Annotated in this window: 55 protein-coding genes (1 of these 55 running past the window's edge); 38 read left to right on the top strand and 17 right to left on the bottom strand. The window is 70.1% G+C overall.

Features of this window, described 5'->3' with window-relative positions; genetic code table 11:
- The 4 genes in view from ABZ260_RS03240 to ABZ260_RS03225 are tightly spaced (at most 9 nt apart) and all read right to left on the bottom strand, a layout consistent with a single transcriptional unit that may run on beyond the window.
- A protein-coding gene (locus tag ABZ260_RS03240) for an ABC transporter ATP-binding protein (protein WP_355612307.1) crosses the window boundary here: on the bottom strand, positions 1-706 show its 5' portion. 77 nt of this gene lie to the left of the window's left edge; 706 of the gene's 783 nt are visible here — the first part of the coding sequence; it begins with the start codon at positions 704-706; its stop codon lies off the left edge, out of view.
- 9 nt (positions 707-715) lie between these two features.
- A complete protein-coding gene (locus tag ABZ260_RS03235) occupies positions 716-1507 on the bottom strand; it encodes an ABC transporter permease (protein WP_355563538.1) in 792 nt (263 codons plus the stop codon).
- Entirely contained in the window at positions 1507-2295 is a 789-nt protein-coding gene (locus ABZ260_RS03230; RefSeq protein WP_350923985.1) for an ABC transporter permease, read from the bottom strand. The genes ABZ260_RS03235 and ABZ260_RS03230 overlap by 1 nt, the downstream gene beginning before the upstream one ends.
- Entirely contained in the window at positions 2292-3278 is a 987-nt protein-coding gene (locus tag ABZ260_RS03225) for an ABC transporter substrate-binding protein (protein WP_355612304.1), read from the bottom strand. Before ABZ260_RS03225 ends, ABZ260_RS03230 begins: the two co-directional genes overlap by 4 nt.
- A 677-nt stretch (positions 3279-3955) precedes the next feature.
- Between ABZ260_RS03225 and ABZ260_RS03220 the strand changes: the two genes are divergently transcribed.
- The 17 genes from ABZ260_RS03220 (at position 3956) to dprA (ending at position 19897) form a co-directional block, all read left to right on the top strand.
- Complete coding sequence (locus tag ABZ260_RS03220; RefSeq protein ID WP_355612301.1) at positions 3956-6958, top strand: nitrate- and nitrite sensing domain-containing protein; 3003 nt, start codon at positions 3956-3958, stop codon at positions 6956-6958.
- A 43-nt stretch (positions 6959-7001) separates the two neighbouring features.
- On the top strand, positions 7002-7415 hold the full coding sequence (locus ABZ260_RS03215) for a roadblock/LC7 domain-containing protein (protein WP_326646986.1): 414 nt from the start codon (positions 7002-7004) through the stop codon (positions 7413-7415).
- Between the two features lie 84 nt (positions 7416-7499).
- The gene (locus ABZ260_RS03210) at positions 7500-7898 is read left to right on the top strand and encodes a DUF742 domain-containing protein (RefSeq protein ID WP_355612319.1); all 399 of its coding nucleotides are present in this window, start codon (positions 7500-7502) and stop codon (positions 7896-7898) included.
- Positions 7879-8472, top strand: coding sequence for an ATP/GTP-binding protein (locus tag ABZ260_RS03205; RefSeq protein WP_350923991.1), 594 nt, complete (start codon positions 7879-7881; stop codon positions 8470-8472). Before ABZ260_RS03210 ends, ABZ260_RS03205 begins: the two co-directional genes overlap by 20 nt.
- An 85-nt stretch (positions 8473-8557) precedes the next feature.
- The gene (gene ffh / locus ABZ260_RS03200) at positions 8558-10117 is read left to right on the top strand and encodes a signal recognition particle protein (protein ID WP_355612298.1); all 1560 of its coding nucleotides are present in this window, start codon (positions 8558-8560) and stop codon (positions 10115-10117) included.
- 832 nt (positions 10118-10949) lie between these two features.
- A complete protein-coding gene (rpsP, locus tag ABZ260_RS03195) occupies positions 10950-11417 on the top strand; it encodes a 30S ribosomal protein S16 (protein WP_355612295.1) in 468 nt (155 codons plus the stop codon).
- Between the two features lies 1 nt (position 11418).
- Positions 11419-11661, top strand: coding sequence for an RNA-binding protein (locus tag ABZ260_RS03190; protein ID WP_030906210.1), 243 nt, complete (start codon positions 11419-11421; stop codon positions 11659-11661).
- Between the two features lie 93 nt (positions 11662-11754).
- Complete coding sequence (rimM, locus tag ABZ260_RS03185) at positions 11755-12270, top strand: ribosome maturation factor RimM (RefSeq protein WP_355612292.1); 516 nt, start codon at positions 11755-11757, stop codon at positions 12268-12270.
- Between the two features lies 1 nt (position 12271).
- The gene (trmD, locus tag ABZ260_RS03180; RefSeq protein WP_355612289.1) at positions 12272-13063 is read left to right on the top strand and encodes a tRNA (guanosine(37)-N1)-methyltransferase TrmD; all 792 of its coding nucleotides are present in this window, start codon (positions 12272-12274) and stop codon (positions 13061-13063) included.
- 227 nt (positions 13064-13290) lie between these two features.
- Positions 13291-13644, top strand: coding sequence for a 50S ribosomal protein L19 (rplS, locus tag ABZ260_RS03175; protein ID WP_355612286.1), 354 nt, complete (start codon positions 13291-13293; stop codon positions 13642-13644).
- 155 nt (positions 13645-13799) lie between these two features.
- On the top strand, positions 13800-14666 hold the full coding sequence (gene lepB, locus ABZ260_RS03170) for a signal peptidase I (protein WP_355612283.1): 867 nt from the start codon (positions 13800-13802) through the stop codon (positions 14664-14666).
- Positions 14667-14675: 9 nt separating this feature from the next.
- Entirely contained in the window at positions 14676-15269 is a 594-nt protein-coding gene (gene lepB / locus ABZ260_RS03165; RefSeq protein ID WP_355612280.1) for a signal peptidase I, read from the top strand.
- Positions 15270-15333: 64 nt separating this feature from the next.
- Positions 15334-16062: a ribonuclease HII gene (locus tag ABZ260_RS03160; protein WP_355563563.1), complete on the top strand. Its 729-nt coding sequence runs from the start codon at positions 15334-15336 to the stop codon at positions 16060-16062.
- Complete coding sequence (locus tag ABZ260_RS03155; protein WP_030511723.1) at positions 16059-16382, top strand: DUF2469 domain-containing protein; 324 nt, start codon at positions 16059-16061, stop codon at positions 16380-16382. Before ABZ260_RS03160 ends, ABZ260_RS03155 begins: the two co-directional genes overlap by 4 nt.
- A gap of 166 nt (positions 16383-16548) precedes the next feature.
- Positions 16549-16902 (top strand): YraN family protein, encoded by a 354-nt coding sequence (locus ABZ260_RS03150; protein ID WP_350924013.1) that lies wholly within the window; start codon positions 16549-16551, stop codon positions 16900-16902.
- 62 nt (positions 16903-16964) lie between these two features.
- Positions 16965-18572, top strand: coding sequence for a YifB family Mg chelatase-like AAA ATPase (locus ABZ260_RS03145; RefSeq protein WP_355612277.1), 1608 nt, complete (start codon positions 16965-16967; stop codon positions 18570-18572).
- Positions 18569-19897, top strand: coding sequence for a DNA-processing protein DprA (gene dprA / locus ABZ260_RS03140; RefSeq protein ID WP_355612274.1), 1329 nt, complete (start codon positions 18569-18571; stop codon positions 19895-19897). Before ABZ260_RS03145 ends, dprA begins: the two co-directional genes overlap by 4 nt.
- A gap of 92 nt (positions 19898-19989) precedes the next feature.
- Here dprA and ABZ260_RS03135 read toward each other — a convergent pair whose 3' ends face one another.
- Entirely contained in the window at positions 19990-20622 is a 633-nt protein-coding gene (locus ABZ260_RS03135; protein WP_355612271.1) for a M23 family metallopeptidase, read from the bottom strand.
- Between the two features lie 86 nt (positions 20623-20708).
- On the opposite strand from ABZ260_RS03135, the gene ABZ260_RS03130 reads away from it, so the two are divergent.
- On the top strand, positions 20709-22061 hold the full coding sequence (locus ABZ260_RS03130; protein ID WP_355612268.1) for a CoA transferase: 1353 nt from the start codon (positions 20709-20711) through the stop codon (positions 22059-22061).
- A 23-nt stretch (positions 22062-22084) separates the two neighbouring features.
- Here the strand turns inward: ABZ260_RS03130 and ABZ260_RS03125 are convergent, their stop codons facing one another.
- Positions 22085-23332 carry an MFS transporter gene (locus ABZ260_RS03125; RefSeq protein WP_355612265.1) on the bottom strand — a complete coding sequence of 416 codons (1248 nt, stop codon included), beginning with the start codon at positions 23330-23332 and terminating at the stop codon, positions 22085-22087.
- Between the two features lie 103 nt (positions 23333-23435).
- Between ABZ260_RS03125 and ABZ260_RS03120 the strand changes: the two genes are divergently transcribed.
- The 6 genes from ABZ260_RS03120 (at position 23436) to ABZ260_RS03095 (ending at position 28701) form a co-directional block, all read left to right on the top strand.
- Positions 23436-24044, top strand: coding sequence for a helix-turn-helix domain-containing protein (locus tag ABZ260_RS03120; protein WP_355612262.1), 609 nt, complete (start codon positions 23436-23438; stop codon positions 24042-24044).
- A gap of 228 nt (positions 24045-24272) precedes the next feature.
- The gene (rpsB, locus tag ABZ260_RS03115; protein ID WP_355612259.1) at positions 24273-25208 is read left to right on the top strand and encodes a 30S ribosomal protein S2; all 936 of its coding nucleotides are present in this window, start codon (positions 24273-24275) and stop codon (positions 25206-25208) included.
- Positions 25209-25316: 108 nt separating this feature from the next.
- Entirely contained in the window at positions 25317-26150 is an 834-nt protein-coding gene (tsf, locus tag ABZ260_RS03110; RefSeq protein WP_355612256.1) for a translation elongation factor Ts, read from the top strand.
- Between the two features lie 122 nt (positions 26151-26272).
- Complete coding sequence (pyrH, locus tag ABZ260_RS03105) at positions 26273-26968, top strand: UMP kinase (protein WP_350924039.1); 696 nt, start codon at positions 26273-26275, stop codon at positions 26966-26968.
- Positions 26969-27244: 276 nt separating this feature from the next.
- Positions 27245-27802, top strand: a complete 558-nt coding sequence (gene frr / locus ABZ260_RS03100) for a ribosome recycling factor (RefSeq protein ID WP_343971771.1) — start codon at positions 27245-27247, stop codon at positions 27800-27802.
- Between the two features lie 74 nt (positions 27803-27876).
- On the top strand, positions 27877-28701 hold the full coding sequence (locus tag ABZ260_RS03095; RefSeq protein WP_355612253.1) for a phosphatidate cytidylyltransferase: 825 nt from the start codon (positions 27877-27879) through the stop codon (positions 28699-28701).
- Between the two features lie 6 nt (positions 28702-28707).
- Here the strand turns inward: ABZ260_RS03095 and ABZ260_RS03090 are convergent, their stop codons facing one another.
- Positions 28708-29790: a suppressor of fused domain protein gene (locus ABZ260_RS03090; protein ID WP_355612250.1), complete on the bottom strand. Its 1083-nt coding sequence runs from the start codon at positions 29788-29790 to the stop codon at positions 28708-28710.
- Between the two features lie 72 nt (positions 29791-29862).
- Between ABZ260_RS03090 and rlmN the strand changes: the two genes are divergently transcribed.
- Both rlmN and ABZ260_RS03080 read left to right on the top strand, forming a co-directional pair.
- Positions 29863-30987 carry a 23S rRNA (adenine(2503)-C(2))-methyltransferase RlmN gene (gene rlmN / locus ABZ260_RS03085; RefSeq protein ID WP_355612247.1) on the top strand — a complete coding sequence of 375 codons (1125 nt, stop codon included), beginning with the start codon at positions 29863-29865 and terminating at the stop codon, positions 30985-30987.
- Between the two features lie 427 nt (positions 30988-31414).
- Positions 31415-32614, top strand: a complete 1200-nt coding sequence (locus ABZ260_RS03080) for an ATP-binding protein (protein ID WP_355612244.1) — start codon at positions 31415-31417, stop codon at positions 32612-32614.
- A gap of 10 nt (positions 32615-32624) precedes the next feature.
- Here the strand turns inward: ABZ260_RS03080 and ABZ260_RS03075 are convergent, their stop codons facing one another.
- A complete protein-coding gene (locus ABZ260_RS03075) occupies positions 32625-33296 on the bottom strand; it encodes a hypothetical protein (protein WP_355612241.1) in 672 nt (223 codons plus the stop codon).
- Positions 33293-34069, bottom strand: coding sequence for an ATP-binding cassette domain-containing protein (locus tag ABZ260_RS03070; protein ID WP_355612238.1), 777 nt, complete (start codon positions 34067-34069; stop codon positions 33293-33295). The genes ABZ260_RS03075 and ABZ260_RS03070 overlap by 4 nt, the downstream gene beginning before the upstream one ends.
- 221 nt (positions 34070-34290) lie before the next feature.
- Here ABZ260_RS03070 and ABZ260_RS03065 point away from each other — a divergent pair, with 221 nt between their 5' ends.
- A complete protein-coding gene (locus ABZ260_RS03065) occupies positions 34291-35043 on the top strand; it encodes a DivIVA domain-containing protein (protein ID WP_355612235.1) in 753 nt (250 codons plus the stop codon).
- Positions 35044-35047: 4 nt separating this feature from the next.
- Here the strand turns inward: ABZ260_RS03065 and ABZ260_RS03060 are convergent, their stop codons facing one another.
- Complete coding sequence (locus tag ABZ260_RS03060; RefSeq protein ID WP_355612232.1) at positions 35048-35542, bottom strand: Lrp/AsnC family transcriptional regulator; 495 nt, start codon at positions 35540-35542, stop codon at positions 35048-35050.
- Positions 35543-35735: 193 nt separating this feature from the next.
- On the opposite strand from ABZ260_RS03060, the gene ABZ260_RS03055 reads away from it, so the two are divergent.
- The 8 genes from ABZ260_RS03055 to ABZ260_RS03020 all read left to right on the top strand — a co-directional run bounded on the left by ABZ260_RS03055 (position 35736) and on the right by ABZ260_RS03020 (position 44990).
- A complete protein-coding gene (locus ABZ260_RS03055; protein ID WP_355612229.1) occupies positions 35736-37193 on the top strand; it encodes a gamma-aminobutyraldehyde dehydrogenase in 1458 nt (485 codons plus the stop codon).
- A gap of 25 nt (positions 37194-37218) precedes the next feature.
- Positions 37219-38364: an ABC transporter ATP-binding protein gene (locus ABZ260_RS03050; RefSeq protein WP_355612226.1), complete on the top strand. Its 1146-nt coding sequence runs from the start codon at positions 37219-37221 to the stop codon at positions 38362-38364.
- Positions 38365-38371: 7 nt separating this feature from the next.
- Positions 38372-39613, top strand: coding sequence for a spermidine/putrescine ABC transporter substrate-binding protein (locus ABZ260_RS03045; protein WP_355612222.1), 1242 nt, complete (start codon positions 38372-38374; stop codon positions 39611-39613).
- A gap of 42 nt (positions 39614-39655) precedes the next feature.
- Entirely contained in the window at positions 39656-40507 is an 852-nt protein-coding gene (locus ABZ260_RS03040; protein ID WP_355553519.1) for an ABC transporter permease, read from the top strand.
- Positions 40508-40616: 109 nt separating this feature from the next.
- On the top strand, positions 40617-41402 hold the full coding sequence (locus ABZ260_RS03035) for an ABC transporter permease (protein ID WP_355612316.1): 786 nt from the start codon (positions 40617-40619) through the stop codon (positions 41400-41402).
- A 200-nt stretch (positions 41403-41602) separates the two neighbouring features.
- Complete coding sequence (locus ABZ260_RS03030) at positions 41603-42997, top strand: FAD-dependent oxidoreductase (RefSeq protein ID WP_355612313.1); 1395 nt, start codon at positions 41603-41605, stop codon at positions 42995-42997.
- Between the two features lie 68 nt (positions 42998-43065).
- Complete coding sequence (locus tag ABZ260_RS03025; RefSeq protein ID WP_355612219.1) at positions 43066-43953, top strand: alpha/beta hydrolase; 888 nt, start codon at positions 43066-43068, stop codon at positions 43951-43953.
- 5 nt (positions 43954-43958) lie between these two features.
- Complete coding sequence (locus tag ABZ260_RS03020) at positions 43959-44990, top strand: BadF/BadG/BcrA/BcrD ATPase family protein (RefSeq protein WP_355612216.1); 1032 nt, start codon at positions 43959-43961, stop codon at positions 44988-44990.
- A 117-nt stretch (positions 44991-45107) separates the two neighbouring features.
- Here the strand turns inward: ABZ260_RS03020 and ABZ260_RS03015 are convergent, their stop codons facing one another.
- The 3 genes from ABZ260_RS03015 to ABZ260_RS03005 form a co-directional block, all read right to left on the bottom strand.
- A complete protein-coding gene (locus ABZ260_RS03015) occupies positions 45108-47036 on the bottom strand; it encodes a propionyl-CoA synthetase (protein ID WP_355612213.1) in 1929 nt (642 codons plus the stop codon).
- A 103-nt stretch (positions 47037-47139) separates the two neighbouring features.
- Positions 47140-47895, bottom strand: a complete 756-nt coding sequence (locus ABZ260_RS03010; RefSeq protein ID WP_355612210.1) for an SDR family NAD(P)-dependent oxidoreductase — start codon at positions 47893-47895, stop codon at positions 47140-47142.
- Positions 47895-49076 carry an acyl-CoA dehydrogenase family protein gene (locus tag ABZ260_RS03005; protein WP_355612207.1) on the bottom strand — a complete coding sequence of 394 codons (1182 nt, stop codon included), beginning with the start codon at positions 49074-49076 and terminating at the stop codon, positions 47895-47897. Before ABZ260_RS03005 ends, ABZ260_RS03010 begins: the two co-directional genes overlap by 1 nt.
- Positions 49077-49160: 84 nt before the next feature.
- Here ABZ260_RS03005 and ABZ260_RS03000 point away from each other — a divergent pair, with 84 nt between their 5' ends.
- Together ABZ260_RS03000 and ABZ260_RS02995 are read left to right on the top strand one after the other, a co-directional pair.
- On the top strand, positions 49161-50507 hold the full coding sequence (locus ABZ260_RS03000) for an enoyl-CoA hydratase-related protein (protein ID WP_355612204.1): 1347 nt from the start codon (positions 49161-49163) through the stop codon (positions 50505-50507).
- A 32-nt stretch (positions 50508-50539) separates the two neighbouring features.
- Positions 50540-51652 (top strand): CaiB/BaiF CoA-transferase family protein, encoded by a 1113-nt coding sequence (locus tag ABZ260_RS02995; protein ID WP_355612201.1) that lies wholly within the window; start codon positions 50540-50542, stop codon positions 51650-51652.
- 159 nt (positions 51653-51811) lie between these two features.
- Here ABZ260_RS02995 and ABZ260_RS02990 read toward each other — a convergent pair whose 3' ends face one another.
- From ABZ260_RS02990 to ABZ260_RS02975, 4 genes are all read right to left on the bottom strand, one after another.
- On the bottom strand, positions 51812-52795 hold the full coding sequence (locus tag ABZ260_RS02990) for a nitronate monooxygenase (RefSeq protein ID WP_355612198.1): 984 nt from the start codon (positions 52793-52795) through the stop codon (positions 51812-51814).
- Between the two features lie 67 nt (positions 52796-52862).
- Positions 52863-53684, bottom strand: coding sequence for an SDR family oxidoreductase (locus ABZ260_RS02985; RefSeq protein WP_355612196.1), 822 nt, complete (start codon positions 53682-53684; stop codon positions 52863-52865).
- Positions 53684-55306, bottom strand: coding sequence for an AMP-binding protein (locus ABZ260_RS02980; protein ID WP_355612192.1), 1623 nt, complete (start codon positions 55304-55306; stop codon positions 53684-53686). The genes ABZ260_RS02985 and ABZ260_RS02980 overlap by 1 nt, the downstream gene beginning before the upstream one ends.
- Positions 55303-56112 (bottom strand): enoyl-CoA hydratase/isomerase family protein, encoded by an 810-nt coding sequence (locus ABZ260_RS02975; protein ID WP_355612189.1) that lies wholly within the window; start codon positions 56110-56112, stop codon positions 55303-55305. The genes ABZ260_RS02980 and ABZ260_RS02975 overlap by 4 nt, the downstream gene beginning before the upstream one ends.
- A gap of 115 nt (positions 56113-56227) precedes the next feature.
- On the opposite strand from ABZ260_RS02975, the gene ABZ260_RS02970 reads away from it, so the two are divergent.
- Positions 56228-57106: a branched-chain amino acid ABC transporter permease gene (locus ABZ260_RS02970; protein WP_355612186.1), complete on the top strand. Its 879-nt coding sequence runs from the start codon at positions 56228-56230 to the stop codon at positions 57104-57106.
- Positions 57107-57245: the final 139 nt, after the last annotated feature.

The raw sequence follows: 57245 nt of genomic DNA, 5'->3' as shown, positions 1-57245 counted from the left end.
GGTGCTCGCGGGTGGTGATCTGGTCGCGCGGTCCCGGCAGGTCCACGCGCAGGTCACCGACGATCCCGGCAGGGGCCTTGGACAGGACCACGACGCGGTCACCGACGTAGACGCTCTCGTCGATGTCGTGGGTGATCAGCACGATGGTCATGTTGTGCAGGTTGCGGACCCGCAGGGTCAGGTCTTCCAGGTCCTCGCGGGTCTGGGCGTCCACGGAGCCGAAGGGCTCGTCCATCAGCAACAGGGCCGGGCGGTAGGCCAGGGCGCGGGCGATGGACACCCTCTGCTGCATGCCCCCGGAAAGTTGCCACGGGTACTTGGCCGCGGCGCTGTCCAGGCCGACCTCCTCCAGCGCCTCCATCGCCGCCTGCCCGCGCTGCCGTTTGTCCATTCCCCTGCGGCGCAGCGGGAGCGAGACGTTCTCGACCACCGACATCCAGGGGAACAGGGAGCGGCTGTAGTCCTGGAAGACCACGGCCAGGTTGTCGGGGGTCTGCTCGACCTGGGCGCCGTTGAGCGTGACCTGGCCGCCACTGGGCCGGAGCAGCCCCGCGATGGAGCGCAGCAGGGTGGACTTGCCGCATCCGGAGGGGCCGACGATGCACACCAGCTCACCCTGGGCGACCTTCAGGTCGATGCCACCCAGCGCGTTGTGGGCGGTCGGTCCGCTGCCGTAGGTGTGGGACAGATTCGTGATCTCAAGCACAGCAGGTCCTCAGGTCGTCTGCTTGGCGGAGCGGTGCCAGGACAGGACACGTCGCTCGGCCGCCAGGAACGCCGAGTTGAACACGTATCCCAGGACGCCGAGCACCACGATGGTTCCCCACACGCTGGAGAAGTCGTATGACCTCTGGGCGTCCAGAAGCTGGAAGCCGATCCCGTCGGTGCTGCCGACCAGCTCGGAGAGCACCATGAGGATCAGCGCCAGTGACAGGCTGACCCGGAGTCCGGCGAAGATCTTCGGCATGGCCGAGGGCAGGATGATCCGGAACAGCCGCTCACCGCCCGACAGCCCGAAGACCCTGGCGGTGTCCAGATGCTGGCGGTCGACCTGCCGTGCCCCCTCGGAGGCGTTGATCAGGACCGGCCAGACGATGCCGAACGCGATGAAGCTGATCTGCATCCGGGGGCCGATGGAGAACAACGCCATGAAGAACGCCAGCAGCATGGGCGGCGGGATGGCGCGGGCGAACTGGACCAGGGGGTCGATGAAGCGGAAGAGCAGCGGGGAGCGGCCCAGGGCGACTCCGAGGACGATCCCGACGACCCCGGCCAGCACCCACCCGGCCAGCAGCCGGCCGATGCTCGCGGGGATGTTCGTCAGCGCCGCCTCGGTCAACCAGAGCCGCTCCGCGGGGCCGGTCAGCCACATCGTGTACATGCTGGTCGCGATCTGCGACGGCGGCGGGAAGCTCAGCATCTCGATGCCGCGGGTGAGCAGCTCCCACAGCAGCAGCACGACGGGCACCGGCCACAGCCGGACCACGCCGCGCAGCAGGCCGTTCATCAGACCACCTCCGTACGGGCGGTGTGCCAGCGGAAGATCCGCCGTTCCGCGAGCACGAACAGGCTGTTGGTGACCACGCCGATGATCCCGGCCCAGATGGCGGCGGCGATGATGTACTCCACCGCGTCCGCGCTGCCGCCGCTCTCCAGGACGTAACTGCCGATGCCCTGGGCGCCGCCGCCGAGCAGTTCCGCGCTGATCGCCACGATGAGCGCGATCGCCGACGCCAGCCGGACACCGGTGGCGATGAAGGGCGCCGTGCTCGGCAGGGAGACGCGCCACAGCACGGCCGACTTCCCGAACCCGAAGCTGCGGAGGGTCTCCTTGGCGAGCGGGTCGACGTCCTTGAGGCCGTACATCGTGTTGATCAGGACGGGCCAGGTCGCCGCGTAGACGATCAGGGTGACCTTCATGTCGAACCTGTCGGAGAACACGGCGAGCGCCAGCGGGATCAGCGCGATCGACGGGATCGGGCGCAGGAACTCAAGGATCGGCCGGAGCGCGCTCTCCACCCGGGGCAGGCTGCCGAGCAGGAACCCGGCGGGCACGGCGAGCGCGACGGTGAACAGCAGTCCAAGAGCCCAGGCCCCGAGGGTCGAGGTGACGTCGGAGAGGAACTCTCCGTCGGTCACCAGCGTGGCTGCTCGACCGAGCACCGTGGAGGCCAGCGGAAACACGAGCGGGTCGATCAGCCCGGTCCGGCCCGCGACCTCCATGACGCAGAACAGCCCCGCGACGCCGAGGGCGCCGCAGAGCAGTCTGTTGTCGAGCGGGTTGCGCCGTGTCACCCGAGGTTGCCGGGAAGGATGGTCTTGGCCTGGATCGGGCTCTTCAGGTAGCCCTGCTCGACCATCAGGTCGGCGACGCGCTGCAGGCGGGTCTCGTCAAGGCTGGTGGGGAAGGAGCCGAGGGTGATGACGGCGGCGGTCGCGGCGTCGATCTTGGTGTAGGTCGGCAGGATCTGCTCGACGGCCTTGCGGTCGGTGGCGGAGATCTGCTGGGCCTTGGCGATCGCCCGCTGGAAGGCGGCGACGGTGTTGGGGTTATCGGTGGCGAAGTTCTCCATGACGACCACGCCGGCGATGGGGAAGTCCGCCGTGGAGTCGACCATCGTGTCGGCGAGCTTCTGGGCGCCGAGGTTCTTCTGCACCGCGGTCAGGGCCGGCTCCGTCATCCAGGCCGCGTCGACGGTCTTGCTGGCCAGCTGGGCGCCCATCTCGGGGAAGGGGAACTCCAGGAACTGCACGTCGTTCTCGGTGAGGCCGTGCGTCTTGAGCACCGTGGTCACCGCCAGGGTGCCGATGTTCTTGAGGCTGTTGACCGCGATCTTCTTGCCCTTGAGGTCGGCGGGCGTCTTGATCGACGAGTCCTTGGGCACCATGATGTTGAACGAGTTCGGAGCGGCCTGGTAGAGGTCCGAGATGATCTTCATCTTGTTGCCGGCCGCGACGGCGAGGAAGGCCGAGACGTAGTTCGTCTGGGTGGCGTCCAGGGATCCGCCGACGAGGGCCTGCTGGGCCTGGGCTCCGCCGACCACCGGCTCGATGTCGACGGTGAGACCCTGCTCCTTGAAGAAGCCCCGATCTTTGGCGATGTAGAGCGCGGCCGAGTCGGGGATCGGCAGTGCGCCGATCTTGATCTGGGTCTTCTCCAGGCCACCCGCGTTCGCGGCGGTGGTGTCAGTGGACTTGTCGGAACCTCCGCAGGCGCTCAGCACCAGGGCGGCTGCGACTCCTGCGATGACGGCCCGGCTCGCAAGTGTGAACCTCATGGGTCTCCTTAGCTGCATTAGCTGCATTTGACCGCCCCTGCCGGAACTCGCGGTAACTCATCGGGCGACATGGAGGGGGTCCCGGGAGGCATGTTGGTCAAGGGGGGGTTTGCCGACCGCGGATCAGAGTAGCGGAGTAGATCAGTCAAATTACAAATATCACCCCTTTCGCCCCTATCGCCCCGAAGCTACAAAGCAGGCATACGCCACCCAGTTACCACATCCGTAACAATCAACAGATAGGTCCGCATAGCGGGCATAAGCAAAGATGTCAATAAATCTGTTTCGCAACTTTGTGGAAGTTTGTGGTTACAGGGCGGAGAGTCATCGCCCGGTTACGGGTGCGGTGTGCCCGTTCGGTGGGAAATGCGAGTTATGTGCTGTTGGCCGAACTCATCCGGCTGTGCTCCAATAACCCCTACCCCATGGATGCGTCGGCGTCACTAGCACATCATTGCGTGACGCGATCCCCTCCAAGCAGACGATCCGAGGAGAGGCAGCGGAGGCCAGTGAGGACAGCGTCAATCCCCAGCGAACGCGAATCCGGGCTGGCACCTGCCCTGGGATTCGACAATCAGGGGGGGCAGCCGCAGAGCGGCCCGGGTCAGGGCTCAGACGGCTCCGGCTCCGAGAGGTCTGCGAGGAACGGCGGCAAGCTCGCGCTCAAGAACTGGCGGGTGAGGTCGCGACTGATCGCGCTCATCGTCATCCCCACGGCCGCCGCGATCGTGCTGGGCGGCCTGCGGGTCACCACCTCGATCAGCAGCGCCGCCGAGTACGAGCGCGTGCGTACCACCGCCGAACTCACCGCGGGCCTGAGCAACCTGGCCGACGAGCTGCAGCTTGAGCGGGACCTGTCGGCCCGGTACGTGGCACAGGGGCGTCTGAGCACCGGCAAGTCGAATCTGCGCAAGCAGTACGAGAGCGTCGACGGCGTCGCCCGCGAGGTGCGCGCCCGCATCGACGGCGTCATCAGTGACAGCGGCATCGTTGAGGCGTTCAGCACCCGGAGCAGGGACGAGCTCACGCAGATCCGCGCCCGCATCGACGAGCTCAAGAGCCTGCGTGACGCGGCGACGGCCACCCAGATGCCGGCCCAGCCCATGGTCGCCGCGTACTCCCGTACCATCGCGGACCTGCTCGCTCTGCACGACGAGATCATTCAGGGCGTCGCGGACCAGGAGATCACCGCCGGCGCGGCCGCGTTCGCCGCGCTGGCCAGGGCCAAGGAACAGGCGTCCAGGGAGCGGGTGAACCTCGCCATCGCCCTCGCCGTCAGGGGGTTCAGCGCCGAAGGCCTCAACGCCATGCTGGCCGCCCGGGCGCAGTTCGACAGCGAGCTCGCGACCTTCCGCTCCGAGGCCTCGGTCGCCCAGCGCCAGCTCTACGACGACACGGTCAGCAGCCAGAAGAAGGACCGCGCGGCGGCACTGCGCGCCCGCGCCATCGTGCTGGCCCTCAACGGTCAGCCGCTGAGGAACGTCGACGTCTCCAGGACCGGACTCGGTGACCAGACGACGTGGTTCGACGCCTCCAGCGACATCGTCGAGCGCATGCGCACCGTGGAGGAGCAGGTCGCCGACACCCTCATCACGCAGAGCCGGGTCCTGCAGGAGTCGGAGCAGCGCGGAGCGCTGATCGCCGCCGGGCTGAGCGTGCTGCTGCTCATCCTCGTCCTGATCATCACCGCGGTCATGGCGCGGTCGCTGGTCAGGCCGCTGCGCAGGCTCCGTACCGAGGCGCTGTCCATCGCCGGCCAGCGTCTCCCCGAGACCGTCCAGAGCATGCGCGAGAGCGGCGAGGTCTCGACCACCGACATCACCCCGATCGGTGTCGCCTCCGACGACGAGATCGGTGAGGTGGCCAGGGCCTTCGACGAGGTCCACCGCGAGGCCGTGCGGCTGGCGGGCCAGGAGGCCACGCTGCGGAGCAACGTCAACTCGATGTTCGTCAACCTCTCCCGGCGCAGCCAGACCCTGGTGGAGCGCCAGCTCTCCCTCATCGAGAACCTGGAGCAGGGCGAGCAGGACGAGGGCCGGCTCGGCAGCCTCTTCCGCCTCGACCACCTCGCCACCCGCATGCGCCGCAACTCGGAGAACCTCCTGGTCCTCGCCGGTCAGGAGCCCGCCCGCCGGTGGAGCCAGCCGGTCCCGCTCATCGACGTGGTCCGCGCCTCGCTGTCGGAGGTCGAGAACTACGAGCGGGTCGACCTGCAGCTGTCCGCGGGCGTGGCCGTGGCCGGAACCTCCGTCAACGACGTCGTCCACCTGATCGCGGAGCTCGTGGAGAACGCGATCTCCTTCTCCCCCCGGGAGACCAAGGTCATCGTCTCCAGCAACCGCATCGACGGCGGTGGCGTGATGGTCTCGGTGACCGACATCGGCATCGGTATGACCGCCGAGGAGCTCGCCCAGGCCAACTGGCGACTGGCCAACCCGCCGGTGGTGGACGTCTCGGTCTCCCGCCGGATGGGCCTGTTCGTGGTCGGCCGCCTTGCCCTGCGGCACGGCGTCCGAGTCCAGCTCAGGCAGCAGGACAGCGGCGGCCTGACCGCCATGGTCCTGCTCCCGGAGAACCTGCTCGCCGTCACCGCCCGCCCGGGAGGCGCGCCCGGTGCCATGTCGCAGGGCGGAGACTGGGCCGGATCCACGGCCTCCATGGACCGCCCGCCCGTGCTGGCCAGCCCCGCGGCTCCCCAGATGCCGTCCTTCGCCTCGTTCGAGGCCGCCCACCAGAACTCGTTCGCCTCCTTCGACCTGGGGCAGCAGTTCAACTCCTTCGAGGCCTCGCAGCCTCCCTTCGGAGGCGGCCAGTTCGGGCAGGCACCCGTCGACACCCCGTGGCCGGGACAGCTTCCGCCGCCCGGCGCCACCCCCGGCTGGCCGGACGCCTCCCAGCCCGACCCCACCGCGTGGCATCAGGGCCAGGGCAGCCCGTCCAGAGGCGACACCGGAATGTGGTCCGGGGGACCGAGCGCGCCCGCGCGCGGTGACGCCCCCGTCTGGCCCGGCGGGCAGAGCAGGGACGGCGGCTCCGACGTCTGGTCGAGCTCCTCGTTCCGCGGCGGCGACTCCGGAGGCTGGCCGTCCACCGGCAACTCCGGTCCGTTCGGGCGGCGCCCGTTCGACGCGGCGGACAACACCGGCCCGCTGCCGGTGATCCCCGACTCCTCGCCCATGGAAGAGGCGAAGGAGGAGTTCCTGCCGATCTTCGCGGCCGTCGAGTCCGACTGGTTCAGGAAGATCGATCCGGTCCAGGCCGCCGAGGAACGGGTCGAGGAGGTCGAACCGGCCCGGCCGGCCCAGGCCGTTCAGGAGACCGTCCAGCTCTCACAGCAGGCCGCCCCCACGCAGGGGACCGGCTGGTCGTCACCCGCCGACGTGGGCTGGCAGGCGGCCAAGGCCGCCAGCGAGCCCTCACTCGGCGGGATCACCGGTTCCGGGCTGCCCAAGCGGGTGCCCAAGGCGAACCTGGTGCCCGGCACGGCCGCGCCCGACCTGAGCGCGGCTCCCCAAACTCCCGCACTCCGGCCGACAGTCTCCCCGGAGGCGGTGCGCAACAGGCTGGCCAGCTTCCAGCAGGGCGTACGACAGGGCCGCGCGGCCGCCAGGGGCGCCGCGGACGGACGGCCGTATCCCGACTTCGGCCGGGACGTTGAAGGAAACAAGGAGGACCGGTGAGCGAGCTCATCATGGTCGCCAAGGAGGATGACACGTGCGCGAAATGAGCCAGGCCGCCCGGGGGGTCAATTGGCTGATCACTGACTTTGTGAACAACGTCCCAGGCGTGGCGCACACAGTCGTCGTGTCGGCGGACGGTCTGCCGTTGGCGTATTCCGACGGATTTCCCAGGGACAGGGCGGACCAGCTGGCCGCGGTCGCGGCCGGCCTGATCAGCCTGACCCAGGGCGCCTCACGGGTTTTCGAAGGCGGTGCGGTCACCCAGACCGTGGTGGAGATGCAACGAGGGCTGCTCCTCATCATGTCCATCAGTGACGGTTCCTGTCTGGCGGTGCTGGCCGCCGCCGACTGTGACATGGGACTGGTGGCCTACCAGATGACGATGCTCGTCGAGCGGGCAGGCCAGGTGCTGACCCCGGCCGTTCGCGCGGAACTGCAGTCTTCCCACTCACGGTGACGGCGATGACGCTAGGAGGCTGTCGTGGCAGGCCGCGGCTGGACCGGTGAGGGAAACCCGCACAGCGGGTTTCCCTACCATTCGATGGACGACCCCCACCGGCAACAGGGGGGTCCCTCGCATCTCATGCAGCCGGCGCCGTCGGAGCAGAGCTCCCTCGTCCGTCCGTATGCCGTGACCGGGGGGCGCACCGCCCCCCGGACCCAACTCGCCCTGGAGGCCCTGGTCTCCTCGGCGACCTCCATACATCACGATTTATCCACCCGCACCCCGGAGTATCAGGCGATCAGTGCCCTGTGCCGGCAAGTGCGTTCGGTCGCTGAGATCTCCGCGATGCTCCGCATCCCGCTCGGCGTGACCCGGATCCTGGTCGCCGACATGGCCGCCGAGGGTCTGATCCAGCTGCATCAGCCTCAGCTGGACGCGGGCAAGCCGGATCTCAACCTGCTGGAAAGGGTGCTCAGTGGACTTCGCAGGCTCTAGCCGCGGCGGCGGCCTGACATCGACGAAAATCGTCGTCGCCGGGGGATTCGGTGTCGGTAAGACCACGTTCGTGGGGGCGGTGTCGGAAATCCTGCCGCTGACCACGGAGGCGGTGATGACCGACGCCAGCGCCGGGATCGACGATCTCGGCCTCACTCCGAACAAGACCACCACCACGGTCGCGATGGACTTCGGCCGCGTCTCGCTGGACCGCGACCTGATCCTTTACCTGTTCGGCACGCCCGGCCAGCACCGGTTCTGGTTCATGTGGGACGACCTGGTCCGCGGCGCGATCGGCGCGATCGTGCTCGTCGACACCCGGCGGCTGGCCGACAGCTTCCCGGCGATCGACTACTTCGAGGAGGCCAAGCTCCCCTTCGTCGTCGCGGTCAACGGGTGGGACGGCACCTACCTGCACGGTGAGGAGGAGGTACGCGAGGCGCTGACGCTGGCGCCGCACATCCCCATCTCCAGGACCGACGCCCGCTCGCGCGACGCGGTGAAGGCCACGCTCATCACGCTTGTGGAGCACGCGCTCACCGTGCGGATGGCCGTTCCCGGCTGGGGCCGCTGACCGCGGGAGGGCGTCAGTCGCACCTCCCAGCGGATAGGCTGGGAGGTCGAGTCGCAGACCTGTAGCGCAGAGGCTGGCCAATCACGTGTTCGAGACGCTTTCCGACCGGCTGACATCGGTCTTCTCCTCCCTTCGATCCAAGGGTCGGCTCTCCGAGGCCGACATCGACGCGACCTGCCGCGAGATCCGCATCGCGCTCCTCGAGGCCGATGTCGCGCTGCCCGTGGTCAAGGCGTTCGTCGCCCAGGTCAAGGAGCGCGCCCGCGGCGCCGAGGTCTCCCAGGCGCTGAACCCGGCGCAGCAGGTCGTCAAGATCGTTAATGACGAGCTCATCGAGATCCTCGGCGGCGAGACCCGGCGGCTCCGCTATGCCAAGAACCCGCCGACCGTCGTCATGCTCGCGGGCCTGCAGGGCGCGGGCAAGACGACCCTGGCCGGCAAGCTCGCCCGCTGGCTGCGTGAGCAGAACCACACGCCGCTGCTGGTCGCCGCCGACCTCCAGCGGCCCAACGCGGTACAGCAGCTCTCGGTCGTGGCCGAGCGCGCGGGCGTCGCGGTCTACGCGCCCGAGCCGGGAAACGGCGTCGGCGACCCGGTCGCGGTGGCCCGCCAGTCGATCGACCACGCCAAGCGGCAGCAGCACGACATCGTCATCATCGACACCGCGGGCCGCCTGGGCATCGACCAGGAGCTGATGAAGCAGGCGGCGGACATCCGCGACGCGGTCTCGCCCGACGAGGTGCTGTTCGTCGTCGACGCGATGATCGGCCAGGACGCCGTCAGCACGGCCCAGGCGTTCATGGAGGGCGTCGGTTTCGACGGCGTCGTGCTGACCAAGCTCGACGGCGACGCCCGCGGTGGCGCCGCACTGTCGGTCCGCCACATCACCGGCAGGCCGATCATGTTCGCGTCCACCGGTGAGAAGCTCGAGGACTTCGACGCCTTCCACCCGGACCGGATGGCCTCCCGCATCCTCGACATGGGTGACATCCTCACCCTGATCGAGCAGGCCCAGAAGACCTTCGACGAGGCCGAGGCCGCCAAGATGGCGAGCAAGCTCACCTCGGGCGAGGGCTTCACCCTGGAGGACTTCCTCGAGCAGATGATGATGGTCCAGAAGATGGGCCCCATCAAGAACCTGCTCGGCATGATGCCCGGCATGGGGCAGATGCGTGATCAGCTCAACCAGGTGGACGACCGCGACCTCGACCGCATCGCCGCCATCATCCGCTCCATGACCCCCGCCGAGCGTCACAATCCGAAGATGATCGACGGTTCACGCCGTGCCCGTATCGCGAGGGGCTCCGGTGTGACGGTGACCGAGGTGAGCGGCCTGGTCACCCGCTTCTTCGACGCCCAGAAGATGATGAAGCGGATGGCCGGCGGCATGGGCATCCCCGGCATGCCCGGCGGTCGCAAGGGGGCCAAGGCCGCGCAGAAGAAGGCGGCCAAGGGACGCAGGGTCAGCGGCGACCCGCGCAAGGCGGCGCTCGGCAAGGCCGCCCCCGACAAGTCCGGCGAGCCCGCGGCCCCGACGGGGAACGGACTCCTCGGCAAGCTCGGTTCCCGGCAGCAGCTGCCTCCTGGCCTGGAGCTGCCGCCGGGCTTCGACCCCTCGAAGTTCAAGCTCCCCGGTCAGAAATGAGCGACGGCCCCTTCCACGCGCGTGCCAGATGGATCTGGGTGATCATCGTCGCGGGGTTCATCCTGGTGGCCGTGCTCGAACTGCTCGGGGTACGTCCGAAGTAGCGCTCCCACCACGGCATCCCGGCCGGCGGATCGTACGGCGGATCGTACGGCGGGTACACAGACCGCACGGGTGCTCCCGGGGGTGCGGGAATCTCCGGCGGCTGGGCGGCTCCCGGCAGGATCGGCGCCTCGGGCAGGACGGGGGCTCCGAGCCGCGAGGCGGTCCCCGGCGGTTCGAGGGTCTCCGGCGGGGCGGGTGCTCCCGGCCGCGCCGGAGCCCCGGGCAGGAGCGGGGTCTGAGGAGGCACGGACGTTCCTCGTGGGACGTGAGACGGCCAGGGGGCCCAGGGGACCCAGGGGATACTGTCGTGGCCGGTTCCCGGGGTTACGGCAGGGGACGGGGCGGACGCCGGAGGCGCGTCGGCCTGACCGGCAGGGGTCGCCCTGATGGTCAGCACCGCTCCCAGCACGGTGATGGATCCGGTCGCGGTCAGCAGCAGAGATCTGAGGGTGGTTGCCACGGCGGCCATTTAGCGCAGCAGGCCGGACCCGCCGGGGGCCCGGACACACGTGGATTACCGAGATTTGCCCTCCGGCCGCCGCGGGGGATGGCCGTGGATTGGCCGGGCACCCCCGCGCGTCTGGCACAATGACATGTTGGAACATCGTGACACGTGGTTGCCCTCTCACTCCCGCGTGCCATGCCTGTCCCTCGATCGGTCCTCTCCTCGTGCCCCACTCGATGAGACACCGTTCACCCACGCTCTAATGCAGGAGAGACCACACCAGTGGCAGTCAAGATCAAGCTCAAGCGGCTCGGCATGATCCGCAACCCGCAGTACCGCATCGTCATCGCCGACAGCCGCACCAAGCGTGACGGCCGGGCGATCGAGGAGATCGGCCTCTACCACCCGAAGGAGAACCCCTCGCGCATCGAGGTCAACTCCGAGCGGGCGGCCTACTGGCTGGGTGTCGGCGCGCAGCCGACCGAGCCCGTCCTCAAGCTCCTCAAGCTCACCGGCGACTGGCAGAAGTTCAAGGGCGAGTCGGCTCCGGCTCCGCTCCTGGTCGCCGAGCCCAAGGCCGACCGCCACGCCGTCTACGAGGCCGCGGCCAAGGAGGCGCTGTCTCTGGAAGCCGCCACCACGCCGAAGAAGTCGACCCGCAAGGCGGCTCCCAAGGCTGAAGAGGCCCCCGCCGAGGCCCCGGCTGAGCCCACCGCGGCCGCCGAGGAGAAGCCGGAAGGCGAGGCCTGAGGTGCTTGAGGAGGCCCTCGAGCACCTGGTGAAGGGCATCGTCGAATATCCCGACGACGTCCAGGTTCACGCTCGCCGCATCCGCAGCGGGCGTGTGCTTGAGGTCCGGGTGCATCCCGAGGACCTCGGTAAGGTTATCGGCCGCGGTGGCCGTACGGCCAAGGCGCTTCGCACGGTCGTGAACGCCCTCGGCGACGGCAAGTACGTCCGGGTCGATCTGCTCGACCTGAACGAGGCCCGCTAGCCGCCGGACGCGTCCAATCGAGCGAACGGGCCACCCGCCCAGCGCGGGTGGCCCGTCTGCTTTCCACCGGCACCACTATGTGAGGAGGCGGGCGTGCAGCTCGTCGTAGGGCGGATCGGTCGCCCGCACGGACTCCGCGGAGACGTGTCCGTGGAGGTGCGCACCGACGAGCCTGACAGGCGCTTCGCCCCGGGCACCGCCCTGGCCACCGACCCCGCCTCGGCCGGCCCACTGGTCGTCGAGTCCCGCCGCTGGCATTCGGGCATCCTGCTGGTCAGGTTCGAGGGTGTGAGCGACCGCGACCACGCCGAGGAGCTCCGCGGCACCATGCTCGTCATCGACTCGGCGGACATCCCGCCGTCCGACGATCCCGACGAGTTCTACGATCACCAGCTCATCGGCCTCGCCGTGGTCAAGCCCGACGGCGAGCGGGTGGGCGAGGTGTCCGACGTGCTCCACCACGGCCAGGACCTGCTCGTCGTACGGCGTGGGAAGGCGGAGGTCTACGTGCCGTTCGTCAAGGCACTGGTCCCGGTGATCGACCTTGAGAAGGGCATCCTCGTCGTGGACGCCCCGGTGGGACTGCTCGATCCGGACGAGATCGTCTGACATGCGCGTCGACGTCATCTCGATCTTCCCCGAGTACTTCGCCCCCCTCGACGTCTCCCTCATCGGCAAGGCCCGCGAGCGCGGCATCCTCGACGTCCGTCTCCACCAGCTCCGCGACCACGCCCACGACGTGCACCGCACGGTGGACGACACACCCTACGGGGGCGGCCCCGGCATGGTCATGAAGCCCGAGCCCTGGGGAGAGGCCCTCGACGAGGTCCTCGCCGCGGACCCCGTGGCCCTGCCGCGGATGATCGTGCCGACTCCCAGCGGTGTGCCCTTCACCCAGAAGCTGGCGATGGAGTACGCCGCCGAGCCCTGGCTGCTGTTCACCCCTGCCCGCTACGAGGGCATCGACTCCAGGGTGATGGCCGAGTACGGCGCGCGCATGCGCGTGGACGAGGTCAGCATCGGGGACTACGTGCTCGCCGGAGGCGAGGTGGCCGTGCTGGTGATGATCGAGGCCATCGGGCGGCTGTTGCCGGGCGTGCTCGGCAACGTCCACTCGGCCGTGGACGACTCCTTCGCGCCCGGCGCGATGGAGAACCTTCTCGAAGGTCCCGTCTACACCAAGCCGCCCGAGTGGCGGGGGCACGAGGTGCCGGAGATCCTGCTCTCCGGGCATCACGGAAAGATCGCCCGGTGGCGGCGGGACCAGGCACTGCGCCGTACCGCGAGGAACCGGCCCGAACTGCTGGCGGAGCTCGCCCCGCAGAGTCTGGACAAGCACGACAGGCGGCTGCTGTCCGAGCTCGACCTGCCCGGGACCGGCCCCGTCGGCCCGGCTCCCTGACCTGTCCCGTCACCGTGACCGGCCGCATCGACCGGCTGATTTCCGGTCGGTCGGGAAAATATGGCAAACTGAAGCGTTGCCGCCGACTGCCTTCCCGGCCCCCGGGCCGGTCTCATTGCGGCCGGCTCCGAGACACAATCCATTTCAGCACGCGTGTCCATCACGACGCCGCTCCGTCGCGGCCGGATGGACCTCCGGGTGCGCTTCACAATGAGGTACCAACTGCCATGCACACGCTGATCAGCGAGCTCGAGAAGTCCGCGCTCCGCACCGACATCCCGAGCTTCCGGCCCGGTGACACGCTTGAGGTCCACGTCCGGGTCATCGAGGGCAGCAGGTCCCGTGTCCAGGTCTTCAAGGGCTTCGTCCTTCGCCGCCAGGGCGGTGGCGCCCGCGAGACCTTCACGGTTCGCAAGGTCAGCTACAGCGTCGGCGTCGAGCGTACCTTCCCGGTGCACAGCCCGGTCATCGAGAAGATCGTCCTCGTGACCCGTGGCGACGTCCGCCGGGCCAAGCTCTACTACATGCGTGACCTGCGCGGCAAGGCCGCCCGTATCCGCGAGAAGCGCGAGGCCCGCTAGGCGCGCGGTAGTCGCCGCCCTGGCCCGCGTCCTCTTTTCCGGGGAGCGGGCCAGTCGCATGTAAGGAGGTTTGACCTCCTATGGCAATACGCATGGCTATGCGGTACCCCGTCACTCGACCACTTGGTGCCGCCCATCATCTAGGCTCGTCAGCGATGACTAGCGAAGACCGGGAGTACGGCGCAGTCTCGCGTCGACCTGTCGAGGACGAGGTGGACGTGGTCGCCGAAGACACCCAGAAGAACGCCAAGAGCGACAAGGGCAAGAAGAAGGGCTCCTTCTGGAAGGAGCTGCCCGTTCTGATCGTCGTGGCGGTGGTGCTCGCTCTCATAATCAAGACCTTCGTGATCCAGGCGTTCTACATTCCTTCGGAGTCGATGGAGAACACCCTCCTCACGAACGACCGGGTCCTGGTCAACAAGCTCGTCTACCGCGTCCGGGACATCGAACGCGGCGACGTGGTGGTGTTCTCCGGGGTCGACTCCTGGGATCCCGAGATCGACCTTGAGGAGCCGTCCAACCCGGTCGCGGGGTTCTTCCGCTGGGTCGGAACCGCCTTCGGCGTGGTCCCCGGCGAGAAGGACTACATCAAGCGGGTCATCGGCGTCGGCGGCGACACGGTGAAGTGCTGCGACGCCCAGGGCCGGGTGACGGTCAACGGGGTCCCCCTCGACGAGGACTACCTCTACCCGGGTGACGTGCCGTCCCAGAGGTTCTTCGAGGCCAAGGTCCCCGAGGGCCGCCTGTGGGTGATGGGCGACCACCGGTTGGTCTCCCTCGACTCCCGCTCCCACCTGGGCGATCCCGGCGGCGGGACGATCTCGGTGGACAAGGTGATCGGCCGGGCCTTCGTGATCGTGTGGCCGTTCTCCAGGGCCACGACCATTCCCATTCCCGACACCTTCGGTCAGCCGGCTCTCAAAGCCGCCGCGGCCGTGGGAGGCGCGGCCCCGTTCCTCGCGGGCTTCGCAGGCGCCGTGCCGCTGGTGCTGTGGCGTCGTCGCCGGCTTTCAAGGCGGTAGCCGGACCTCATGACCGTGGAACCCGAGGCTGACAAGAACAAGAAGTCCGGTAAGGGCGGCAACCTGCGCGAGTCGCTGTTCCTGCTGGTGTGCGGGGTGGTGGTGGCGCTGCTGTTGCAGGCCTTCGTCTTCCAGTCGTTCTGGATCCCGTCGGAGTCGATGGAGAACACCCTTCAGGTGGGTGACCGGGTGGTCGTCAACAAACTGCACGGCGACGCCGAGCGTGGCGACATCGTGGTTTTCAAGGGCTGGAACGACGAGGACACCATCAAGCGGGTCATCGCGGTCGGTGGTGACACGGTGAAGTGCTGCGACGCCAAGAAGCGGATCACGGTCAACGGAGTGCCGCTCGAAGAGGGCTCCTACCTGTACCCCGGCGACTTCCCCTCGGGGGACGCGTTCGAGAAGGTGGTCCCCGCCGGGAGACTGTGGGTCATGGGCGACCACCGCACCGCCTCCGCCGACTCGCGCGCCCACGAGGAGCGGAAGGAGGAGGGCACGATCTCCGAGAACGACGTCGTCGGCCGTGCGGTGGCGATCTACTGGCCGTTCTCCAGGGCCACGATCCTTTCGAGGCCGGAGAGCTTTCTCAAGGTGAGATAGCGGTACCGAATGCACCGGAGGGGGCGTACTCTCTGGTCATGGTCGCTGTGTCACCCGAGGTGTCATGACGGTTGCGTTTCGCCCCAGGCCCAGCGTGGTCCGGCGCGATTTAGGGCTGTACGGCTACGAGCGGGCCCTTGACCGCCGCGGGCTCGGTCCCGTGGCGGGGGTCGACGAGGCGGGCCGTGGCGCCTGTGCCGGGCCTCTGGTGGTCGCCGCCGTGGTGCTGGGCGGCCGGATCGACGGCCTGGGTGATTCCAAGCAGCTGACGGCCTCCCGCCGTGAGTCGCTGTACGAGCGGATCACGGCGACCGCGGAGGCGGTGAGCGTGATGGTGATCCCGCCGGGTGAGATCGACGCCCGCGGCCTGCACAGATCCAACATCGACGGAATGCGCAGGGCCGTGGCACGACTTCCCCGTCAGCCCGGCTACGTTCTCACCGACGGGTTCCCCGTTCCCGGGTTGCCCATGCCGTCATTGGGGGTGTGGAAGGGAGATCAGGTCGCGGCCTGCATCGCGGCGGCCTCGATCGTGGCCAAGGTGACGCGGGACGAGATGATGGTCGCGTTGCACGAACGTCATCCCCGGTACGGATTCGCCGTGCACAAGGGGTATGGCACCGTCGATCATCGCAGGGCTCTCAGCACCTACGGTCCGTGTCCGGACCACCGCTTTTCGTTCTCGACGGTGGCACGGTCAGGAGCGGGCGAGGTGATGGGTGAGAATGAACTGGGGGCCGGTGCGTCTGATCGGGCGGGCCGGGGTGTGCGTTTAACAGGAGGACCGGTATGAGCGCAGAGGATCTCGAGAAGTACGAAACCGAGATGGAGCTGCAGCTTTACCGTGAGTACCGCGACGTTGTCGGCCTGTTCACATACGTCGTGGAGACTGAGCGGCGCTTCTATCTCACCAACTCCGTCGATCTCGACGTGCGGACCGCCGAGAACGGCGACGTGTTCTTCGACGTGAAGATGCAGGACGCCTGGGTCTGGGACATGTACCGGCCCGCGAGGTTCGTCAAGAACGTCCGCGTGGTGACCTTCAAGGACGTGAACGTCGAGGAGCTCGCCAAACCCGATCTGGAGATGCCGAAGGAGGGCTTCTCCTCCTGAGGGGCTTTGCGGCTTTTTGACCATTGCTGAGCTGCGAGAACGCTGTCCGCGGGCCGGGGCGTCGTCCACAGGCGCGCCTGGTGTCCGGCCGGTTGTCCACAGAGTCCCGTTCGGCTCGTCGGGGGCGCGGTGAGCTGAGCGAAGGTCGGGAACCGGAGGTGGTTCCATGGCCGCGAAGGATGAGCTCGGCAGGTACGGCGAACAGGTCGCCGTCGACTATCTGCTCGCGCATGACCTGCAGATCCTGGATCGCAACTGGCGATGCCCGGACGGGGAGATCGACGTCGTCGCCCGAGAGGGGCGCACGCTCGTCGCGGTGGAGGTGAAGACCCGCTCCGGCCGCCGTCACGGCACCGCCTTCGAGGCGGTCACCGATGCGAAGATCGCGCGCCTGCGCATGCTCGTGGCCAGATGGGTCGCCGAGCACCAGGAGGGGTTCGACGCGATCCGCGTCGACGTCGTCGCCCTTGAGCGGTTCGCCGGGGATTTCGCCATCCGCCACGAGCGGGGGGTGTGCTGATGTCTCCTGGCCTGTCCTGGATCATTCGCTCCCCACATTCCGCTCCGTGGGAGGTGAGGTGAGTGGCCGTCGCACGCACGCGCTGCGTCGCCCTGGTCGGGGTGACCGGCCGTCTCGTCGAGATCGAGGCCGACATCGGCAGCGGTGTCGCGGGTCTGCACCTGATCGGAATGCTGGACACCGCGCTGAGCGAAGCCCGCGACCGGGTCCGCTCCGCGCTGGTCAACAGCCGGTACGCGTGGCCCGACGCCCGGATCACCGTCAGCCTGTTTCCCGCCAGCCTGCCCAAGCGGGGCAGCATCTTCGACCTGGCGATCGCGATGGCCCTGCTCGCGGCGGCCGGATTCGTGCCTGCGGCCAGGGTCGCCGAGCCGTTCTTCCTGGGTGAGCTGGGTCTCGACGGTTCGGTGAGGCCGGTGAGGGGCGTTCTCCCCGCGGTGCTGGCGGCCGTCGCCGCGGGTGCCCGCACCGTCGTCGTCCCCGCGCGCAACGCCGCCGAGGCGGGCCTCGTGCCGGGCGTGACCGTGATCCCCGCGACCACCCTGGGCGCGCTGGTGAGCGGGCTGCGAAGCGGCGAGCCGCCGGGAGGCGTCCTGGACGGCGCCGGAGATCCCGGTCACCGGGCCGCGCGCCCGCTTCCGTCGGGATGTCCCGGCGAGGCCGTCCCCGGGCACGACCTGGGAGACAGTGCCGCCGGCGGCGCCGAGGACGGTCCCGACCTGGGAGACGTCGCCGGGCAGCCCGTCGCCCGCCGCGCGCTGGAGGTCTGCGCCGCCGGTGGCCACAACCTCTGGATGCTCGGTCCTCCCGGCACCGGCAAGACCATGCTCGCCGAGCGGCTGCCGACCCTGCTTCCGGCCCTGGAGTGGGATCAGGCCCTGGAGGTGACCGCCATACACTCGGTCGCCGGAGTGCTGCCCAGGGACCGCCCGCTGCTGGTCCGCCCGCCGTTCGTGGCGCCACACCACACCGCGACCGTCGCGTCCGTCATCGGTGGGGGCAGCGGGATGATCCGCCCTGGTGCGGTCTCGCTGGCCCACCGGGGAGTGCTCTTTCTCGATGAGGCCCCCGAGTTCTCGACGACCGTTCTCGACGCGCTCAGGCAGCCGCTCGAATCGGGCCGGGTGACGGTCTCCAGGGCGCTGGGGGCGGTGACCTTTCCCGCCAGGTTCGCGCTGGTGCTGGCGGCCAACAGGTGCCCGTGCGCGCGGCCCTCCACCCCCAAGGATCCGTGCGCGTGCGCTCCCGCCGCCCGCCGTCGCTATCTCGCCAGGCTCTCCGGCCCGCTGCTCGACCGGGTGGACGTCAAGGTCAGCCTCTTCAGGTCGACCCGGCGTGAACTCCTCGCCGACCGCCGCTTCATCGAGCCCAGCAGGGTGGTGGCGGAGCGGGTGCTGCTCGCCCGTGAGCGCGCCGCCAAGCGGTTCGCGAACACGCCGTGGCGCTGCAACGCGGAGATGCCCGCCCGCGCCCTCCATGCCGAATACCGGCCGCCGCCCGCGGCGATGTCACCGCTGCTCCGGCATCTCGACAGCGGCCTGCTGAGCGCCCGGGGTCTTGATCGGATCATCAAACTGGCCTGGACCCTGGCCGATCTCGCCGGCAAGGACCGGCCGGAGCCGCACGAGACCAACTCCGCCCTCGGGCTGTGGCTGGGGGAGGAACGTTGAACGACAGGCTCGCGCGGCTCACCCTGATGCGCCTGGCCGAACCGGGTGACACCGCGATGGGCGCGCTCGTCGCCCTACGCGGTCCACAGGCCGCCGTCGCCCTGGTCCGGGAGGGCGCCGCGGACGCGGATTTCACCCGATGGTTCGCCGACATCCACGGTCGCCCGGCTGGAGGCCCCGGTCCCTGCGACGGGGGCTCCGGTCCGTACGGCGGGAATCTGTACGACAGGGGCCCGGACCGGCGTGGGGGAGGGGCCGGTGCGTCCGATGGTGTCTCAGCCGGTGCCTCAGGGGCGGACGGTGGCAGGAGGGCCGGGTGGGACGGACGGCTCGCGGGCAGGTTCGACCGGATGGTCGCGTCCTGGGCAGCCCGGCTGAAGACGGCCGACCCCGAGCGTGATCTGGCCGAGGGCGAGCGGATAGGCGCCAGGCTGGTGATTCCCGGCGACGCCGAGTGGCCGAGCCAGCTGGATGACCTGGGAGACTCCCGGCCCCATGCGCTCTGGCTGCACGGTGACGCCGACCTGCGATTCTCCTGCCTCAGGTCCGTCGCGGTCGTCGGTTCCCGGGCCGCCACGCCATACGGCACGCACGTGGCGGCGGAGCTCGGGGCGGGACTGAGCGAGCGGGGATGGGGGGTCGTCTCCGGCGGCGCCTACGGCATCGACGGTGCCGCCCACCGCGGCGCGCTCGCCGGTGAGGCACCGACGGTCGTCGTGCTCGCCTGTGGCGCCGACGTCGCCTATCCCAGCGCGCACCAGCAACTGTTCGCGGCCGTTCGGGCGCAGGGGGTGCTGGTCAGCGAATGCCCCATGGGCGCGCACCCGACCCGGCCGAGGTTTCTGGTCAGGAACCGTCTCATCGCGGCCCTGTCACGGAGCACCGTGGTCGTCGAGGCCGCCGTGCGCAGCGGGGCGCTCAACACCGCCGGGCACGCGGTCGCGCTCAACCGGCAGCTGGCCGCGGTGCCGGGCCCGGTGACCTCGGATGCTTCGGCGGGGTGCCATCGGCTGATCCGCCAGGGCAAAGCCATCTGCGTCACCGGTGCCGAGGAGGTGATCGAGCTCGCCGGAACGATGGGCACCGACCTGGCCCCAGAGGCGCGCGGGCCGGTGCTCCCCCGTGACCGGCTCGACCCGGAGAGCAGGAAGGTCGTCGAGGCCATGCCCACCCGGATCGGCATGGGGCCGGCGACGATAGCCGTCGCCGCGGGCGTCGACCTGGAGACCGTGCTCTCCTGCCTCGGCGGCCTGGCCGCCGCGGGCTACGTCGAGCGTGTCTCTCAGGGCTGGCGTCTCCGGGCCGATCGTCCTTTCGGTGGTTAGCCTTTTCCCCGGGCAGGGAGGCGGGAGGCCTGCCCGGGGAAAAGGCCGCCTCGGCATCCGTCAGGGACGAGCACCGGCGTGCCCATCGGCGATCACCGCTGCGCGGGACGGCCGGCGAGATCCCGGCCGGGCCACAGGGGGAGCAGGCGGACCTGGCCGTGACCGAGGAGGAGCAGGGGGTCGAGATAGGCGCGGTCGCGGAGCAGCCCCCAGTGCAGGCAGGCGGTGGGGCAGTGCCCGGGGACGTCCTGGAGGACGCCGATCACCTCGCCGGTGGCCACCGCCCGCCCGCGTCCCACCGAGGGCTGGACGGGCAGGTAGGTCGTCCGCAGGCCGCCGGAGTGGAGCACGGTCACCACTCCACGGTCCGCGAGCGGGCCCGCGTAGCCGACCGTTCCGGCTCCCGCGGCACGCACCTCGGCTCCGGGTGACGCGGCGAGGTCGGTGCCCCTGTGGCCGGCCAGCCACGGCTGCGCCGGTGGCGCGAACCCCCTGAGCACTCGTGGTCGCCCGGCGAGCGGCCATCCCCAGAGTGGAGAGGGGGCGGGCGCCTCGCCCGGACGCGTCGCCCCCGCCATGCCGAGTGCGGCCCCGCGGCCGGTCTCTCCGCCGGTTTCTCCGCCGGGGGATGCGAGAGGGGTCGCGTGCTGGGCGCCGGCTACCGGAGTGGCCAGGATCAGCGAGCAGAGCACGGCTCGCAGTCCGATGGTGGAGAAGGGTCTCATGCCTGCGAGCATGCGGACCAGCGGTGCGGCGGATATGGGCCGAACTGGATTCTGTGGATAGGCGGCCGAGGGTGTGGAGGGATCGCGTGGTCGAAGAACGTATTCGCGAGCTGGCGGCCGAGGCGGGGGTCGAGCTGCCGCCGGTACGGGTGACCGGGGATGATCCGGTGCTGCCTTCCGTCTTCCGGGTGGGCGCCGCCGCCGCCGTCGCCGTCGGAGCCGCCACCGCGGCGGCCGCGGCGCTCGGGGGAGGCGGGAGTGAGGCGGCGGTGGACGTACGGGAGGCGGCAGCGGCCTTCAGAGACGAGCGCCACTTCAGGATCGACGGAGTCGCCGGGGAGCTGTGGGCCCCCCTCTCGGGTGACTACCGCGCCGCCGATGGCTGGGTCCGGTTGCACTGCAACTTCGACCACCACCGGGACGCGGCTCTCGCGGCGCTGGGACTTCCCCCGGCCGCGGGCCGGGGCGCCGTCGTGCGCGCCTGCGCCGGCCGGGCCGCCGTCGAGGTCGAGGAGTCGGTGACGGCCGCGGGAGGATGCGCCGCGGCCATGCGCAGCCGTGCCGAATGGCGCGAGCACCCCCAGGCCCGCCAGGTCGCCAGGTCGCCGCTCGTCGGCCTGACCCGGTTCGGAGACTCCGGCGGTGGGCGGACCCGTGCCCCGAGGAGGGGAGGAGGGCGGCCGCTGGACGGGGTTCGGGTGCTCGACCTGACCAGGGTGATCGCGGGGCCGGTGGCGACACGCACGCTGGCGGCCCACGGCGCCCAGGTGCTCAGGGTGGGCGCCGGGCACCTTCCCGAGGTGCCGGGGCTGGTGATCGGCACCGCGTTCGGCAAGCGGTCCTGTCACCTCGACCTGAGGACGACGGCCGGGAGCGCCGCGCTGCGCGACCTGGTGGCCGGGGCGGACGTGCTCGTGCAGTCCTACCGGCCGGGGGCTCTCCAATCACTGGGGTTCGGCCCCGGGGAACTGGCGGCGATCAGGCCGGGGATCGTCTGCGTGGACGTCTCGGCGTACGGGGGACGTGGGCCGTGGGCGCTCCGGCGCGGGTTCGACAGCCTGGTGCAGATGGCGTGCGGCATCGCGCACGAGGGTGGTGACGGATCGCGGCCGCATCCGCTTCCCGCCCAGGTCCTCGACCACGCCACCGGCTACCTGGCCGCTTTCGGGGCGATGGCCGCCCTGCTCCGCCGGTCCGCCGAGGGAGGCTCCTGGAGGGTTGAGCTCTCCCTGGCGGGGACCGCGCGATGGCTGGACGGCCTCGGCCGGATCGACGGCGCGGCCACCCCGGAGCCGGACGTCACCGATCTGATCGAGGAGATGGACAGCGCCTTCGGCCGCCTGACCTATCTCCGGCCCCCCGGCACCGTCGGTGGCGTCTCGCCGTACTGGTCGAGCCCGCCTCCGGAGAACGGCGAGCACCCGCCCGCCTGGTGGTGAGGTGGCCGCGCGGGGCATCGCGATCACCGTGTCGAAGCGCCGGCGGAGTGGCGGAGTGGGGAGAGGCCGATCCAGACGATCGTGGTCAGCACCCCGGCCGCGGAGATCCACAGCACCGGGCGGAGCCCCAGCAGCTCGCCGAGCAGGCCACCGGCCAGGCTGCCGAGGGTGAGGACGCCCTGGATCATGAAGGACATCGTGGCGTTGACCCGGCCGCGCAGTTCGGCGGGGGTCTCGCGCAGGGTGATGGCGCCCATGCAGACGGAGAAGGCCACGATGGCCATGCCGGAGGTCACCGCGGTGGCGGACATGAGCAGGAGGCTGCGCCACGCCGGGCCGCCGGCGAGCGCCGCGACCGCGTAGTCGACGGGGAAGAGCAGGGTTGCGCAGAGCAGCATCCGGTTCTCACCGAACCGTCTGGTCAGGCGTGGCACCACGGCGGCACCGAGCAGGCCGCCGATGCCGAAGCAGGCGGTGATCGCACCGACCAGGCCCCCGGGCAGGTCGAGCACGTTGAGCGCGTAGATCACGAACAGCGCCATGTACACGCCGCCGAAGAAGTTGATCGTCACCCCGCTGCCGCAGAGCGCGCGGAGCGCCGGGTGCCGGGCCACGGTGCCCAGGCCCTCGCGGATCTCGGTCCACATGCCGCGCGGGGGAGCGGGGGTGTGGGTTTCCGGCGCGGTGATCCTCCGGATCAGGAACGCCGAGAGCAGGAAGGACAGCGCGTCGACCAGGATCGCGAACGGCGCGGTGATCAGCTGGACGAGCAGCCCGGCGAGGCCGGGGCCGCCGACGCTCGCCACGGCGAAGGCCGACTGGAAACCCGCGAGCGCCTCGGTTCGCTGGCTCTCGTGGACCACGGTGGCCAGGTGCGGGAAGTTGACCGCCCTGAAGATCACTGAGCAGGTGCCGACCACGAACGCCACCGCGATCAGCCACGGCACGGTCAGCAGCCCGGTGATCCAGGCCGCCGGGACGGTGGCCATGGCGGCGGCCGAGACCAGGTCGCAGGCGATCATGACCGGCCGGTGCCGCCTCAGCCGGTCGGCGAGGGCGCCCGCCTGGAGGCCGATCAGCAGGTAGGGCAGCGAGGTCACGGCGGTGAGCACGCCCATCTGGGTGGGGGAGGCGCCGAGCAGGACGGCGGCGGTGAGCGGCACCGCCAGCCGGGAGACCTCGGCGCCGGTCTCGGTGACGGCACGGGCGGAGAGCAGGAGCCGGTAGTCGCGCTGCCTCCTGAGCGGCACCGGCTGGAACACGGAGGTCACGTCGCCCCTTGGAAACTGTGAAGGGAATGCTTCATAATTGTGAAGGTAGTCCTTCATAGTTATGAAGGCAATGTTTCATATTTGGAGTGGGTACGGTCTGCACATGACCGAGGTACGGAAGCACAGGTCCCTCACCGATCCCACGGCGATGCGCGCGCTGGCCCACCCCGCGCGGCTCGCGATCTTGAACCGGCTTCACGCCGAGGGGCCCTGCACCGCGACCGAGGTCGCCGAGGTCGTCGGGGTCACGCCGAGTGCGGCCAGCTACCACCTGCGCATGCTCGCCAAGTACGGCTTCGTCGAGGACGCGCCCGCGCGCGGCGACGGCAGGGAGCGGCTGTGGCGCTCCAGCTCCGTGGGCCTGAGTGTCACTCCCGATCCGGACGACGGCCCGGACGTGCGCAGCGCCAAGGAGTTCCTGATCAAGGCCCTACGGGACCAGGCGGCGGACGAGGTGACCCGGGCCATGGAGAACATGGAGCGGGAGTCCCGGGAGTGGCGCGGGGCCGCGGTATTCAACCGCGCCGTCCTGCTGGTCGACGCCGATGAGCTGAGGCGGCTGAACGAGCGGATCGATGAGCTGCTCGCCCCCTACAAGACCACCGTCAGAGACCGGGCGGACGCTCCGTCCGGGGCTCGGATCGCCGAGGCGCAGATCAATCTCTTTCCTCGGGCTCGACGCCGGCCACACGGCCTCCCCCGTGACGCGTAAGGGGCGCTTGACGACCGAAGGTCAGGGAGAGGCCCGGTTACGGGTACAATTTTTGGTGGCCCATTCGTCATGGGCCGACTTCGCATGCCCCGTCAAGAGCCAAGATCCCTCGGTCCGGGTGAGAGCCCGGCTGGATCCGGTTCGGGGCATCAGGGCGACAGCCGCAGGTTGTCGCGGCCAACCGAGAACAGCGCCCAGAGATGGGCGCCCCGATCTGGAGGACAATCAATGTCCACCCCCGTCGTCACCATGCGACAGCTGCTCGAAAGCGGCGTGCACTTCGGCCACCAGACCCGTCGCTGGAACCCGAAGATGAAGCGCTTCATCTTCACCGAGCGTAACGGCATCTACATCATCGACCTGCAGAAGTCGCTGGCCTTCATCGACAGGGCCTACGACTTCGTCAAGGAGACCGTCGCGCACGGCGGCACGATCATGTTCATCGGCACGAAGAAGCAGGCCCAGGAGGCCATCGCCGAGCAGGCCGCCCGCGTCGGCATGCCGTACGTCAACCAGCGCTGGCTGGGCGGCATGCTCACCAACTTCTCCACCGTGCACAAGAGGCTCCAGCGCCTGAAGGAGCTGGAGGAGCTCGACTTCGACAACGTGGCCGCCTCGGGGCTCACGAAGAAGGAGCTCCTCATGCGCCGTCGTGAGAAGGAGAAGCTCGAGCGCACCCTCGGCGGCATCCGGGACATGTCCCGGATTCCCAGCGCCGTGTGGGTCGTCGACACCAAGAAGGAGCACATCGGGATCAGCGAGGCTCGCAAGCTTCACATCCCGGTCGTGGCCATCCTCGACACCAACTGTGACCCCGACGAGGTCGACTACCCGATCCCGGGTAACGACGACGCCATCCGCGCCGTCGGCCTGCTGACCCGCGTCGTCGCCGACGCCGTCGCCGCCGGTCTCATGGCCCGCGCCGGTGCGGGCCGTGGTGGCGACGACAAGCCGGCCGTCGCCGGTGGCGCCGAGCCGCTGGCCGAGTGGGAGCAGGAGCTGCTGGCCGGTGGCGCCGAGAGCGCCCCGGCCGCCGAGGCCGAGGCCGAGGCCGAGGCCGAGGTCGTGGAGGCCCCTGCCGAGACCGAGGCCGCGGAGGCTTCCGCCGAGACCGCCGAGACCACCGAGGCCGAGGCCGCCGAGACCACCGAGAAGCAGGCCTAGGTCATCTCCGTACGGCCTGGCCGTACGACCCGCAAGACCCTTCCGGGTGGGTGCCGCTCAGTCGGGGGCACCCACCCGATCCACGACGATTCCCACGAGGAAAAGACAATGGCTTCCGTGAACATGGCCGACGTCAAGCGGCTTCGTGAGCTGACCGCCGCCGGCATGATGGACTGCAAGAAGGCTCTTGAGGAGTCCGAGGGCGACTTCGACCGCGCGGTCGAGCTCCTCCGTCTCAAGGGTGCCAAGGATGTCGGCAAGCGTGAGGCTCGCACCGCCTCCAACGGCCTGGTCGCCCTGGAGCAGGACAGCGACTCCGCCGCCGCGCTGCTGGAGCTCAACTGCGAGACCGACTTCGTCGCCAAGGGCGAGCGTTTCCAGGAGCTCGCGACCCAGGTGGTCAAGCACGTCCTGGCTTCCAGGCCGACCGACGTGCCCTCGCTGCTCGAGTCCGAGCTCGACGGCAAGAGCGTCAAGACGCACCTCGACGAGGCCAACGCCGCGCTCGGCGAGAAGATCGAGATCCGCCGGTTCGCCGTGCTCGAGGGCGGTTTCATCGGCTCCTACATGCACAAGACCGACCCCCAGCTTCCCCCGGCGGTCGGCGTGCTCGTGCAGCTCGACACCCCGAACGCCGGTGTCGCCAAGGACATCGCGCAGCACGCCGCCGCGATGGCCCCGAAGTACCTCAGCCCCGCCGAGGTCCCGGCCGACGTCATCGAGAAGGAGCGCGCGCTCTTCGAGGAGATGACCCGCGAGGAGGGCAAGCCCGAGGCAGCCATCGGCAAGATCGTCGATGGTCGCATCAACGGCTGGTACAAGGACTTCACCCTTCTTGAGCAGTCCTTCGTCAAGGACAACAAGAAGTCCGTCGCGAAGTTCGCGGACGAGAATGGTGTCAAGGTCCAGGCCTTCGTCCGCTTCAAGGTTGGCCAGGCCTAATTCCAGACACCCGCTCTTTACGCAGAGCATCAAACGAGGAGGCCGCCGCCGTGCAGGAGAATCCAGGACCCGCCACGTCGGCGGTTTCTTCGTACTCGGATCCGCTTCGCTGGAAGCGGGTGATGTTGAAGCTGTCCGGCGAGGCGTTCGCCGGCGGCGAGCCGCTGGGCATCGACCCGGCGGTCGTGGGTCACCTCGCGGACTCGATCGCCGAGGCCGTCCGAGGTGGCGTCCAGGTCTCGGTGGTCGTGGGCGGCGGCAACATGTTCCGGGGTGCCGCCCTCTCCGAGCGCGGCATGGACCGGGCGAGGGCCGACTACATGGGCATGCTCGGTACGGTCATCAACTGCCTGGCCCTCCAGGACTTCCTGGAGAAGCGGGGTGTCGACACCCGCGTCCAGACGGCCATCACCATGCAGCAGGTCGCCGAGCCGTTCCTGCCCCGCCGCGCCATCCGTCACCTGGAGAAGGGCCGAGTGGTCATCTTCGGGGCGGGGCTCGGCTCGCCGTTCTTCTCCACCGACACCTGCGCCGCGCAGCGAGCGCTGGAGATCGGCGCCGAGGCTCTGCTCAAGGGCACCCAGGTGGACGGCGTCTACGACGCCGACCCTCGTAAGAACCCCGATGCCGTCCGGTTCGACCACCTCGAATATGGTGAGGTGCTGACCCGCGGACTGGGAGTCATGGACGCCACCGCCATCAGTCTGTGCATGGACAACAACCTTCCCATCGTGGTCTTCGACCTCATGGGTGAGGGCAACATCCTGCGGGCCGTGCGCGGTGAGAAGATCGGCACGCTGGTAAGTCCGGCACGTTAGGGAGCGAGCCCGACGTAGCGAGCGGAGTGGTGCGTGAGGTAGGAGCGTGCCGCGAAGTGAGTGAGGAGTGGTGAGTGACCAGGAGACAGGGAGCGAGCCCGACGTAGCGAGCGGAGTGGTGCGTGAGGTAGGAGCGTGCCGCGAAGTGAGTGAGGAGTGGTGAGTGACCAGGAGACAGGGAGCGAGCCCGACGTAGCGAGCGGAGTGGTGCGTGAGGTAGGAGCGTGCCGCGAAGTGAGCGAGGATGGTGAGTGACCGAGAAGACAGGGAGCCGCTGTGATCGACGATACTCTCCTCGAAGCCGAGGAAAAGATGGACAAGGCCGTGTCGGTGGCGAAGGAAGACTTCGCAGGCATCCGCACCGGTCGGGTCACCCCGTCGATGTTCAACAAGATCAGCGCTGAGTACTACGGGACGCCCACCCCCATTCAGCAGCTTGCCTCGTTCCACGTGCCCGAGGCGCGCATGGTCATCATCCAGCCTTTTGACAAGAGCTCGATGGCCGCGATCGAGAAGGCGATCCGCAACTCGGACCTCGGTGTGAACCCTGGTAACGACGGAGCGGTGATTCGGGTGGCCTTCCCCGAGCTGTCGGAGGAGCGCCGCAAGGAGTACATCAAGGTCGCCAGGAACAAGGCGGAGCACTCCAAGGTCTCCATCCGTAACATTCGTCGTAATGCCAAGGAGATCCTGGACAAGCTGGTCAAGGATGGCGAGGCCGGTGAGGATGAGGTACGCCGGGCGGAGAAGGAGCTTGACGACCTCACCCAGAAGCACGTCGCCAAGATTGACGAGTTGCTCAAGCACAAGGAATCCGAGCTGCTTGAGGTTTGATCCATGGTCCTTGTCCCGCGCGGGCGCTCCGTGCGGGACAAGGATTTTGTGTATGTATGAAAGTAGGACCCCCTGTGGAACCCGTGGCGGGCAGTAGCCGTACCGGCCGGAATCTTCCCGTTGCGGTGGCGGTAGGTCTCGCCCTGGCGGTGGCGGTCATCGGCTCCCTCTACTACGTAAAGGAGCTCTTCCTCGTCGTGGTGATCGCGGCGGTGGGCGTCGGAGTGACGGAGCTGGTCAGGTCGTTCGAGGCCAGGGACATCAGAATCCCGCTGATCCCGGTTCTGGTCGGCATGGCCGCCATGCTGACCGGCGCCTACTGGGGTGGGCCCGCCTGGCTGGTCGGCGTCTTCGCGATGACCGTGCTGGTGTTGATGATCTGGCGGATGTTCCTGGGCACCGAGAACTACGTCCGTGACATCACCGCGACCATCCTGGTCGTCGTCTATCCCTCCCTGCTCGCCGGGTTCGTGGCACTGCTTCTCGCCCACCCGACCAAGGGAGCGGACCTGGTGGTCGTCTTCATCGCCACCACGGTCGCGAGCGACATCGGTGGATATTTCGCTGGGATATCCCTTGGCAGGCACAAGATGTCCCCGACGATCAGTCCGAAGAAGACCTGGGAGGGCTTCGCCGGGTCGGCACTGGCCTGCATGGCCGTGGGCGGCTGGCTGGTGGCGTGGCTGCTGAAGGACGACATCTGGAAGGGTGTCCTCATCGGCGCGGTCGTGGTGGTCTTCGCCACCCTCGGTGACCTGGTCGAGTCGGTGATCAAGCGCGACCTCGGCGTCAAGGACATGAGCAGCGTGCTCCCCGGCCACGGTGGCATGATGGACCGCCTCGACTCCCTCGTCGTGGCGCTGATTCCGGTCTGGGTGCTGTTCGCCCTGCTGCTGTGAAGAGGCTCATCTCGTCCCGGTGAGCCGGGTCGCCGACAGGCGCGGAAGCACCGCCCGATAGCCCTCGGCCGAGACCAGGTTCAGCTCGTCCGGCGTGATCGGGATGAGCCAGAGCCACTGGACGGAGTCCCCGCCGAAGGAGAAGCCCGACAGGTCGGGCAGCCCCGGCAGCCCGGTCAGCATCATGACCCCGCCGTAGGCGGAGCCGAGCGGGAAGGTCTCCGGCCGGTGGTACCACCTGGCGGTGTGGCCGTGGCCCAGCCAGGTGACCGAGTGCCAGGGGTACTGTCCCAGCCACAGGAAGAGCCGGGCCGCGTCACGAGCGTCGCCGGGGGAGGCGACGGCGAGCTCCACCCGGGCGTAGGCGTCGGGCCGGTCGATGTACTGCTCGACGGTGGGCATCCGTTGGCAGCTCATCCCGACGGTGGACAGGATCGTGTACTCCCTGTCCCGCTCCGGCGGTCGCTCGGTGATGCCCACCGTGGGCATCCGCTCGCCCCCGGCGTCCCAGAACCGGCCCGCGGTGCCGACCCTGCGGTCCAGATGGCCCATCACGAACTGCTGGAACGACGCCCAGGCGCCGTCGCCGCCCCGCCACTCCCAGTAGGCGCGGGCCTTGGCGATCCGGGAGGCCAGGCCGTCATGGGCCTCCTCCAGCGACCAGGCGAGCGGGGACTCGCCCAGCGCGTCGCGGCAGTAGCCGGGCATTCCCCGGTGCATGTCCGCCCAGCCGGGAATGACCGCGAGCAGCTCTTCGTTCTCGTACAGGGCGACGCCGTCGCCCTCCTCGAACCACAGCGCCCGCAGCGTGCCCAGGGGGCCTCTGCCTTCAGGGTGCCGGGTGTTCGCCCGGGGAGCGGTCGGCGGGAGTGCGGAGTCCAGGCGGTCCTGGTCGAGCCCCTCGGGAGCGGGGCCGTGATTGGCCAGCCAGACGGCTCCGTGCACCTCCCCCTGCGACCCGCACAGGTAAGCTACCGAGGAAGTCTCGTCGCGTTCGACCACCAGGGTGCGGCTCCGGTAGGGATTGACGTCGGTGAGCACGACCTCGACGCCGTCTCCCCGCTCTCCTGAGGGGCGGTTTGTCGCCATACCTCCGGACTCTAGATTACGGTCGGGCACCGCTTCGAGTATTCGCGTAACCGTCGAGAGAAGGCATTGGACGTGTCGACTGCCAGCCCGTCCGGGACCCCCGTACCCGGCCAGCTCACCTTTGTGGCGCCGCGCCGGGCCAAGCCCGCCCGCCACCTGGCCGACCTGACCATGGCCGAGCGCCGGGCGGCGGTCGCCGAGCTGGGCGAGAAGCCGTTCCGTGCCGACCAGCTCTCCCGGCACTACTTCGAGAAGCTCAACGGCGACCCCGCGCTGATGACGGATCTTCCGGCCGCGGCCAGGGAGAAGTTCGCCGCCGCGTTCTTCCCCAGCCTGCTGACCTCCGTCCGGGAGATGACCACCGACGCCGGCACCACCCGTAAGACACTGTGGCGGCTCTTCGACGGCGCGCTGGTCGAGTCGGTCCTGATGCGCTACAGCGACCGCACGACCATGTGCGTGTCCTCGCAGGCGGGCTGTGGCATGAACTGCCCGTTCTGCGCCACTGGACAGGCGGGCCTGACCCGCAACATGACCACCGCCGAGATCGTCGAGCAGGTCGTCGCCGGAGCGCGGGCGCTGGCCGCCGGTGAGGTTCCCGGCGGTCCCGGGCGGGTCAGCAACGTGGTCTTCATGGGCATGGGCGAGCCGCTGGCCAACTACAAGGCCGTGGTCGGCGCCGTCCGCCGCATGGTCGAGCCCGTGCCCGACGGCCTGGGCATCTCCGCCCGGGGCATCACCGTCTCCACGGTCGGCCTGGTTCCGGCGATCGGCAAGCTCGCCGGGGAGGGGCTGCCGGTGACGCTGGCGCTCTCGCTGCACGCTCCCGACGACGAGCTCCGCGACACCCTGGTGCCGATCAACACCCGGTGGAAGGTCGCCGAGGTCCTCGACGCGGCCTGGGACTACGCGGCCAGGACCAAGCGCCGGGTCTCCATCGAGTACGCGCTGATCAAGGACATCAACGACCAGGAGTGGCGGGCCGACCTGCTCGGCAAGCTGATCAAGAACAAGCTCGTGCACGTCAACCTGATCCCGCTCAACCCGACCCCGGGTTCCAAGTGGACCGCCTCCCGGCCCCAGGACGAGCGGGCCTTCGTCCGGCGCCTGGAGTTCCACGGTGTGCCGGTGACGGTCCGCGACACCCGCGGCCGCGAGATCGACGGCGCCTGCGGCCAGCTCGCCGCCGCCGAGTAACCCCCCTTTTCCTTACGGCTGCGCCCCCGAGGCGCCGACCGCCGCCCGGCGCACTCCCGCCGGGCGGCGCTCCTCTCCCGCCCGCGCTCCCCGCCGCATCGTCGTCCGGCGCGGCTCGTCCGGACGTGGTGACGGCCATGTCGATCCGGTCAGCGCATCGCCGTGCGGCCCGGCCTGATCCGGATGGATCCCCACCCCGCCCGGCATGTCCACGCCCGAGCCGGCCAGCCGTCAGGAGAATAGCGACCACCCTGCTACATAAACAGCGACCGATCTGTCAGCAATCCAGCGACTAATCTGTCAGCAAACCAGCGGCTATCCTGTCAGCAGGCTTTGGCTGTGCCATGCTTATCCGATGGTCAGTGGCTCACAGACTCCTCTTGGCAGGGTTCTTCCACGGCATGCGGAAAGAGCCGTTGAAGAGGCTATGGCCGACACTCGCGTCACCCTCGTCACTGGGGCGCGCCAGTGCGGTAAGAGCACTCTGGTTCGGCTTCTCGCCAAGGGGCGTGCGGGAGAATGGCGCAATCTTGACACCCCTGCCGCTCGCCAGGCCGCGATCACCGACCCCGCCGGTTTCGTCGCGTTCCCCGAGCTGATGGTCATCGACGAGATCCAGCGGGTCCCTGAGTTGTTGCTCGCCATCAAGGAACAGGTGGACGCCGACCCGAGGCCGGGCCGCTATCTGCTGACCGGATCGGCCCGGGTGCTCGGGCTCCGGGCGCTTCCCGACGCGCTGCCCGGCCGGATGGAGACCATCGAGCTGTGGCCTTTCTCGCAAGGCGAGATCGACGGCACGGCCGATGGGTTCGTGGACGCGCTCTTCGCCGAGCGCGATGACCTGCATCACACGTCGGAGACCAGCCGCGCCGAGTACGCGGAGCGGGTTGTCCGAGGTGGATTTCCCGAGGCGGTGTCACGATCCAACGCCCGCAGACGGGAGCGGTTCCTCGACTCGTACGTCGCGGACCTCATCGCGCGAGACGTGAGCCAGTTGGCGGAGATCGAGCGAACAGCGGAGATGCGGGCTCTGATCCGGCTGCTGGCCGCCAGGTCGGGCCAGCTACTGGTCCCCGGTTCCCTGAGCAACGGGATCGGGCTGTCCGCGAGCACGGTCCATCGCTACCTGGGGCTGCTGGAAGAGGTCTTCCTGATCAAGCGGATCCCCGCCTGGTCGCGCAACCTCGGCAGCCGTGCGATCGGGACGCCCAAGATGGCCTTCGTCGACTCGGGGATCGCGGCCAACCTTCTGGGAGCCGACTCACGGAGCCTGGTCCGTCCCGAAGGCGCGTTCGGCCCGCTTCTGGAGGGCTTTGTTCTTATGGAGTTGGCTCGCCAGCTCACCTGGTCCGAAGAGCGCGTGGAGTTGTTCCACTACCGAACCAAGGACAAGATGGAGGTGGACGCCGTCCTGGAGAACAGGCAGGGGCTCGTGGTCGGCATAGAGGTGAAGGCATCCTCTACCGTGCGGCCGGATGACTTCAAGGGATTGCGCCACCTCGCGAACCGGCTTGGTGATGATTTCGCGGTAGGGGTTGTTCTCTATACCGGGACGCAGACGCTTCCGTTCGGTGAGCGGATGCGTGCCATGCCGGTGAGTGCTCTCTGGGAGGTCGGCGCTTCGTGAGCTGGGTCCCTCAGGGATTCAGGCGGCGGAGGCGTGTGTACAGGGTGAGGCCCGCGGCGGTCCAGAAGAGGGTGGCGGCGGAGATGGGCAGCAGAACCTCGTCGAGCAGGCCGTCGTTGGCGGCGCGCATCCAGGGCATGATCGGCACCGAGAGGCGGCCCACCGGAGTCAGGCTGATCAGCAGCAGGGCGAGATAGCCGCCGAACAGGACGAGCATCGAGACCGCGGGGGAGGCCAGGATCGACCGGCTGGTCAGCGCGCCCAGCGCGGTCCCGGCGCTCACGCCGAGCACATGCAGTGCGATGCCGCTTGCCAGGTCGGCGGGTGCGGGCGTGGCGGCGAAGCCGTGGATCAGCGGGAGCCCGATCGCGATCGCCGCCATGCCGAGGTTGACGGTCAGCGCGGCGAGCAGCCCGGCCCCGATCTCACGGCCCGGCCGCCCGGCCGCCGTCATGGAGATCAGCCGCTGGGTCGGGGGCTCGGTGTCGAGCAGTCCCCGGGCGGCCCAGGCGAAGATGAGGATCAGCAGTCCGGCCGAGTCGGCGTACGCGGACAGCTCCTTGCCGGGCGGGGTCAGCGTGGAGTAGAAGATGGCCAGCATCATCAGGAGCCCGATCACCGGCTGGAACAGCCGGTGCGACCGGGCGTAGGCGGAGAGCTTGAAACGCGCGAGATGGATCATGATGACCGCCTGGTGAGATAGCCGTCGGCGCGGAGCTTCTGTTCCACCTCGTCGGCGTCGCCGGCGTCCACGATCACCTCGATGACCGCCTGGCGTGCCGGCGGCTCGGGCAGGTGGGGCGGCAGGTGGTTGGCATCCCGTGGGTGAGCGGCCGGGCGCGCCCCAGGCTCGGGCGTGTGCGGGGTGACCGTGGCGTCCGCGACGAGCCAGTGGACGGCGCCGGGGAAGGTCCGGAGCTGGTTCTGGTGGTCGCTGACCACGACCACGCCGCCGGCCGAGGAGATCTCGTCGATGATCAGGGGGAGTTCGGCGCGGGTCTGCTCGTCCAGTCCGGCGAAGGGTTCGTCCAGGATCAGCAGGTCCGGCGGGGTCAGTAGCGCCTGAATGAGCCCGATCTTCTGCGCGCTGCCCTTGGACAGGTCGCCCAGCGGTTGCTCCAGGAGGTGGGAGGCGTTCAGTCGCCCGGCCAGTTCCACGGCGGAGGCGGGGAAGCCGCCCCGGATCCTGGACATGTGGGCCAGGTAGGCGGCGACGGTGAACGGCTGGTCGGTGGGGAACACGTCGGGGGCGTAGCCCACGGTGCCGGGCCGGTCGGAGACCGAGCCGTGGGAAGGGGGGAGGAATCCCGCGAGCAGTCGCAGTAGCGTCGACTTCCCGGCGCCGTTGTGGCCGGTGACCTCGGTGACGGAACCCGGGTGGAGCGAGAGCTCGACGTCCTTCAGGATCCAGGGGCCTCGGCGGGAGTATCGGAAGGACACCTGGGAGAGCCGCATAACCGGTCACCATACCGGGATCATTCACTTATCGGGGGAATCTCCGGCGTCACGTCGACCGCGCACCGGAACGCTCCGCTCCCGCACGGTTTCGACGCCCGCCACGGCCCTCAACCCCGTTCGCGACACTGTTCCGATTACTCGCTTTTACCCGGTAATTCCCCTCAGAATGGAGGTCATCGGCTGAAAGGCCAATAGGCGAGAGGCGAAAGGATGCGGGGTTGAACCGCTTTCCACGGGTTCTCGGGGTGCGTACGGGATATGACCCCGATCAGGTGGATCTGCTGGTCCGCCGGATCGAGGGCACCCTCGGCAGGGGCGCCCCGGAGGGGGAGCCGATCACCGCGGACGAGATCCGCGAGGCCCGTTTCCGCACGAAGCTCGGCGGCTACCACGAGATCGCCGTCGACTTCGCGCTGGAGGCCTTCATCGTGGCGATCGAGACCCGGCCCGCCGGCGCGGACGGGCGTCCGATCGTTCCCGCGCGCCGGCAGCCCGTGCCCTGGCCGACCGCGCCCCAGGAACAGCAGTGGGCGCAGCGCGCTGAACCGCCGCTCCGGGATCCGGGGGCCGCCGAGCGGGAACCGGCGGCGGTCGTCCGGGATCCGGGAGCGGTCGCGTGGGAACCGGCGGCGGTCGCCCGGCACCCGGGAGCGGTCGCGGGGGAGCCGGTGGCCGGCGGGCTGCCGGAACCGCTCGGCGCCGATGAGATCGAGGAGCACGCAGTCCGGGTCGAGCGGGCCGCCTTCAGACCCGGACGGCTCGGCATGGGCTACAACGAGGACCAGGTCGACACCTTCCTGGACCGGATCGTGGCCACCCTGCGCGGCACCACCGACCAGCCCCTCACCCCCGATGACGTGCGCGAAGCGAGGTTCGCCACGGTGCTGCTGAGGCCGGGCTACGCGGTCGGCCAGGTCGACGAGTTCCTCGCCGACCTGGCGGGCGTCCTTGAGGCCCACCTCGGCCGTTGAGGTGTCAGCGGGTGCCCCAGGAGTAGGTCTGCTTGTGAAGCTTGAGGTAGACGAAGGTCTCGGTGGCGCGGACCGTGGGGATGGCCCGGATCTTGCCGAGGATCTCCAGGAGGTGCTGGTCGCTCTCGCAGACGACCTCGACCATGATGTCGAGCGACCCGGCGGTCAGCACCACGTAGTCGATCTCCTTTATGGCCGACAGCTCGTTGGCCACGACCTCCAGGTCACCCTCGCACTTGATGCCGATCATGGCCTGGCGGGAGAAGCCCAGGGTCAACGGGTCGGTCACCGCGACGATCTGCATGACCCCCGCGTCGATCAGGCGCTGGACCCGCTGGCGTACCGCGGCCTCGGACAACCCCACGGCCTTGCCGATGGCGGCATAGGGCTTGCGCCCGTCCGCCTGTAGCTGTTCGATGATCTGCTTGGAGATCTCATCGAGGACGACGGGGCCTGACCTGGCGTCGTTGTCGCGGCGTACCTTGGGCGGCGTCGTCATCCGCGCTCCCTGGCGTCATATTGCGGGGCTGTTTCCGGCGTGTTGCGGCTCCGATGCGACATGCTGTCAGTTTCGGGCCGTCTGTCAAGCGATTTCGTAGCAATTTGGTATCTTAACAACGAAATCCCTTGTCGTACGGTTCTTGCTCTGTAAGAGTCGCGACAACTCAGCCCCGATCCATAGGAGGCCGACGGTGACCACCCCGGTTGAGACCAGTGAGCTCCCCCGCCTGAGAAACTACGTCAACGGTGAGCTCGTGGAGGCCCGGAGCGGCCGGTTCTCCGACGTCATCGACCCCTGCACCGGAGAGATCTACCTTAGTGCTCCCATCTCCGGACAGGAGGACGTCGACGCCGCCTACGCCGCCGCTGCCGCCGCGTTCGAGTCGTGGAGTCAGGCCACTCCGGGCGAGCGCGCCAACCTGCTCCTGAAGGTGGCCGACGCGATCGAGGCGCGGGCCGAGGAACTGAACGAGGCCGAGTGCCTCAACACCGGCAAGCCGCGCGCCCGGATGGCCGAGGACGAGACCCCGGTCGCCGCCGACCACTTCCGCTTCTTCGCCGGCGCCGCCCGCACGCTGGAGGGGCCGACCTCCGGTGAGTTCCTGGCCGAACACACCTCGGTCATCAGGCACGAGCCGATCGGCGTGGTGGGCCAGGTGACGCCGTGGAACTACCCGATGATGATGGCGGTCTGGAAGATCGCCCCGGCACTCGCCGCGGGTAACACCGTCGTGCTCAAGCCCTCCGACACCACTCCCGTCTCCACGGTCAAGCTGGCCGAGATCCTCGGCGAGGTCCTGCCGAAGGGTGTCTTCAACGTCGTCGTCGGCGACCGGGAGACCGGCGCGCTGGTCGTCGGCCACCCGACCGCGTCGATGGTCGCGATCACCGGTTCCGTCGGCGCCGGCATGGCCGTGGCCAAGAGCGCCGCCGAGGACCTCAAGCGGGTCCACCTGGAGCTGGGCGGCAAGGCGCCCGTCATCGTGTTCGACGACGTCAAGGACCTCAAGGCCGCCGCCGAGTCGATCGCCACCGCGGGCCTGTACAACGCCGGCCAGGACTGCACCGCGGCCTGCCGCGTGCTGGTCCACGAGGACGTCCACGACGAGTTCGTCACCGCGCTCACCGAGGCGGTGGCGAACACCGTGACGGGCGACCTCTCCGACACGGAGGCCCTGTACGGCCCGCTCAACAACGCCGAGCAGCTGGCCCGCGTCACCGGCTTCCTCGACCGGGTCCCCGGCCACGCCAAGGTCCTGACCGGCGGGAACCGGGTCGGCGAGCGGGGCTACTTCTTCGCCCCCACGCTCGTCGACGGCCTGAGGCAGGACGACGAGATGGTGCAGAACGAGGTGTTCGGGCCGGTCATCACGGTCCAGACCTTCTCCGACGAGGCGGACGCGGTGGCCAAGGCCAACGACGTCAGGTACGGCCTGTCGGGCTCGGTGTGGACCTCCGACCACGGCCGGGCGATGCGAGTGTCGAACCGTCTCGACTTTGGGGTCGTCTGGGTCAACACTCACATCCCATTCGTCTCAGAAATGCCACACGGAGGCTTCAAGCACTCCGGTTACGGCAAGGATTTGTCCGTTTTTGGCCTGCACGACTACCTTCGCGTCAAGCACGTCATGCACTACATCGGCGAATAGCCGCGAACAGAGGGATAAGCCTGGCATGACCGAAATCCAGGTGGGTGCGGAGGCGGCCGACGCCGCCTCCCACTCGCCCCAAATGCCCGCGATCGAACTCGATGGGGTCGTCAAGGAGTATGTCTCCCACGGCGAGGTCGTCCAGGCGGTCAAGGGTGTCACCCTGACCATCGCCGAGGGGGAGTTCTTCTCCCTCCTCGGCCCCTCGGGCTGCGGCAAGACCACCACCATGCGCATGATCGCCGGGTTTGAGGATCCGTCGCGGGGCAACGTGCGGCTGCACGGCCAGGATGTCACCAACGTCCCCCCCAACAAGCGCGACGTCAACATGGTCTTCCAGTCGTACGCCCTCTTCCCGCACATGAACGTCTGGGAGAACGTCGCCTTCGGCCTGCGGCGCAAGAAGGTGGCCGAGGCCGAGATCAAGCGCCGTGTCGGCGAGATCCTGGAGATCGTCGATCTCACCGGGCGCGAGAAGCGCCGCCCCCGTGAGATGTCCGGGGGCCAGCAGCAGCGGGTCGCCCTGGCGCGGGCCCTGGTCAACAACCCCCGCGCGCTCCTGCTGGACGAGCCGCTCGGCGCCCTCGACCTCAAGCTCCGCCAGGCCATGCAGATCGAGCTCAAGCGCATCCAGCGTGAGGTCGGCATCACCTTCGTGTACGTCACCCACGACCAGAGCGAGGCGCTCACCATGAGTGACCGCATCGCGGTCATGAACGACGGCATGGTCGAGCAGCTGGGCACTCCGAGAGAGATCTACGAGCGGCCGGCAACCGCCTTCGTGGCCGGATTCATCGGCACGTCCAACCTGCTCAGCGGCACCGTCGACCGTCTCCAGTCCGGTTTCGCGGTGCTTAAGCTGGGCGATGAGGATCAGGTGCTCGCCGAAGGCGGATCGTTCACCGCCGGGGAACCGATCGCGATCACGGTGCGCCCGGAGAAGATCGGTATTTCCACCGAGGAGCCCACCGGAGACCTCAGCGTCGTACGAGGCGTCGTCTCCGAGGTGGTCTACCTGGGGCTCTACAACTCCTACACGGTCAGCCTGGCCCAGGGGGCAGAGGTGACCGTCTTCCAGCAGAACGCACTCGACAGCACGAGTACGGCGGAGCGTGGCGACGCCGTTTGGCTGTCGTGGCAGCCGCACCACTCGTACGCGATCGGAAGTTGAGTCCGCTATGTACTCCCGCATGAACCCCGCCTTCCTGCGTGGCATGACGCAGAGCCGCTCCGTCACCCGCCGTGACGCCCTCCGCCTGGGGGGAATGTCGGCCGCCGGTCTGGCCCTCGCCGCCTGCGGCGTGCAGGGCAAGAAGGTGGAGGCGCCCCAGAAGGACGCCGTCGCCGAGTACTGGGGCTCCAAGAAGAAGAACGGCACGCTGCGCTTCGCCAACTGGCCGCTCTACATCGACAAGGACGGCAAGCGGTACCCGTCCCTGGAGATGTTCGAGGCCGACACCGGCATCAAGGTGACCTACACGGAGGCCATCCAGGACATCCCCACGTTCTTCGGCAAGATCCAGCCGCTGCTCGCCGCCAACAACGACATCGGCTACGACCTGATGGTCCTGACCAACGGCCTGCAGCTGTCCAAGGCCATCGCGCTGGGCTACCTCGTCCCGCTCGACCACTCCAAGCTGCCGAACTTCGCCGCCAACGCCAGCTCCGTGGTCAAGAACCCCACCTGGGACCCGAACAACGCCCACACGGTCCCGTGGGCGGGAGGCCTGACCGGCATCGCCTACAACCCCAAGTACGTGGACGAGGTCAAGAGCATCGCCGACCTCTGGAACCCCAAGTACAAGGGCAAGGTCGGCATGATGCTCGACACCCAGGAGGTCGCCAACTTCGGCATGTTCGCCCTGGGCATCGACCCTGACAAGTCGACCGAGGCCGACTGGAAGAAGGCGGGGGAGAAGCTCAAGCAGCAGCGCGACGCGGGTCTGGTGCGCAAGTACTACGAGAACGACTACGTCGACGCCCTCGCCAGGGGAGACATCTGGATCACCATGGCCTGGTCGGGTGACATCTTCCAGCAGGTCGCCGAGGGCAAGGATCTGCGGTTCGTGGTGCCCGAGGAGGGCGGCACGATCTGGACGGACAACCTGTGCATCCCGAAGACCTCGCAGAACCCGGTCGACGCGCTGACCTTCATGGACTACGTCTACCAGCCGAAGATCGCCACGATGCTGGTCGAGTCCATCAACTACATCACGCCGGTCTCCTCCGCCAAGGACCTGGTCCTCGCCGACGCCGCCAAGGCCACGGGCAAGGAGAAGGCCGCGCTGGAGCAGATCGCCGAGAGCCCGATGATCTTCCCCTCGGAGACGGACATGGCCAAGCTGCGGTCGTACAAGAAGCTGGAACCGGCGGAGGAGAAGATCTTCCAGGACATCTTCCAGCCGATCACGCAGGGCTAGGCCGATGAGAGAGCGAACCAGACGGGAAGGGGCAAGCGGCCGGTGAAGCGCCTCGCCCCCTACCTGCTCATCCTGCCCGGCGGACTCTGGCTGGCGATCTTCCTGGTGGTGCCGATGGTCTTCATGGCCTCGGTCTCCACCCAGGAGGGCGACGTGGTCAACGGGTTCGCCCAGACGTTCAACTTCTCGGTGTACGGCGACGCCCTGGCGCAGTACCAGACCCAGTTCCTGCGCTCGGCCGGGTACGGTCTGGTCGCGACCGTCGTCTCCATCGCGCTGGCCTACCCGATGGCCTACTGGATCGCGTTCAAGGGCGGCAACCGCAAGTCCACTTACCTGCTGCTGGTGCTGCTGCCGTTCTTCGTCTCGTTCGTGCTGCGCACGGTGTCCTGGCGGTTCCTGCTCGCCGACGACGGCATGCTGCTCTCGCCGCTCAAGTCGGCAGGGCTGCTGCCCGAGGACTTCCACGTGCTGCAGACGACGTTCGCGGTGATCGGCGGCCTGGTCTACAACTACCTGCCGTTCATGATCCTGCCGATCTACGTCGCGCTGGAGCGGGTGGACCCCAAGGTGGTCGAGGCCGCCCAGGACCTGTACGCGGCCAAGCGCGAGGCGTTCACCAAGATCGTGCTGCCGCTCTCGCTGCCCGGCGTGTTCGCCGGGGTGCTGATGACGTTCGTCCCGATGACCGCGGACTACGTCAACGCGGGCATCCTCGGCGGCCCGGAGAACACGATGATCGGCAACATCATCCAGACCGAGTATCTGGTCAACAACGACTACCCGACCGCCGCCGCGCTGTCGTTCACGCTGATGGCGGCGATGCTGATCGGTATCTTCGCCTACGCCAAGGCGCTCGGCACCGAGAACGTCCTGGAGGCGGCGGCCCGATGAGCCCTGACACCCTCCGCAGGACCAGGAACGGTGAGCGACCGTGAGCATCAGCGAAACCGATGTCGTGAACGGGGTGGACGCCCGCCCGCCCGCCGGGCGGAGGTCCCCGCTGAACACGAGGCGGCTGGGTGACCGGCTGCTCCGGGTCTACGTCTGGCTGATCATCGCCTGGCTGTTCCTGCCGATCGCCGTCATGATCGTGTTCGGCTTCAACGACACCCAGAGCAAGTCGAACGTGACCTGGCAGGGCTTCACCCTCAGGTGGTGGGGCCGCCTGGACGAGTATCCGGAGCTGGTCACAGCGGTGACCAACTCGCTCAAGATCGCCGTGCTGGCCACGGTGATCACGACGCTGATCGGCACGCTCATGGGCCTGGCCCTGGGCCGCTACCGCTTCCGCGGGCAGGGCGCGACCAACCTGGTGATGTTCGCCGCGATCGCCTCGCCCGAACTCGTCATGGGCGCCTCGCTGCTCTCGCTGTTCATCAGCGTCGGCGTGCAGACCGGCTTCGCGACGGTGGTCATCGCACACGTGCTCTTCTCGCTCTCCTTCGTGGCGATCACCGTGCGCGCCCGGGTGATCGGGCTCGACCGGTCGATCGAGGAGGCGGCGCGCGACCTGGGCGCGTCCACCTGGACGACGTTCTGGCGGGTCACCTTCCCGATGATCCTGCCCGGTGTCGTCTCCGGCGCGCTGCTGGCCTTCGCGCTCTCCATCGACGACTTCGTGATCACCCAGTTCACCAGCGGTGCCACCCAGACGTTCCCGCTGTGGATCTGGGGTGCCACCCGTATCGGGGTGCCGCCTCAGGTCAACATCCTCGGGACGCTTATATTCGCGGTAGGCGTCGCCATCGCCGTGGTCAACACGGTCAACGCGCGCCGCCGCACCTAGCCGCCGTCAAGCCCCGTGCCCTCACCGGGTGGCGCGGGGCTTCGGTGTATCCGGATGCCCGCAAGGACATCCATGACAGAACATCCACGGCACAGAACAGGGAGGCGAGATCGGATTCAGGCGGGGGGAACCCGCGCGTGATCTTCACGACCACGCGATACACACAGAGAAAACCTGACTCACGTAGGGAAGTGAGATTTGTGGATCCGCTGAAGGCTCTTGCTGATGCGGAGCGCAAGCCGTACTGGCTCGACAGTCCGGCGAAACCCGAGCCGCTGGCGCGGCTCTTCGGTGAGACGAGCGCCGACCTGGCAGTGGTCGGCGGAGGATTCTCAGGGCTCTGGACCGCCCTGATGGCAAAAGAACGCGACCCGTCACTTGACGTCGTCCTGCTTGAGGGACGGAGGGTCGGCTGGGCGGCCTCCGGTCGCAACGGTGGCTTCGCACTGGCCACGCTCACCCACGGTCTCCCCAACGGGCTGGAGCGCTGGCCCGAGGAGATCTCCACGCTCGAACGCCTCGGTGTCGACAACCTCGACGAGATCGGCGAGGCCATAGCCAGGTACGGCATCGACTGCGGCTACGAGCGCACCGGCGAGCTGCACGTGGCCACCGAGCCGTGGCAGCTGGAGGAGATGAACCGGAGTGTCGACATCGCCCGTGAACTGGGCGCCCGCTTCGACGTCCTCGACGCGGAAGAGATCCGGGCGGAGGTGAACTCGCCCACCTACATCGGCGGCCACTGGGATCGCGACGGCTGCGCCATGCTCGACCCCGCCCGGCTGGCCTGGGGGCTTCGGGAGGCCTGCCTCTCGGTGGGCGTGCGCATCTATGAGCGCACGCCGGTACGCACCATGAAGGACACCCCGACGAGCCTGGACCTGCTCACCCCGCACGGCCTGGTCAGGGCGCGCAACGTCGCGCTCGGCACCGGGGTGTTCCAGCCGCTGCTGCGGCGGCTGAGGCACCTCCTCGTGCCGGTCTACGACTACGCGCTGATGACCGAGCCGCTCTCCGCCGACCAGCTGGCCTCGGTGGGCTGGCAGAACCGGCAGGGGATCGGGGACGCGGCCAACCAGTTCCACTACTACCGGCTGACCGAGGACAACCGGATCCTCTGGGGCGGCTACGACGCGGTCTACTACAACGGCGGCATGATCAAGCCCGAGTACGAGCAGCGTGACGAGACCTTCGTCAAGCTGGCCGAACACTTCTCCACCACCTTCCCCCAGCTGTCCGGGCTGCGCTTCACCCACAGGTGGGGCGGGGTCATCGACACCTGCAGCCGGTTCAGCGCCTTCTACGGCCGGTCGCACGGCGGGCGCCTGGCCTACGCCGCCGGATACACCGGTATGGGCGTCGGCGCGACCCGGTTCGGGGCGAACGTCATGCTCGACCTGCTCGCCGGGACGCGGACCGAGCGGACCGAGCTGCGGATGGTCAAGGAGAAGCCCGTCCCGTTCCCGCCCGAGCCGGTCCGCTCGGTCGGGATCCAGATGACCCGCTGGTCGATCGCCCAGGCAGACCTGCACCAGGGCCGCCGCAACCTCTGGTTGCGCACCCTGGACCGGATGGGCCTCGGGTTCGACTCCTAGGGACTGTCCCCGGCCCCGGCCGGGGACGGTCGTTGGCTTCCGGCACGCGGGCCGTACAGACTTGCACCATGTCGGAAAAGGTGAAGTTCACCGCCGGCGGGGTCACCCTCGCCGGCGACCTGCGGGTCCCGGTGGCACCGGGCCCGCACCCCGCCCTGGTCCTCACCGGCCCGTTCACCGGAACCCGGGACCAGGTCACCGGCCTGTACGCGTCCCGGCTGGCCGGAGCGGGATATGTGACGCTGGCGTTCGACCACCGCAACTGGGGCGAGTCGGGTGGCGAGCCGCGCAACCACGAGGACGCGCAGGGCAAGCTGGAGGACCTGCGGGCCGCGGTCTCGCTGCTGCGCTCGCGGCCCGAGGTGGACGTCGGCAGGATCGGCGCGGTCGGGATCTGCCTCGGCGCGGGCTACGCGCTCAGGTTCACCGCGTTCGACCCCCGGGTGAAGGCGTTCGCGGGCGTCGCGGGGGCGTACAACAACCCCTACGGTATGCGCGCGGGGATGTCGCCCGACGGATACCAGCGGGCGCTGGCCTCCTTCACGGAGGTGCTGGAACGGCAGGACAGGAGCGGTGAGGTGGAGTACCTGCCCGCGGTGGCCGAGGAGGGCGAGGCGGCCATGCCGGGCGACGAGCCGTTCGCCTACTACGGCACCTCCCGAGGCGCCTCGGCGCACTGGAGCAACACGGTGACCCGGGCCTCGGTCCGAGAGCTGATCACCCTGGACAACATGATGGGCGCCGACTTCCTGTCGCCCAAGCCGGGCCTTGTCGTGCACGGTGTGGTCGACCGCTTCTGTTCGCCCGAGGGCGCCGAGGAGGCCTACCGGCGGATGGACGACCCCAAGAGGCTGGTCTGGCTGGACACCCGGCTCCATATCGACCTCTACGACACCGAGCCACACGTCACCCGGGCGGTCGAGGCGGTCGCCGCGTTCTTCGGAGAGCACCTCTGAACGCGATGTGCGTCCTCGGGCTGGACGTCGGCGGTACGTCCTCACGGGCGCTCCTGATCGACGCCGACGGCCGGCGGGCCGGATACGGCGTGGCCGGGGGCGGCAACCCGGCGGCCCACGGCAACGCCGTCGCCGTCGCCAACATCGGCCTGGCCCTGCGGCAGGCCCTGCACGGGATCGACCCGGGCCTGGTGGCGGGGGCGGTCATCGGGATGGCGGGCGCCGGGGCGCTGGACCGCCTGGTGTTCGACCCCATGTGGGCCTCGGCCGGCCTGCGCGTCCGGCCCCGGCTCACCGGCGACCTGGGCATCGCCTTCGCCGCCGGTACGGCGGAGCCGCGCGGCACCGTGCTCATCGCCGGGACCGGGGCGATCGCCGCCAGGATCGAGGACGGCGAGCCCGTGATGATCGCCGACGGGCTCGGCTGGCTCCTGGGCGACCAGGGCTCCGGCTTCTGGCTGGGCAGGCAGGCGGCCCGCGCCGCCGCCCACGCCCTCAGCCGGGGGGAGGCGGGCGGGATGTTGACCCGCCTCGTCGTCGACGCCCTGCTGGAGGGCGAGCCGCTCCCGCGGGGGAGGAGAACGGCTGGGCAGGACGGGCCTGCCGAGCAGGGCGGCGGGGCCGGGGGGACAGCGGCGGAGGCGGCGGAGGAGCTGCGCGAGCTGGCGATCAAGCTGGTGGTCCGCGCCCAGTCGCGGCCCACGCTGGAGCTGGCCAGGCTCGCCCCGCTCGTCAGCCGGGCGGCGGCCGAGGGCGACCCGGTCGCCCTGGAGATCGCCTCCACCGCCGCCCGGCTGCTCTGCGAGACGGTGGCCGAGGTCCGCCCGGCGGGCGAGACGAGCCCGATCGTGCTGGCCGGGAGCGTGCTGACCGGCGAGGGACCTGTCGGCCCCGCGGTACGGGAGAAGCTGGGGGCCGCGACGGTCCTGGCGGGTGACGGCGCGGGCGCGGCGGCGTGGCTGGCCGGGCGGGAGGCGTTCGGCTGGGACCCGGCGACCGCCGCGCGGCTGCACGCCCGCATCGTCTCCGGCGGCTGATCCCGGTGGCTGGCCGGGAGCGGACGCGCTCTCGGCCGGGTCGCCCCTCGCCACTGGAGAGGAGACCGGCTCGTTTCCGGAACGGACCGTACCGGACTGAGAACCGGGGCAGGCCTGTCAGCCGTCGCCGGAACCCGAGCGGAGCGGATCGGGGTCCCGGTCGTCCGGGGCGGTGGCGCCGCGCCCGACGATGGGTCGCAGCACGTCCAGCACCGTCGGGTCCTCGATGGTCGAGGGGACGGGTTCGTCGAAGCCCTCGGCGATGCCGCGCATGGTCTTGCGCAGGATCTTCCCCGACCTGGTCTTCGGCAGCGCCGGGACCACGTCCACCTGTTTCAGCGCCGCCACCGCGCCCACCTGCTCGCGGACGGCCAGGATCAGCTCGGCCCGCAGGGTCTCGACCTCGACCGTCGCCCCGCTCTTCAGCACCACGAAGCCACGCGGGACCTGCCCCTTCAGCTCGTCGGCGACCCCGATCACCGCGCACTCGGCCACCGCCGGGTGCGCGGCCAGCACCGCCTCCATGGACCCCGTCGACAGCCGGTGCCCGGCCACGTTGATCACGTCGTCGGTGCGGCCCATCACGAAGAGGTAGCCGTCCTCGTCGAGGTAGCCGCCGTCGCCGGTCAGGTAGTAGCCGGGAAAGGCCGACAGGTAGGACTTCACATAGCGCTCGTCGTCCTGCCAGAGCGTGGGGAGGGTGCCGGGCGGGAGCGGGAGCCGGATGCAGATCGCCCCCTCCTCGCCGACGGCGCACTCGGCGCCCGAGGACCGCAGCACGCGCACGTCGTAGCCGGGGACGGGCACGGTGGGGGAGCCCGGCTTGATCGGCATGGGTTCCAGGCCGCGCAGGTTGGCCGCGACGGGCCAGCCGGTCTCGGTCTGCCACCAGTTGTCGACGACCGGGACGCCGAGCTTCTCCGCCGCCCAGTGGTAGGTGTCGGGGTCCAGGCGCTCCCCGGCGAGGAAGAGCGTCCGCAGCGACGAGATGTCACGGCCGCGCAGCAGGGCCGCCTCCGGGTCGGTCTTCCTGATCGCGCGGAACGCGGTCGGCGCGGTGAACAGCGCGTTCACCCGGTGCTCGGCGATCACCCGCCAGAACGCGCCCGCGTCGGGGGTGCCGACCGGCTTGCCCTCGTACAGCACCGTCGTGGCGCCCCGCAGCAGCGGCCCGTACACGATGTAGGAGTGCCCGACCACCCAGCCGATGTCGGATGCCGCCCAGAACACATCGCCGGGCGCGATGTCGTAGACGTTGGCCATGCTCCACAGCAGCGCCGCCGCGTGCCCGCCGTTGTCGCGTACGACGCCCTTCGGCAGCCCGGTGGTGCCGCTGGTGTAGAGGATGTAGAGCGGGTCGGTCGCCTTCACCGGCACGCACCCGGCGGGTTCGGCCGCAGTGTCGGCCCAGTCGACGTCCCGCCCGGGCACCAGCTCCGCCGGTGCCTGCTCGCGCTGGAGGATCACGCAGTGCGCGGGCCGGTGCCCGGCCAGGTCGAGCGCGGCGTCGAGCATCGGCTTGTACGGCACCACGCGGGTGGGCTCGATCCCGCAGGAGGCCGAGACGACCACCTTGGGGCGCGCGTCGTCGATCCTGGCCGCCAGCTCTTTGGGCGCGAACCCGCCGAACACCACCGAGTGCACGGCGCCCAGCCGCGCGCACGCCAGCATGGCGATCACCGCCTCGGGCACCATCGGCATGTAGATCACCACCCGGTCGCCCTGCTCCACCCCGAGGTGGCGCAGCACCCCGGCGAACCTGGCGACCTCGTCGCGCAGCCCGGCGTAGGTGTAGCGCCTGCCGGTGCCGGTCACCGGGCTGTCGTAGATCAGCGCGACCCGGTCGCCGTGGCCCGCCTCGACGTGCCGGTCCAGCGCGTTGTGGCAGGTGTTCAGCTCCCCGTCGGGGAACCACCGGTAGAAGGGCGGCGCCCCGGAGTCCAGCACCTCGCGCGGGGGCCTGCTCCAGGTGACCGCCTCGGCGGCCTCGGCCCAGAAGTCCTCCGGGTCGGTGATGCTGCGGGCAAACGCGTCAGCGTACGACATCAGGCCATCATGCTCTCCTGGGGGGTGCCCGGTCGAGGCCCCTCTCCGACCCTCTGTCGTCGGACGCGGACACCGGGTGAGCCCCCGCTCCATACTGCCGAGGTCAGCGGGGTGTCATCCGGAGCGCGCCGTCCATCCGGATGACCTCGCCGTTGAGGTAGTCGTGGTGGATGATCGTCAGCGCCAGGTGGGCGTACTCGTTCGGGCGGGCCAGCCTCCGCGGGAACGGAACGTCGGCCGCCAGCCCCTCCCGGAACTCCGCGGAGACCGTGGCCAGCATCGGCGTCTCCACTATGCCCGGGGCGATGGTGTTGACCCGGATGCCGTACTGGGCGAGGTCGCGCGCCGCGGGCAGGGTCAGCCCGACGATGCCGCCCTTGGACGAGGAGTACGCGGCCTGCCCGATCTGCCCCTCGTAGGCGGCGACCGAGGCGGTGTTGACGATCACGCCGCGCTGGCCGTGCTCGTCCGGCTCGGTGCGGGCGATCGCCTCGGCGGCCAGGGCGAGCACGTTGAAGGTCCCGACGAGGTTGACCTGCACGACGCGCGCGTACAGGTCGAGGTCGTGCACGCCGTTCCTGCCCAGGATCCGCGCCGACGGGCCGATGCCTGCGCAGTTGACGACCGCGCGCAGCGGCCGGCCGGCGGCGGCCGTCGCGACGGAGGCCCGCACCTCCTCGGGGCTGGTGACGTCGGTGGGGACGTACTCCACCCCCGGTACCGGGTCTACGGCGTCGATGCTCTGCTTGAGGTCGAACACGAAGACCTGCGCGTCCTCCTTGGCCAGCAGTTCGGCGGTCGCGGCGCCGAGGCCGGAGGCCCCGCCGGTGACGATCACTGCGGTGTCGGCGACCTGCATCAGTGCTTCTCCCTGTTGACTGCGGTGATCACGGGTGGGGTGTTCCCGGCGAGCGAGCGGCCGATGACCATGCGCTGGATCTGGTTGGTGCCCTCGAAGATCTGCATGACCTTCGCCTCGCGCATGTAACGCTCCACCGGGAAGTCACGGGTGTAGCCGTAGCCGCCCAGCACCTGGACGGCGTCGGTGGTGACCTTCATGGCGTTGTCGGTGGCGACCATCTTGGCGATGGACGCCTCCCGGCCGAACGGCAGGCCGAGGTCCTTCAGCCGGGCGGCGTGCAGCGTCATCGCGCGGGCGGTCTGCACGGCCGCCTCCATGTCGGCCAGCAGGAACGCCAGGCCCTGGTGCTCGATGATCGGCCTGCCGAACGTCGAGCGCTCCTTCGCGTACGCCACGGCGTGGTCCAGGGCGCCCTGGGCCAGGCCGGTGGCGACGGCGGCGATGCCCATCCGGCCGGAGTCGAGGGCGGCCAGCGCGATGCCGAGGCCGTCGCCCTCCGCGCCGATCCTGCGCTCGGCCGGCACCCGCACGCCGTCCAGCCGCATCGTCGCGGTCGGAGAGGCGGTCAGGCCCATCTTGTGCTCGGGCGGGTCGGCGCTCAGGCCCTCGGCGCCGGCCGGGACGAGGAAGCAGGAGATGCCCCTGGGGTCGTCCGAGGTCCGCGCCATCACCGTGTAGAAGTCGGCGCGCCCGCCATGCGTGGTCCACGCCTTCGCGCCGGTGAGCACGTAGTCGTCACCGTCGCGGACGGCGCGGGTGGTCATGGCGGCGGGGTCGGAGCCGGCGTGCGGCTCGCTCAGGCAGTACGCGCCGAGCAGTTCGCCGCCGAGCATGTCGGGCAGCCAGGCCCGCCGCTGCTCGTCGGTGCCGAAGTTGAACAGCCCGAAGCACGACAACACGTGCACGCTGGTGCCGACGGCGACGCTGGACCAGACCCGGGCGACCTCCTCCAGCACCTGCAGGTACACCTCGTAGGGCTGACCGCCGCCGCCGTACTCCTCGAGGTACGGCAGGCCGAGGACGCCCATCGCGCCGAGCGTACGGAACACGTCGCGCGGGAAGTCCTCGTCCGCCTCGGCCTTCGCGACCCGGGGGGCCAGCTTCCCGTCGGCGAGGTCCCGGACGATCTCGATCAGGTCGGCACTCTCTTCGCTTGGCATGACACGCGATGCGGGCATCGAAGCTTCCTTTGGAGTACGGAATTGAGTACTAAAGTATCAGAAACTGTACTGTTTGCTAGGGGCTGCCGTAGAGTCGGTGTCATGCCGTCGCCCGACAGGACTCGCACCCGGCGCGAGGAGACACTGGCGCAGCTCCGCGAGCTGTTCCTGGCCGAGGGATTCGCGTCGTTCAACATCGGCGACCTCGCCGAGCGGCTGCGCTGCTCCCGGACCACCCTGTACGCGGTGGCGCCCAGTAAGGAGCAGATCGTGGTGGCCGCCGTCCGCTCGTTCTTCAAGGCGGCGGCCGAGCGCATCGAGGTCCGGGTCGCCGCCTCCGGCGACCCGGACCGGCAGCTCGCCGTCTACCTGGAGGCCGTCGCCGCGGAGCTGCAGCCCGCCTCGGCCGCGTTCCTCGCGGACGTGGCCGCCTTCGGCCCGGCCAACGAGGTCTACCAGGAGAACACCCGGTACGCCGCGGAGCGGGTGCAGAGCCTGGTGACGGAGGGGGTCAGGGCCGGGGTGCTGCGTCCGATCCACGCGTCGTTCGTGGGGGCCGCGGTGGCCGAGGTCATGAACTCCATCCAGCGCGGCGCCATCCAGTCGGCCACCGGGTTCGACGCCGCGCAGGCCTACCGGCACCTCGCCGACCTGGTCCTCGCCGGCCTGACCACCGCACCGGTGAACGAGCAGGCGGTCACCGGGACCTGGGTGCGATACGAGGTCGCCGACGGGGTGGCGACCATAGAGCTCGACCGGCCGGAGTCCTCGAACGCGCTGGACCTGCCCATGGCGCGGGCGCTCGGCGACGCAGCCGAGGCCGCGGCGGCCGACCCGGGGGTGCGCTGCGTGCTGCTGCTCGGCCGCGGCCGCGACTTCTGCGCCGGCGGGGACGTCACCGCGATGCACGGCGCCGCGGACCGCGCCGGCTACATGCTGGAGCTGGCCCGGACGGCGCACCGCGCGGTGCTGGCCCTCGCCGGGCTGGAGGTCCCCGTCGTGGCCGCCGTCCAGGGCGTGGCGGCGGGCGCAGGACTGGCCCTCACCCTGGTGGCCGACGTGGTGCTCGCCGGCGAGTCGGCGACGTTCCTGACCGCGTACGCCCAGGCGGGGTTGACCCCGGACTGCGGCACGTCCTGGCTGCTGCCGCAGGTGGTGGGGTTGCGCCGGGCGCTCGCGCTGACGTTGACCGATCGCCGGCTGACGGCAGGGGAGGCCGCCGACTGGGGGCTGGTCACCGACATCCACCCCGACGAGGAACTCGCCGAGTCGGCCCGGCAGGCCGCGGCGCGGATCGCGGCCGGGCCGTTCCCGGCGCTCGGCCGGACCCGCCGCCTGCTCCGGGACGCCCCGGCGCGGTCGCTGGCCGACCAGCTTGGCATCGAGGCCGCGACGATCGCCGAGGCCGCCGCGTCCGCCGCGGCCGGGCCCGGCTCGACGCGTTCGTGAACGGCAAGCGCGAGTAGAGAGGCGGGAACCCGATGAAGGGCGGCCCCCTGGCGGGACTGAGAGTGGTGGAACTGGCCGGGCTCGGCCCGGCCCCGCACGCGGCCATGGTGCTCGCCGACCTTGGCGCCGACGTGGTCCGGATCGAACGGCCGGCGGGCCGCGGGCTCCGGCTCGGCGCCCCGGACGCGACCGACGCCGTGCTGCGCGGCCGGCGCCCGGTCCACGCCGACCTGAAGTCCGCCGACGGGCGGGCCGTCGTCCTCGGCCTCGCCGAACGCGCGGACGTGCTGATCGAGGGCCTGCGCCCCGGCGTGGTGGAACGGCTCGGCGTGGGCCCGGACGCCTGCTTGGCCCGCAACCCCGGCCTGGTCTACGCCCGGATGACCGGGTGGGGCCAGGACGGGCCGTGGGCCGGCCAGGTCGGCCACGACATCAACTACATCGGCCTGACCGGCGCGCTGCACGCCATGGGCCGCGCCGACCGGGCCCCGGCGCCGCCGCTCAACCTGGTCGGTGACTTCGGCGGCGGGTCCATGCTGCTGCTCGTCGGCGTGCTGGCCGCGCTGTTCGAACGGTACCGGTCCGGCCGCGGCCAGGTGGTCGACGCCGCCATGGTCGACGGGACCGCGCTGCTCAGCCAGATGACCCTCGCCCTGCGCGGTATGGGGGCCTGGCGCGACGAACGGGAGGGCAACCTGCTCGACGGCGCCGCGCCCTTCTACGACACCTACACCTGCGCCGACGGCGGGTTCGTCGCGGTGGGTGCGCTGGAGCCACACTTCTACGCGGCGCTGCTGGCCGGGCTGGACATCGACCCGGCCGAACTGGGCGAGCAGAACGACCCGGCCAACTGGCCGGCGATGCGCAGGCGGTTCACCGCCGCGTTCGCCTCCCGCACCCGCGACGAGTGGGCCGCGCACTTCGCCGGCACCGACGCGTGCGTCACCCCGGTGCTCAGCTTCGCCGAGGCCCCCGGCCACCCGCACCTGGCGGCCCGCGGCACGTACGCCGAGGCGGACGGCGTGGTCCAGGCGGCCCCGGCGCCCAGGTTCTCCCGCACCCCGGCCGCCCCGGTGGCCCCGGTGCCGCGGACGGCGGCTGACGCGGCGGACGTGCTGCGCGAGTGGGGGAAGTCGGGCAACTGACCGCCCGGTGGCACCGGAACCGGCCGCCGAGCCGCTGGGGACCCCCTGCCGGCCAGCGCTGGGGGGTGGGTAGGCGGGGCGGGCCAGTGGCAGGGATGGGCCATATGGGCGGGGCCACCTCCGATGCCGGGAGCGGCCACACCTCAGTGCCGACCCGGGTCAGGCCGCCGGCAGGAACCCCGGCAGCCGGTGGCGGATGATCTCCTCGGCGTCCGCGACGATCCGGTCCACCACGTTCCGGCAGCTGTCCACCTCGGTGATGAGCCCCTGGGCCTGGCCGGCCCACCACAGCCCGTCCTCCATGTCGCCCGCCCCGAGGACGCGTTCCCGTCCCCGTACCCCCGAGGCGAGGTGGGCGATGTCCTCGAAGGACGAGCCCGGCCGGCGTGAGATCTCGGCGATCTCCTCCGACACCGAGTTGCGCGCCACCCGCGCCGAGTTGTGGAACTCGCGGAAGACGATGATCGACTCCCGTTCGGAGTTCGCCACGATCTGCCGCTTGACGTTGTCGTGGACGGGCGCCTCGGTCGTCGCCATGAACCGGGTGCCCATGTTCGCCGCGCACGCCCCGAGGGCCAGCGCCGCCACCAGGCCGGCGCCGGTGGCGATGCCGCCGCTGGCGATGACCGGGACGTCCAGCGCCCGGGTGGCCGCGGCGATGAGCACGAGGCCGCCGATGTCGTCCTCGCCCGGGTGGCCGGCGCACTCGAAGCCGTCGATGCTGATCGCGTCCACGCCGAGCGCCTGCGCCTTGACGGCGTGCCGTACCGCGACCGCCTTGTGGATGACCTTGATCCCGGCGGCCTTGAAGTCGGGCAGGTGCGCGTCCGGGTTGCCGCCGGCCGTCTCGACGACCGTGATCCCCGACTCGATGATCGCCGCCCGGTACTCGTCGTAGGGGACCGGGCGGATGGTGGGCAGGATGGTGAGGTTCACCCCGAACGGCTGGTCGGTCAGTTCGCGGGTGCGCTTGATCTCCAGGGTGAGCGCCTCGGGCGTCGGCTGGGTCAGCGCCGTCAGGAACCCGAGGGCGCCGGCCTCGGCGACGGCCGCGATCAGTTCGGCCCGGCCAAGGCCGGTCATCCCGCCGCACAGCAGCGGGTGCCGTACGCCGAAGGTCTCGGTGAAGGCGGTAGCGATCATTTCAGCGGTGGCTTTCGTCTCGAACGGTGGTCCGGCCGCGGACCCGGGCCGGGGTGGACAGGGGCGTTCAGGCCGCGGCGGGGCCGCCGAGCCGGGTCAGGACCTCCGCGATCGACTCGGCGGGATCCCCGGCCGTCCAGCCGGTGACCGGGGTGAGGGCTTCCGGCGTGTACACGCCGAGATCGGTGCCGTCGAAGCGGACGATCCGGCCGGTCACGCCGCGGGTGGCGTCGCTGAGCAGCGCGACCACCACCGGCGCCACGTCCCCGGGCGCGCCCAGCGCGGGCCGGTCGGGCCGGGTGTCCAGCGCCGCCATGCCGGTCTCGGCCAGCGGCGACACGGCGTTGACCCGGATGCCGGCGGACGCGCAGTCCCGCGCCCAGCCGGCGGTCATCGCGGCCACCGCCCCCTTCGTGGCGCCGTAGGCGCTCATGCCGGGGATGCCGAACCGGGCGCCGGACACGATCGTGACGATCGACCCGCCGGCGCCCCGCCGGACCATCGCCCGCATGGCGTGCACCGCGGCGAACTGCACGCCGAGCACGTTGACCTCGGTGATCCGCCGCAGCCGTGCCTCGTCCTCCTCCCACGGCGGGGCGTGGTGGGTGATCCCGGCGTTGGCGACGAGGCCGTCGAGCCGGCCGAACTCCAGCTCCGCCGTCCCGGAAAGCCGGGCCGCCACCTCCCACGACCCGGCGGAGCCCGGTTCCGCCACCGCGTGCCCGCCGGCGGCGGCGATCTCTGCGGCCACGGCGTGCGCGGCGGCCCCGTCCACGTCGTTGACCACGACCCCGGCGCCGTGGGCCGCGCACGCGAGCGCGTAGGTGCGGCCCAGGCCCCTCCCGCCGCCCGTCACGACGACGCAGCGCCCGTCCAGCAGGCCACTCATCAGTCGGTTTCCAGGTCGAACAGCTCGACCACCGAGGCCTTGTTGATCTTGCCGGTCGGGTTGGTCGGCAGCGAGCGGACCACCCGCAGCAGCTCCGGCCGCTTGTGCCGGGCCAGCCCCTGGCCGGTCACCGCGCGGCCGACCTCCTCCAGGGTCAGGTCCTCCCGGTCCGAGACGACGGCCGCGCCGATCCGCTCACCGAGCCGGCCGCCGGGCACCGGGACGATCGCCACGGCCGCCACGTCGGGGTGCCTCACGATGGCGTCCTCGATCTCCCTGGCCGAGAACTTCTCGCCGCCGCGGTTGATGACGTCCTTCAGCCGCCCGGTGATCCGCACCTGCCCATCGACGGCCAGCGAGCCGAGGTCCCCGGTGCGGAACCAGCCGTCGGGGGTGAACGCGTGCGCGTTCAGCTCCTCGCGCACGTAACCGAGCATCATCTCCGGACCGTGCAGCAGCAGTTCACCCACCTCGCCCGGCTCGACGTCCCGACCCGAGGGGTCCACGGCGCGCAGCTCCACGCCCGGCGCGAGCCGGCCGTCGGTCTCCGCCCGGAACTCCAGCGGGTCCAGCTCGTTGGGCAGCGTCGCGGTGGGCAGCTCGGTCATGCCCCACGCCCGGTACGCTGCGATGCCCAGCTCGTCGGCGCGCCGGATGAGGGCCGGCGGCACCGCCGCGCCGCCGCAGCAGTACTGGCGCAGCGGCGACCGGTCCCGCCCCTCGGCGGCGTACACGTCGAGCAGCTCACGCAGGAACGGCGTGGCGCCGGCCATGTAGGTGGCACCGGTACGGTCGGCCAGCTCGGCGCACGCGGCCGGGTCCCACCGTTCCATCAGCACCGCGGTGGCCCCCACCCGGCAGGGGATCATGAAGCCCTGCAGGAGGCCGGTGATGTGCGTGATGGGGGAGGCCATCACCATGCGGTCGCGGAACGTCAGGCCCCACTCCACGACGGTCATCCGCAGCTCGTGCCGCAGGCCCGCCACGGAATGCACCACGCCCTTGGGCTCGGACTCGGTGCCCGAGGTGAACAGCACCAGGCAGGGGTCCGCGGGGGCGGCGGGCTCGATTCCGGACGGCAGTGCGCCGGGACCCTCCCCGTCCGCCGCCCGCCAGCCCGCCGACCGGCCGGTGGTGAGCAGCCGTGCGGCGGGTTCGTGAGAGATGTCGCGCAGCGCCTCGTCGAACTCGTCCGGGTAGGCCCGGCGCCGGTCGTCGGCGTACGTGACGATGGCCGCCGGCCGGATCTGGTCCAGTACGGTGCGGATCTCGCGCGGGCCGTACAGCGGCACGATCGGGCTGCTGATCGCCCCGATCCGCCAGATCGCCGCCGCGACGGCGACGGCGTCCGGGCCGGTCGGCAGCAGCCAGCAGACGGCGTCACCCGGCCGTACCCCGCCGGCGATCAGGGTCCGCGCGACCGCGGCGGACTTGGCGGCCAGCTCGGCGAAGCTCGTCTCACCGTGCGTGGTGATGATCGCCGGTCGGTCCGGCCACCGCGTCGCCCCGTGGTCCAGCAGGTCGCCGATCCGCTCCTCGGTGAGGAAGCCCCGGCGGCGCCAGACGTCCGCGAGCTCGGGGGTGACCACCCGCGGCCTGCGGTTCCAGTCGGCTGTCTTCATGACGTCGTCCACTTCGGTTCGCGCTTGTCCAGGAAGGCGGCCGGGCCCTCGACGGCGTCCGGATGGTGCCGGTGCCGCCGGATCAGTTCCCAGCCGAGGTCCATATCGGTGGCGATGAGCCGTTCCTCGAACGTGCGCAGCACCCGGCGGCTGAGCCGCACCGCCTCCGGCGAGTTCCGCCCGATCATCGCGGCCAGCTCCATCCCCCGGTCGACGAGCGCGTCCGGCTCGACGACCTCGGAGACGAGACCGGCGCGCTCGGCCCGTTCGGCCGACAGCGACTCGTGCCGGCCGAGCAGGACGAGGCGGGTCAGCAGGTCCGGCCGCATCCGCAGCCGCAGCTGCAGCGGTTCCAGCGCGGACACCTGGCCGACGCTGACGTGCGGGTCCAGGAAGCGGGCCGCCGGCGACGCGATGCAGATGTCGGCGTCCGCCACGAAGTGCAGGCCGCCTCCGGCGCACACCCCGTTCACCGCGGCGATAACCGGTATCCCCAAGCGCGGTCCGGGCAGGAAGTCGAGCTCCTCGGCCGCGGTGTCGCCCACCTTCACCCTCGGCGCCGAGAGCATGGACACGTCGGCCCCGGCGCAGAACGCCTTGCCCGCGCCGGTGAGCAGCACCGCGCGCAACTCCGGCGCCCCGGCCGCCGCCCGCCACAGGTCCGCCAGCCCGTCCATGAGCTCGTCGTCGAGGGCGTTGGCGGACTTCGGACGGTTGAGGGTCACGACCAGCGTCCCGCCGACGACCGTGCTGAGCAGCACCCCATCCGCACGTTCCAGGCCTGCTCGGCCGCTCTTCCTCGACACGGGCGCCTCCCCACGGGCGCCGAGACGCCCTTCTTGACTGTCATCCAAATCATATATACGTTTCGCGCCATGGTGAAGAGAGATGTCACATCACGTGCCGGGACCGGGTCCCCCCATGCATGAGTTCCTTCAGACGGTGCTCGTGCCGGGTCTGGCGGACGGCGCGATCTACGGGTTGGTTGCGGTCGGCTTCGCCACGCTGTTCACGACGACCGGCGTCATCAACTTCGCCCACGGGCAGATGGTGATGCTCATGCCCATGTCGGTGCTGGTGGCGGTGGGTGCCGGCCTGCCGGTCTGGCTCGCCTACGTGGCCGCGCTCGCCGTGATGGTGGTGGTGGCGCTCACCGTCGAGTGGACCGCGGTGCGGCCGTTCGTGCAGTCGGGCCAGTCCGCCTCCTGGCTGCTGTCCACCCTCGCGGTCAGCGTGGTCCTGGCCGAACTGCTGGCCGTCCCCTACAGCGGGGAGTTCCGCAACTTCACGTACGGCGTCAGCAAGCACCGGTTCGACCTGGTCGGCCTGGCGGTGTCGCCCGCCGAGCTGACCGCGGTCGCCGCGCTATTCGTCGTCGCCGGGCTGCTCGTCGTGTTCTACCGGCGCACCCGGATCGGGCTGGAGCTGCGCGCGCTCGCCGACGACCTCGACGGCGCGGAGGCGATCGGCATCTCCCGGGCCCATGCCTCGCAGATTGCCACGGTGCTGTCCGCGCTGGTCGCTGCGGTGACCGGGGTGCTGGTGGCCTGCACCCAGCTCGTCACCCCGTCGCTGGGGCTGTCGTACACCTTCTACGGGTTCGTGGCCACCGCGATCGGCGGCATGGGCAGCATCGGCGGCGCCGTCGTCGGCGGCCTGGTCATCGGCGTGGTCAGCCAGTTCGCCGGGGTCCACGTCGGCAGCCTCACGGTGAACCTGACGGTGTTCCTGCTGCTGGTCGTGGTCTACCTGGTGCGCCCGCACGGCCTGTTCGGCGCGGCACCGGTGCGGGCGGTGTGATGTCGTACCGGCTCTCCGACCTGTTCCGGACCCTGCGCGCCGCGGCAGTCGACGCGGCCACCCCCACGACCGCCCTCGGGGCCACCCCGGTGACCGTCCCCGCGACCCGTACGTCCGGCGACCGGCCGATTCCCGCCGT

Source organism: Streptosporangium sp. NPDC006013 (assembly GCF_040614275.1).
Taxonomy (GTDB): domain Bacteria; phylum Actinomycetota; class Actinomycetes; order Streptosporangiales; family Streptosporangiaceae; genus Streptosporangium.
Note: the sequence above shows the minus strand (reverse complement) of the source record. Positions and strands in the feature narration are given on the sequence as shown.

Bases quoted from the DNA above. Each gene is read 5' to 3' on its own strand.
- ABZ260_RS03235 (WP_355563538.1), bottom strand. From the start codon at position 1,507: ATGAACGGCCTGCTGCGCGGCGTGGTCCGGCTGTGGCCGGTGCCCGTC.
- ABZ260_RS03225 (WP_355612304.1), bottom strand. From the start codon at position 3,278: ATGAGGTTCACACTTGCGAGCCGGGCCGTCATCGCAGGAGTCGCAGCC.
- ABZ260_RS03215 (WP_326646986.1), top strand. From the start codon at position 7,002: ATGAGCCAGGCCGCCCGGGGGGTCAATTGGCTGATCACTGACTTTGTG.
- ABZ260_RS03210 (WP_355612319.1), top strand. From the start codon at position 7,500: ATGGACGACCCCCACCGGCAACAGGGGGGTCCCTCGCATCTCATGCAG.
- trmD (WP_355612289.1), top strand. From the start codon at position 12,272: ATGCGCGTCGACGTCATCTCGATCTTCCCCGAGTACTTCGCCCCCCTC.
- rplS (WP_355612286.1), top strand. From the start codon at position 13,291: ATGCACACGCTGATCAGCGAGCTCGAGAAGTCCGCGCTCCGCACCGAC.
- lepB (WP_355612283.1), top strand. From the start codon at position 13,800: ATGACTAGCGAAGACCGGGAGTACGGCGCAGTCTCGCGTCGACCTGTC.
- lepB (WP_355612280.1), top strand. From the start codon at position 14,676: ATGACCGTGGAACCCGAGGCTGACAAGAACAAGAAGTCCGGTAAGGGC.
- ABZ260_RS03160 (WP_355563563.1), top strand. From the start codon at position 15,334: ATGACGGTTGCGTTTCGCCCCAGGCCCAGCGTGGTCCGGCGCGATTTA.
- ABZ260_RS03155 (WP_030511723.1), top strand. From the start codon at position 16,059: ATGAGCGCAGAGGATCTCGAGAAGTACGAAACCGAGATGGAGCTGCAG.
- ABZ260_RS03150 (WP_350924013.1), top strand. From the start codon at position 16,549: ATGGCCGCGAAGGATGAGCTCGGCAGGTACGGCGAACAGGTCGCCGTC.
- ABZ260_RS03135 (WP_355612271.1), bottom strand. From the start codon at position 20,622: ATGAGACCCTTCTCCACCATCGGACTGCGAGCCGTGCTCTGCTCGCTG.
- ABZ260_RS03120 (WP_355612262.1), top strand. From the start codon at position 23,436: ATGACCGAGGTACGGAAGCACAGGTCCCTCACCGATCCCACGGCGATG.
- rpsB (WP_355612259.1), top strand. From the start codon at position 24,273: ATGTCCACCCCCGTCGTCACCATGCGACAGCTGCTCGAAAGCGGCGTG.
- tsf (WP_355612256.1), top strand. From the start codon at position 25,317: ATGGCTTCCGTGAACATGGCCGACGTCAAGCGGCTTCGTGAGCTGACC.
- pyrH (WP_350924039.1), top strand. From the start codon at position 26,273: ATGTTGAAGCTGTCCGGCGAGGCGTTCGCCGGCGGCGAGCCGCTGGGC.
- ABZ260_RS03090 (WP_355612250.1), bottom strand. From the start codon at position 29,790: ATGGCGACAAACCGCCCCTCAGGAGAGCGGGGAGACGGCGTCGAGGTC.
- ABZ260_RS03080 (WP_355612244.1), top strand. From the start codon at position 31,415: ATGGCCGACACTCGCGTCACCCTCGTCACTGGGGCGCGCCAGTGCGGT.
- ABZ260_RS03075 (WP_355612241.1), bottom strand. From the start codon at position 33,296: ATGATCCATCTCGCGCGTTTCAAGCTCTCCGCCTACGCCCGGTCGCAC.
- ABZ260_RS03070 (WP_355612238.1), bottom strand. From the start codon at position 34,069: ATGCGGCTCTCCCAGGTGTCCTTCCGATACTCCCGCCGAGGCCCCTGG.
- ABZ260_RS03060 (WP_355612232.1), bottom strand. From the start codon at position 35,542: ATGACGACGCCGCCCAAGGTACGCCGCGACAACGACGCCAGGTCAGGC.
- ABZ260_RS03050 (WP_355612226.1), top strand. From the start codon at position 37,219: ATGACCGAAATCCAGGTGGGTGCGGAGGCGGCCGACGCCGCCTCCCAC.
- ABZ260_RS03045 (WP_355612222.1), top strand. From the start codon at position 38,372: ATGTACTCCCGCATGAACCCCGCCTTCCTGCGTGGCATGACGCAGAGC.
- ABZ260_RS03025 (WP_355612219.1), top strand. From the start codon at position 43,066: ATGTCGGAAAAGGTGAAGTTCACCGCCGGCGGGGTCACCCTCGCCGGC.
- ABZ260_RS03020 (WP_355612216.1), top strand. From the start codon at position 43,959: ATGTGCGTCCTCGGGCTGGACGTCGGCGGTACGTCCTCACGGGCGCTC.
- ABZ260_RS03015 (WP_355612213.1), bottom strand. From the start codon at position 47,036: ATGTCGTACGCTGACGCGTTTGCCCGCAGCATCACCGACCCGGAGGAC.
- ABZ260_RS03010 (WP_355612210.1), bottom strand. From the start codon at position 47,895: ATGCAGGTCGCCGACACCGCAGTGATCGTCACCGGCGGGGCCTCCGGC.
- ABZ260_RS03005 (WP_355612207.1), bottom strand. From the start codon at position 49,076: ATGCCCGCATCGCGTGTCATGCCAAGCGAAGAGAGTGCCGACCTGATC.
- ABZ260_RS03000 (WP_355612204.1), top strand. From the start codon at position 49,161: ATGCCGTCGCCCGACAGGACTCGCACCCGGCGCGAGGAGACACTGGCG.
- ABZ260_RS02995 (WP_355612201.1), top strand. From the start codon at position 50,540: ATGAAGGGCGGCCCCCTGGCGGGACTGAGAGTGGTGGAACTGGCCGGG.
- ABZ260_RS02990 (WP_355612198.1), bottom strand. From the start codon at position 52,795: ATGATCGCTACCGCCTTCACCGAGACCTTCGGCGTACGGCACCCGCTG.
- ABZ260_RS02985 (WP_355612196.1), bottom strand. From the start codon at position 53,684: ATGAGTGGCCTGCTGGACGGGCGCTGCGTCGTCGTGACGGGCGGCGGG.
- ABZ260_RS02980 (WP_355612192.1), bottom strand. From the start codon at position 55,306: ATGAAGACAGCCGACTGGAACCGCAGGCCGCGGGTGGTCACCCCCGAG.
- ABZ260_RS02970 (WP_355612186.1), top strand. From the start codon at position 56,228: ATGCATGAGTTCCTTCAGACGGTGCTCGTGCCGGGTCTGGCGGACGGC.